This is a genomic window from Betaproteobacteria bacterium, assembly GCA_009377585.1.
Taxonomy (GTDB): Bacteria; Pseudomonadota; Gammaproteobacteria; order Burkholderiales; family WYBJ01; genus WYBJ01.
In genome coordinates this window covers 64,315-121,985 of sequence record WHTS01000001.1, presented here as the reverse complement: position 1 = coordinate 121,985, position 57,671 = coordinate 64,315, and the positions used below count along the sequence as shown (strand labels likewise).

Annotated in this window: 52 protein-coding genes (2 of these 52 only partly in view); 24 read left to right on the top strand and 28 right to left on the bottom strand. The window is 65.0% G+C overall.

Annotated elements, in window-relative coordinates; all coding sequences use genetic code 11:
• Both GEV05_00555 and GEV05_00550 read left to right on the top strand, forming a co-directional pair.
• A protein-coding gene (locus tag GEV05_00555; GenBank protein ID MPZ41898.1) for an LLM class flavin-dependent oxidoreductase crosses the window boundary here: on the top strand, positions 1-652 show its 3' portion. It extends 581 nt beyond the left edge of the window; only the last 652 of its 1,233 coding nucleotides appear in the window; its start codon lies beyond the left edge, outside the window; the stop codon is at positions 650-652.
• Positions 653-823: 171 nt separating this feature from the next.
• A complete protein-coding gene (locus tag GEV05_00550; GenBank protein ID MPZ41897.1) occupies positions 824-1,606 on the top strand; it encodes a taurine dioxygenase in 783 nt (260 codons plus the stop codon).
• A gap of 92 nt (positions 1,607-1,698) precedes the next feature.
• Here the strand turns inward: GEV05_00550 and GEV05_00545 are convergent, their stop codons facing one another.
• Entirely contained in the window at positions 1,699-2,535 is an 837-nt protein-coding gene (locus tag GEV05_00545; GenBank protein ID MPZ41896.1) for a methyltransferase, read from the bottom strand.
• Between the two features lie 291 nt (positions 2,536-2,826).
• On the opposite strand from GEV05_00545, the gene GEV05_00540 reads away from it, so the two are divergent.
• The 3 genes from GEV05_00540 (at position 2,827) to GEV05_00530 (ending at position 6,167) form a co-directional block, all read left to right on the top strand.
• A complete protein-coding gene (locus tag GEV05_00540; protein MPZ41895.1) occupies positions 2,827-3,645 on the top strand; it encodes an SDR family oxidoreductase in 819 nt (272 codons plus the stop codon).
• Between the two features lie 123 nt (positions 3,646-3,768).
• Positions 3,769-5,028, top strand: coding sequence for a CoA transferase (locus GEV05_00535; protein ID MPZ41894.1), 1,260 nt, complete (start codon positions 3,769-3,771; stop codon positions 5,026-5,028).
• Entirely contained in the window at positions 4,995-6,167 is a 1,173-nt protein-coding gene (locus GEV05_00530; protein MPZ41893.1) for an amidohydrolase family protein, read from the top strand. The genes GEV05_00535 and GEV05_00530 overlap by 34 nt, the downstream gene beginning before the upstream one ends.
• A 153-nt stretch (positions 6,168-6,320) precedes the next feature.
• Here the strand turns inward: GEV05_00530 and GEV05_00525 are convergent, their stop codons facing one another.
• The 4 genes from GEV05_00525 to GEV05_00510 form a co-directional block, all read right to left on the bottom strand.
• The gene (locus GEV05_00525) at positions 6,321-7,289 is read right to left on the bottom strand and encodes a tripartite tricarboxylate transporter substrate binding protein (GenBank protein MPZ41892.1); all 969 of its coding nucleotides are present in this window, start codon (positions 7,287-7,289) and stop codon (positions 6,321-6,323) included.
• 190 nt (positions 7,290-7,479) lie between these two features.
• Positions 7,480-8,391, bottom strand: a complete 912-nt coding sequence (locus GEV05_00520) for an SMP-30/gluconolactonase/LRE family protein (protein MPZ41891.1) — start codon at positions 8,389-8,391, stop codon at positions 7,480-7,482.
• 76 nt (positions 8,392-8,467) lie between these two features.
• A complete protein-coding gene (locus GEV05_00515; protein MPZ41890.1) occupies positions 8,468-9,493 on the bottom strand; it encodes a tripartite tricarboxylate transporter substrate binding protein in 1,026 nt (341 codons plus the stop codon).
• A 102-nt stretch (positions 9,494-9,595) separates the two neighbouring features.
• Positions 9,596-10,525, bottom strand: a complete 930-nt coding sequence (locus GEV05_00510; protein ID MPZ41889.1) for an LLM class flavin-dependent oxidoreductase — start codon at positions 10,523-10,525, stop codon at positions 9,596-9,598.
• Between the two features lie 256 nt (positions 10,526-10,781).
• On the opposite strand from GEV05_00510, the gene GEV05_00505 reads away from it, so the two are divergent.
• Both GEV05_00505 and GEV05_00500 read left to right on the top strand, forming a co-directional pair.
• On the top strand, positions 10,782-10,931 hold the full coding sequence (locus GEV05_00505) for an entericidin A/B family lipoprotein (GenBank protein MPZ41888.1): 150 nt from the start codon (positions 10,782-10,784) through the stop codon (positions 10,929-10,931).
• The gene (locus tag GEV05_00500; GenBank protein MPZ41887.1) at positions 10,932-11,789 is read left to right on the top strand and encodes a TIGR03619 family F420-dependent LLM class oxidoreductase; all 858 of its coding nucleotides are present in this window, start codon (positions 10,932-10,934) and stop codon (positions 11,787-11,789) included.
• Positions 11,790-11,792: 3 nt separating this feature from the next.
• Here GEV05_00500 and GEV05_00495 read toward each other — a convergent pair whose 3' ends face one another.
• Positions 11,793-13,184, bottom strand: coding sequence for an MFS transporter (locus GEV05_00495; protein MPZ41886.1), 1,392 nt, complete (start codon positions 13,182-13,184; stop codon positions 11,793-11,795).
• A 165-nt stretch (positions 13,185-13,349) separates the two neighbouring features.
• A complete protein-coding gene (locus GEV05_00490; protein ID MPZ41885.1) occupies positions 13,350-13,739 on the bottom strand; it encodes a glyoxalase in 390 nt (129 codons plus the stop codon).
• A 117-nt stretch (positions 13,740-13,856) separates the two neighbouring features.
• Between GEV05_00490 and GEV05_00485 the strand changes: the two genes are divergently transcribed.
• Entirely contained in the window at positions 13,857-14,732 is an 876-nt protein-coding gene (locus tag GEV05_00485; GenBank protein MPZ41884.1) for an alpha/beta hydrolase fold domain-containing protein, read from the top strand.
• Positions 14,733-14,842: 110 nt separating this feature from the next.
• Here the strand turns inward: GEV05_00485 and GEV05_00480 are convergent, their stop codons facing one another.
• From GEV05_00480 to GEV05_00460, 5 genes are all read right to left on the bottom strand, one after another.
• Complete coding sequence (locus GEV05_00480; GenBank protein ID MPZ41883.1) at positions 14,843-15,796, bottom strand: tripartite tricarboxylate transporter substrate binding protein; 954 nt, start codon at positions 15,794-15,796, stop codon at positions 14,843-14,845.
• A 179-nt stretch (positions 15,797-15,975) separates the two neighbouring features.
• The gene (locus GEV05_00475; GenBank protein MPZ41882.1) at positions 15,976-16,944 is read right to left on the bottom strand and encodes a tripartite tricarboxylate transporter substrate binding protein; all 969 of its coding nucleotides are present in this window, start codon (positions 16,942-16,944) and stop codon (positions 15,976-15,978) included.
• 720 nt (positions 16,945-17,664) lie between these two features.
• Positions 17,665-19,071: an FAD-dependent oxidoreductase gene (locus GEV05_00470; GenBank protein MPZ41881.1), complete on the bottom strand. Its 1,407-nt coding sequence runs from the start codon at positions 19,069-19,071 to the stop codon at positions 17,665-17,667.
• 213 nt (positions 19,072-19,284) lie between these two features.
• Positions 19,285-20,361: a hypothetical protein gene (locus GEV05_00465; protein MPZ41880.1), complete on the bottom strand. Its 1,077-nt coding sequence runs from the start codon at positions 20,359-20,361 to the stop codon at positions 19,285-19,287.
• Positions 20,362-20,377: 16 nt separating this feature from the next.
• Positions 20,378-21,343: a tripartite tricarboxylate transporter substrate binding protein gene (locus GEV05_00460; GenBank protein MPZ41879.1), complete on the bottom strand. Its 966-nt coding sequence runs from the start codon at positions 21,341-21,343 to the stop codon at positions 20,378-20,380.
• Positions 21,344-21,535: 192 nt separating this feature from the next.
• Here GEV05_00460 and GEV05_00455 point away from each other — a divergent pair, with 192 nt between their 5' ends.
• The 4 genes from GEV05_00455 to GEV05_00440 are packed head-to-tail and all read left to right on the top strand — an operon-like array spanning position 21,536 to position 25,158.
• Positions 21,536-22,321 carry an alpha/beta fold hydrolase gene (locus GEV05_00455; GenBank protein MPZ41878.1) on the top strand — a complete coding sequence of 262 codons (786 nt, stop codon included), beginning with the start codon at positions 21,536-21,538 and terminating at the stop codon, positions 22,319-22,321.
• Positions 22,322-22,361: 40 nt separating this feature from the next.
• Positions 22,362-23,579 (top strand): CoA transferase, encoded by a 1,218-nt coding sequence (locus GEV05_00450; protein MPZ41877.1) that lies wholly within the window; start codon positions 22,362-22,364, stop codon positions 23,577-23,579.
• 23 nt (positions 23,580-23,602) lie between these two features.
• Complete coding sequence (locus GEV05_00445) at positions 23,603-24,349, top strand: SDR family oxidoreductase (GenBank protein MPZ41876.1); 747 nt, start codon at positions 23,603-23,605, stop codon at positions 24,347-24,349.
• Between the two features lie 35 nt (positions 24,350-24,384).
• Entirely contained in the window at positions 24,385-25,158 is a 774-nt protein-coding gene (locus GEV05_00440) for a 2-dehydro-3-deoxyglucarate aldolase (protein ID MPZ41875.1), read from the top strand.
• Positions 25,159-25,171: 13 nt separating this feature from the next.
• Here GEV05_00440 and GEV05_00435 read toward each other — a convergent pair whose 3' ends face one another.
• The 5 genes from GEV05_00435 to GEV05_00415 form a co-directional block, all read right to left on the bottom strand.
• On the bottom strand, positions 25,172-26,155 hold the full coding sequence (locus GEV05_00435) for a tripartite tricarboxylate transporter substrate binding protein (GenBank protein MPZ41874.1): 984 nt from the start codon (positions 26,153-26,155) through the stop codon (positions 25,172-25,174).
• 360 nt (positions 26,156-26,515) lie between these two features.
• Positions 26,516-27,415: a polysaccharide deacetylase family protein gene (locus GEV05_00430; GenBank protein MPZ41873.1), complete on the bottom strand. Its 900-nt coding sequence runs from the start codon at positions 27,413-27,415 to the stop codon at positions 26,516-26,518.
• Positions 27,416-27,622: 207 nt separating this feature from the next.
• A complete protein-coding gene (locus tag GEV05_00425) occupies positions 27,623-28,075 on the bottom strand; it encodes a MaoC family dehydratase (protein MPZ41872.1) in 453 nt (150 codons plus the stop codon).
• Positions 28,076-28,233: 158 nt separating this feature from the next.
• A complete protein-coding gene (locus GEV05_00420; protein ID MPZ41871.1) occupies positions 28,234-29,454 on the bottom strand; it encodes a hypothetical protein in 1,221 nt (406 codons plus the stop codon).
• Positions 29,455-29,475: 21 nt separating this feature from the next.
• Positions 29,476-29,796: a hypothetical protein gene (locus GEV05_00415; protein ID MPZ41870.1), complete on the bottom strand. Its 321-nt coding sequence runs from the start codon at positions 29,794-29,796 to the stop codon at positions 29,476-29,478.
• A 313-nt stretch (positions 29,797-30,109) separates the two neighbouring features.
• On the opposite strand from GEV05_00415, the gene GEV05_00410 reads away from it, so the two are divergent.
• On the top strand, positions 30,110-30,517 hold the full coding sequence (locus tag GEV05_00410; GenBank protein MPZ41869.1) for a CBS domain-containing protein: 408 nt from the start codon (positions 30,110-30,112) through the stop codon (positions 30,515-30,517).
• A 146-nt stretch (positions 30,518-30,663) separates the two neighbouring features.
• Positions 30,664-32,034: an MFS transporter gene (locus GEV05_00405; protein MPZ41868.1), complete on the top strand. Its 1,371-nt coding sequence runs from the start codon at positions 30,664-30,666 to the stop codon at positions 32,032-32,034.
• Between the two features lie 104 nt (positions 32,035-32,138).
• Here GEV05_00405 and GEV05_00400 read toward each other — a convergent pair whose 3' ends face one another.
• Positions 32,139-33,521, bottom strand: coding sequence for an FAD-containing oxidoreductase (locus GEV05_00400; protein MPZ41867.1), 1,383 nt, complete (start codon positions 33,519-33,521; stop codon positions 32,139-32,141).
• Positions 33,522-33,849: 328 nt separating this feature from the next.
• Here GEV05_00400 and GEV05_00395 point away from each other — a divergent pair, with 328 nt between their 5' ends.
• Positions 33,850-34,518, top strand: coding sequence for a DUF480 domain-containing protein (locus tag GEV05_00395; protein ID MPZ41866.1), 669 nt, complete (start codon positions 33,850-33,852; stop codon positions 34,516-34,518).
• 142 nt (positions 34,519-34,660) lie between these two features.
• On the opposite strand, the gene GEV05_00390 is transcribed toward GEV05_00395, so the two are convergent.
• Positions 34,661-35,023, bottom strand: a complete 363-nt coding sequence (locus tag GEV05_00390) for a DUF1428 family protein (protein ID MPZ41865.1) — start codon at positions 35,021-35,023, stop codon at positions 34,661-34,663.
• A gap of 39 nt (positions 35,024-35,062) precedes the next feature.
• Positions 35,063-35,446 carry a VOC family protein gene (locus tag GEV05_00385; protein MPZ41864.1) on the bottom strand — a complete coding sequence of 128 codons (384 nt, stop codon included), beginning with the start codon at positions 35,444-35,446 and terminating at the stop codon, positions 35,063-35,065.
• A gap of 121 nt (positions 35,447-35,567) precedes the next feature.
• On the opposite strand from GEV05_00385, the gene GEV05_00380 reads away from it, so the two are divergent.
• Positions 35,568-37,280 carry an amidohydrolase family protein gene (locus GEV05_00380; GenBank protein MPZ41863.1) on the top strand — a complete coding sequence of 571 codons (1,713 nt, stop codon included), beginning with the start codon at positions 35,568-35,570 and terminating at the stop codon, positions 37,278-37,280.
• 318 nt (positions 37,281-37,598) lie between these two features.
• On the opposite strand, the gene GEV05_00375 is transcribed toward GEV05_00380, so the two are convergent.
• From GEV05_00375 to GEV05_00345, 7 genes are all read right to left on the bottom strand, one after another.
• On the bottom strand, positions 37,599-38,723 hold the full coding sequence (locus tag GEV05_00375; protein ID MPZ41862.1) for a hypothetical protein: 1,125 nt from the start codon (positions 38,721-38,723) through the stop codon (positions 37,599-37,601).
• A 393-nt stretch (positions 38,724-39,116) separates the two neighbouring features.
• Positions 39,117-40,349 (bottom strand): CoA transferase, encoded by a 1,233-nt coding sequence (locus tag GEV05_00370; GenBank protein ID MPZ41861.1) that lies wholly within the window; start codon positions 40,347-40,349, stop codon positions 39,117-39,119.
• 53 nt (positions 40,350-40,402) lie between these two features.
• Positions 40,403-41,833, bottom strand: coding sequence for a bifunctional 2-methylcitrate dehydratase/aconitate hydratase (locus tag GEV05_00365; GenBank protein ID MPZ41860.1), 1,431 nt, complete (start codon positions 41,831-41,833; stop codon positions 40,403-40,405).
• Positions 41,834-41,896: 63 nt separating this feature from the next.
• A complete protein-coding gene (locus tag GEV05_00360; protein ID MPZ41859.1) occupies positions 41,897-42,991 on the bottom strand; it encodes a tripartite tricarboxylate transporter substrate binding protein in 1,095 nt (364 codons plus the stop codon).
• 68 nt (positions 42,992-43,059) lie between these two features.
• Positions 43,060-43,755: a hypothetical protein gene (locus tag GEV05_00355; protein MPZ41858.1), complete on the bottom strand. Its 696-nt coding sequence runs from the start codon at positions 43,753-43,755 to the stop codon at positions 43,060-43,062.
• Positions 43,647-44,327 carry a hypothetical protein gene (locus tag GEV05_00350; protein MPZ41857.1) on the bottom strand — a complete coding sequence of 227 codons (681 nt, stop codon included), beginning with the start codon at positions 44,325-44,327 and terminating at the stop codon, positions 43,647-43,649. The genes GEV05_00355 and GEV05_00350 overlap by 109 nt, the downstream gene beginning before the upstream one ends.
• A gap of 195 nt (positions 44,328-44,522) precedes the next feature.
• Positions 44,523-45,296, bottom strand: coding sequence for an enoyl-CoA hydratase/isomerase family protein (locus tag GEV05_00345; GenBank protein MPZ41856.1), 774 nt, complete (start codon positions 45,294-45,296; stop codon positions 44,523-44,525).
• Here GEV05_00345 and GEV05_00340 point away from each other — a divergent pair.
• Positions 45,295-47,007: a hypothetical protein gene (locus GEV05_00340; GenBank protein MPZ41855.1), complete on the top strand. Its 1,713-nt coding sequence runs from the start codon at positions 45,295-45,297 to the stop codon at positions 47,005-47,007. The two genes, GEV05_00345 and GEV05_00340, sit on opposite strands and share 2 nt — an antisense overlap.
• Before the next feature lie 195 nt (positions 47,008-47,202).
• Here GEV05_00340 and GEV05_00335 read toward each other — a convergent pair whose 3' ends face one another.
• Positions 47,203-48,252 carry a hypothetical protein gene (locus GEV05_00335; protein MPZ41854.1) on the bottom strand — a complete coding sequence of 350 codons (1,050 nt, stop codon included), beginning with the start codon at positions 48,250-48,252 and terminating at the stop codon, positions 47,203-47,205.
• Positions 48,253-48,456: 204 nt separating this feature from the next.
• Here GEV05_00335 and GEV05_00330 point away from each other — a divergent pair, with 204 nt between their 5' ends.
• The 7 genes from GEV05_00330 to GEV05_00300 form a co-directional block, all read left to right on the top strand.
• Positions 48,457-49,419, top strand: coding sequence for a tripartite tricarboxylate transporter substrate binding protein (locus tag GEV05_00330; GenBank protein MPZ41853.1), 963 nt, complete (start codon positions 48,457-48,459; stop codon positions 49,417-49,419).
• Positions 49,420-49,713: 294 nt separating this feature from the next.
• Positions 49,714-50,406, top strand: a complete 693-nt coding sequence (locus GEV05_00325) for a hypothetical protein (GenBank protein MPZ41852.1) — start codon at positions 49,714-49,716, stop codon at positions 50,404-50,406.
• A gap of 109 nt (positions 50,407-50,515) precedes the next feature.
• A complete protein-coding gene (locus tag GEV05_00320) occupies positions 50,516-51,505 on the top strand; it encodes a tripartite tricarboxylate transporter substrate binding protein (GenBank protein ID MPZ41851.1) in 990 nt (329 codons plus the stop codon).
• Positions 51,506-51,704: 199 nt separating this feature from the next.
• Positions 51,705-52,856 carry a hypothetical protein gene (locus GEV05_00315; GenBank protein ID MPZ41850.1) on the top strand — a complete coding sequence of 384 codons (1,152 nt, stop codon included), beginning with the start codon at positions 51,705-51,707 and terminating at the stop codon, positions 52,854-52,856.
• Positions 52,857-53,476: 620 nt separating this feature from the next.
• A complete protein-coding gene (locus GEV05_00310) occupies positions 53,477-54,637 on the top strand; it encodes a hypothetical protein (GenBank protein ID MPZ41849.1) in 1,161 nt (386 codons plus the stop codon).
• A 192-nt stretch (positions 54,638-54,829) separates the two neighbouring features.
• Entirely contained in the window at positions 54,830-56,806 is a 1,977-nt protein-coding gene (locus GEV05_00305; GenBank protein ID MPZ41848.1) for a tricarboxylate transporter, read from the top strand.
• A gap of 142 nt (positions 56,807-56,948) precedes the next feature.
• Positions 56,949-57,671, top strand: partial view of a hypothetical protein gene (locus GEV05_00300; protein MPZ41847.1) — the 5' portion only. 297 nt of this gene lie beyond the right edge of the window; 723 of the gene's 1,020 nt are visible here — the first part of the coding sequence; its start codon is at positions 56,949-56,951; the stop codon falls past the right edge of the window.

The following is a 57,671-nucleotide window of genomic DNA, read 5'->3' as shown; positions in this document are numbered from 1 at the left end:
CGAATTCTGCGACATCCTGGATCTCGCCTTCGGCCGAGACTTTTTCAGCTACGAAGGCAAGCACTACCGGCTGCCGCAGACGCACATCCCGGTTCGCCCGGTGCAGAAACCGCTGCCGATCTACGTGGCGGGGCACACCCGGGCGATGTTCCGGGCGGCCGCGCGCCACGGCTACCGCGTCATGACGTCCGGCCGCGTCGGCGGCACCGAGCTGTTGGAAGAACAATACGCCGATATCGAGGCGTCGTTTGCCGAGGAGAAGGTGCCGCTGGAACGCGCTCATATCACGCTCAACCGGTTTGCGCACATCACCGATAGCCGCGATGAAGGCAAGCGGTTCGCGGAAAACGCGCGCTACCAGTCGCGGCTCGCGTCGAGCTTGCGCCGGCGCCAGGAAGTCATGCAGGGCACGGTGCTGGTGGACGTGCCGTTTCCCGACGAACCGCCGCTCGAGAAAATCCACGGCGATCTGCTGATCGGCGACGTCGAAACGGTTGCAGAAAAGCTCGTGGCCGAGATCCGTGCCGCAAGACCAGTGCACATCTGCTTCTCGTTCAAGGTCGGAGCCACGCCGCACAAGGCCGCCATGCGCTCGATGGAGCTCATGATGACCGAGGTGAAGCCGCGCGTGGAAAAGGCGCTCGCGCGCTGACTATCGAGCGTTCCCTATTTCATGTCACGCTCGTCCCTCACCCCCAACCCCTCTCCCGGGGGAGAGGGGAGCGTCGCGTCCGTATTGGACTGTCGTCCAATACGGAACGATCAATAGGAGGAGACAGTCGTGAAACGCCAAAGCCTGGAGCTCAACCCGCTCACCGGCGCGATGGGCGCCGAGATTCGCGGCATCGATCTGTCGCGGGTAATCGACGACGAAACCTTCGGCGCCGTGCACCAGGCGCTGCTCGAGTACGGCGTGATCTTCTTTCGCGACCAGGACATCACGCCCGCGCAGCAGACGGCGTTCGCACGCCGCTGGGGCGAGATCCATTTCCATCCGCACATGCCTTGCCTTCCCGGCCATCCCGGCGTCATCGAGATCGTGAAGAAGGAAGACGACACCACCGTCTTCGGCGAGAACTGGCACACCGACCAGATGTTCACCGCCACGCCTGCGCGCATCACGATGCTTTATGCCAAGGAGGTTCCCCCGGTCGGCGGCGACACGCTATTCGCCAACCTGCATGCCGCTTACAACGCACTGTCCGAGGGCATGAAAGCGTTCATCGCCAAGCTGCGCACCACAAGCGCGTACGATACGCAGAAGACCCGTCCCGCGGCTATGACGCCGACCGCGCTCGATACCGCGGTCATCGCCGAGCATCCGCTGGCGCGCACGCACCCCGAAACGGGGCGCAAAGCGCTTTATCTCTGCCACCCCGGGATCACGCGCCGGATCGCCGGCATGACCGAAGAAGAAAGCCGCCCGATCCTCGGCTATCTCCTGGCGCACGCGACCCGGCCCGAGTTCACCTGCCGGTTCCGCTGGCAAGTGGGGTCGATCGCCGTCTGGGACAACCGGCGCGCGCTGCATTACCCGGTAAACGACTACCTGGGCTACCGGCGCGTCATGCACCGGATCACGATCCGGGGCGAGCCGACCTCGTAGCCGTCGTGCGGCTCAGCGGTAGCTCGCACTCCTCTCGACCACCCCGTCCGCGACATCGTCGCGTCCCGCCCTCCTTCGTAAGGGGGAAATGATCAGTCGAAGAACGCGAACGTGCGCGTTTCGATGCTCTCGCGCGCCGGTGCGTTCGGCGGCGAGGTCGGGTCGTCGAACGAGCTGTGCGCGGTGAAGCGCGACGGCTTGGTCGCATCCGAATCGAACACCTTGAACATCAGCGCCTCGTTGCGCGTCATCTGCGGAAAATAGAACCACTGGTGCGCGGGATTGTGGGCGATGTGATAGACCTCGCCGGTGCGGTCCTTGTAGCGGCGCTGCATGAGTATGAAGCCCTGCTGCGGAATGCTGCGGCCATCACAGATGCCCAGCGGATCGACCAGCACGGGGCCGCGAATCGGCCGCCACACCTGGATGATCGCCCAGCGCTTGCGGAAGCGGCGCTGCGCCTCTTCGTCGCCGACGATGTCGCGCAGCCGGCGCGGCGCCGACTTTTCGGTGTAGTCGTTGTGTACGCCCTTCACAGGCGGGCGGGCATTCGCGGCCTTCTGGCCTGCCTCGTCGCCGATGCGGATGGTGTGGTCGAAGACGAGGACCTCGGAGGCACCGGAGTGTTTCCTGATCAGGGCCTGCACCTCGGCGTCGTACACCCGCGCGCGCTCCGCCTCGTCGGTGAAGCCTTGCACCTGCGTGGCATGGTCGGCGAAAACGAATCCGTGTGTGTCCAGCTCGAACGTGTCCTTCAGCGGCCTGCCGTTTCGCACCACCATCTCGAACTGGCGGTACTGCGGCGGCACCGCCATGTGCTCCATCTCCGGCCAGTCGATGTAGCGCACATAGGGCACGCCGATGTCGGCGACGTAGTTGAATTGAGCGCGGATGGTGTCCGCAGCCGGTTTCTCGAGGACGGTATCCATGGGGCGTCTCCGGCGGTAGAAAAGCGTTTCGCATCATAGCCCATTCTCGCCGGACGCAATGCGACACGCGCAAGCCCAGCGGCCGGCGTCGGCCGATAGCCGATGACAGCCTCGGTTCGGGAAAACCGTACCGGGATTACTCGCTACCGGCGGCCGGCGTGGGCCGAGAGCCGATGACAGCGCCGCACCCGCGCTATCGGTCCGCGAGGACAGAATCTATGATATGACGCCATAGAGCGGCGCGCAGGCACGGCGGCGCATTCAACCCCACACCTTGCGGAGGAACAAGCCATGGATCTCGGCCTTAAGGACAAGCACGCGATCGTCACGGGAGGCAGCCAGGGCATCGGCAAGGCCATTGCGAGAGTGCTCGCAGCCGAAGGTGCGGATGTGGCGATCGTGGCCAGACGCAAGGAGCCGCTGGAGGCCGCGGCACGCGAATTGAGCACCGAAACCGGTCGCCGGGTGATCGCGCTGCCCGCCGACGTCACCAGCAAGGAGCAGGTGGAAGCCATGGTGGCGCGGGCAGCGGACCAGTTGGGCGGGCTTCACATCCTGGTGAACAGCGGCTCGGCGCCCGGCGGGTCCACCAACGCCACCGGCCCGATCGAAACGGTGGTCGACGAGGAGCTGCTGAACGACTTCAACGTCAAATACGTCGGCGCCTTGCGTTGCGCGCGCGCAATCATCCCGCATCTCAAGGCGCAAGGGTGGGGCCGCATCGTCAACGTCAGCGGCACCAATGCGCGCACCGCGGGCAACCTGAGCGGCGGCGCGCGCAACGCCTCGCTGGTGCACCTGACGAAAACGCTGGCCGTGCAGATCGGCCGCAGCGGCATTACCGTCAATTGCATCCACCCCGGCATCACCCGAACCGAACGCACGCCGCGCCTGCTGGCCGCGCGCGCGGCCGAGCTGGGTGTCACGCCGGAGGAAGCGGAGCGGCGCGCCTACGCCCCCGATTCTCCGCGCGGCAACGCGATCGGGCGCATGGTCGACGCCTCCGAAGTGGCCTATGTGGCCGCGTTTCTCGCCTCGGACAAGGCCTGGGCGATCAACGGCGAATTGGTGGTTGCCACCGGCGGCGCCGGACAATCGGTGTATTACTAGGTGAATTGTAAATTCGTCGTATATCGTCATTCCCGCGCAAGCGGGAATCCAGAAGGGGACTCCGCCTGGACCCCCGCGTTCGCGGGGGTGACGAACTTCTGACTCAGGACGCTAGCGTATACGATGCATTCCACCCCCTCACCCCACCGGAGTTCCGCTCTCGCCGGCCTGCGGGTGCTCGACCTCGCGCGCGTGCTCGCCGGACCCACCTGCGCTCAGATCCTTGCCGACCTGGGCGCCGACGTGGTGAAGATCGAGCGGCCCGGCAGCGGCGACGACACCCGGTTATGGGGACCGCCGTGGCTGCCGGACGCCAGCGGCGATCCGACCGGAGATTCCACCTACTTCAGCAGCGCCAACCGCAACAAGCGCTCGATCGCGATCGACCTCGCCTGCGATGCGGGCGTTGCGCTCGTGCGCCGGCTCGCCGAACGCGCGGACGTGCTGATCGAAAACTACAAGGTCGGCGATCTTGCACGCCGCGGGCTCGACTACGACACGCTGTCGCGAATCAACCCGCGGCTCGTCTACTGCTCGATCACCGGCTTCGGCCAGACCGGTCCGCTGAAGGAGCGCCCCGGCTACGACTACATCTTTCAGGCGGTCGGCGGGCTCATGAGTATGACCGGCCATCCAGACGAAGTCTCGGGCGGCGGCCCGATGAAGCTCGGCGCCTCCATCGTCGATCTCTCGACCGGACTCTACGCCGGCATCGCGATCCTGGCGGCACTGCGCGAACGCGATGCGAGCGGGCTGGGGCAATGCATCGACATGGCGCTGTTCGACTCGGTGGCGGCGCTGTGCGCGCACCAGGCGGCGAGCTTTTTCCAGACCGGGCGCGTGCCCCAGCGAACGGGCAACTCGTCCGCCGGCATCATGGTGCCCTACGAGACATTCAAGTGCGCCGACGGTCACCTGGTGGTGGCCGTGGGCAACAACTCGCAATGGCGCTCGCTGTGCACGGCGCTCGAGCGCGCAGATCTTGCGACCGATCCCCGGCTGCAAACGCCTTCGGGGCGCTCGATCAACAAGCCTTGGATCATCGAGCAGCTGGCGCCGAGCTTTGCGGCGCGCACGGTGGCCGATCTGCAGGCGAAGCTGGACGCATCCGGCGTCGCCAACGGCCCGATCAACGACCTGGCGCAGGTGTTCGCGATGCCGCAGGCCGAACATCGGCGGCTGAAGGTCAGTGTGCCGCGCTCCGATGGCGTCCCGGTCGCCGGGGTCGGCAATCCGATTCGTTTGAGCGCCACACCGGTTCAGTACCACTCGGCCGCGCCCCGGCTGGGCGAGCACACCGATGCCGTGCTTGCCGATTGGCTCGGCGCTGCTTCGCGCGAGCTCGACCAATGGCGCGCGGCAGGCGCTTTCGGTTCCACGTAAAGAATTCGGCACGCCTTGCCTTGCGAGGCGTGCGCCGCATGCGCAACGAGAGGAGTTTTCACATGTCCGAACTGGCCTACCCATCGATCGAAGAACGTCCCGGCGAAACCAGCTCACGCCCCTACCGCCGGGTAATCGATGCGCACGTGCACTGGTATCCGCAGGAATTCGTCGACCTCATGGTGCGCAAAGGAGCCGCGCATGGCGCCGTCATGGGCGAAGACGCCAAGGGCAACCCGGTCGTCGTCTCGGTGCCCGGCTGCACGCAGAAGTCGAACATGCGCAAGACCATGACCAACCTCGAGGACATCATCGCGGACATGGACAGGCGCAAGGTCGACACCTATGCGCTGTCGATGACCAACCCGCTGGTGTACTGGGCGCCGGCGGGATTCGGGCTCGAGCTCGCTGCGGCTCACAACGATGCCTGCGTGGAAGCGCATCGCAAGCATCCGGACCGTTTCTACGGCTGCATCGTCCTGCCGATGCAGGATTTGCGTCTCGCAGCGCAGGAGCTGGAGCGCATGGCGAAGCACCCGTGCATGCGCGCGGTCTTCATCGCCGAGCACATCGAGGGCAAGAACCTGCACGAGCGCGAGTTCTGGCCGATCTACGAGCGGGCGGAAGCGCTCGGCCTGCCGCTCTTCCTCACCAACCTGTATCCGACCGGCGCCGAGCGCATGCAGGACTTCTTCATGCTGAACACGCTCGGCAATCCGCAGGAAGCGGGCTATGCGGCCGTCAGTCTCGTCTGCGGCGGCGTGCTCGACGCGTTTCCAAAGCTCGAAGTCTTCCTGCCGCACGCCGGCGGCACGTTTCCCTGGCTGGTCGGCCGGCTCGATCTCGGCATCGCGGTGAGCCCGGAGCTCAAGCACATGAAAAAGCCGGCGAGCGAGTATTTGCGCCGCTTCCACTACGATCTGATTACGCATCATCCGCAAATCATGCGCAACCTGATCGATCTGGTCGGCGCCGATCGGATCGTCGCAGGTACCGATTTCCCGCAAGCGATGTCGGTCAAGCAGCCGGTCGATTTCGTCGAGGCGATCCCGGGGCTCACGCACCGGGAGCGTGAGATGATTCTTTGCGACAACCCGGCGCGGCTATTGCGGATCGAAACAACGCAGCCACGATCCTGAGCATCCGCAAGACGAGCAAGGATCAGCACCATCGCGCCACGGCCGACTCGTGCCTCGTTGGTCATTCCCTCGGTACGAGTCTATCGATAGCCCCGACGGTCCAAGCGTCAGCTTCCGCATCTCGCGCGAGCCAAGCGGACGTCCACCAAACCTTCAGTTGATCGGTATCCCCGCCGCCTTCACGACCTTCGCCCACTTGGCCACTTCGGCCCGCAGATACTTGCCGAGCTCCTCTGGCGTGGAGGAACCGGCATTCACGCCGGTGCGAGCTAGCTTCTCGCGCATGCCGGGTTCGGCCATCGCCTCGACAATCTCCTGGTTGAGCCGGGTGATGATTGCCTTCGGCGTGCCGGACGGCGCGTACATGGCGAACCAGATGGTGAATTCATAGCCCGGCACGCCGGACTCGGCCACGGTCGGAACGTCCGGCACGGTGGGCTCGCGCGTCGCGCCCGTCACCGCCAGAATGCGCAGCTTTCCCGCCTTGAGGTGCGGGACGGCGGTCGGGTAAGCGGGGATGGAGAGATCGACCTCGCCGGCGACGATGGCGATCAACGACGGGCCGCCGCCCTTGAACGGAACGTGATTGAACTTCGCGCCCGAGGTATTTTCCAGCAGAGCCAGCGCGAGGTGTGCCGCGCTGCCGACTCCTGCCGAGCTGGCATTGAGCTTCCCCGGCTGCTTCTTCGCCAGCGCGATCAGCTCCTGCATGGTCTTCGCCGGCAAGGCATTGGTGACCACGACCGCGCCCGGCGTCTCGCCGATCCGCGAAATCGGCGCCAGGTCCTGGAGCGCGTTGTACGGCTTCTTCGAGTACAGCGTCTCATTGACGGCAAGACCCACGTGCGACACCAGCAGCGTATATCCGTCGGGTGCCGCCCGGGCACCCAGAGCGGCGCCGAGCGATCCGCCTGCGCCGCCGCGATTGTCGATGACGACCGTCGTCCCCAAGCCTTCGCCGAGGCGTTGTCCGACCACTCGGCCCAACAGATCGCTGGTACCGCCGGGCGAAAACGGAACGATCAACCGGATCGGCCGCTCCGGATACTTCTGCGCCTGTGCACCGGCCACAGCTAACAGGCCGGTTGCAATAATCAGGGTGGAAACAGCAGCACGCTTCATTCATTTCTCCTCGTTGGTGTGTGGATTGCAAGCACTACGACGACGCGCGCGACGCATGCCGCCGTCGGGCGCAACAGCGACGCCATGCGACGGTGGATCACACTTTACTGCATCATGCGCGGGTTTCTCATCTGGACGCGGCCCATCGGACGCGGCCCATCCGCGGGACGCTTCGTGAAACGCCGGCCTCTCACTCGAAGGCGAGCTTCAGCCCCGGCTCGGGCCACTGCATCCTGGCGAGCTTTCCGCCGTCGGACAAGGTGACATACGCGGTTCGCAGGTCCGCACCGCCGAAGCAGATGTTGGTGGGATAGCAGTCCGGCATCTCGACGGCTCGCACGATCTCCCCGGCCGGGGAGATCTCGGTGATATGGCCGGTCATCAAGGTGGCGACCGCGATGTTGCCGCTCGCCATCACCGCGAGAGAGTCGAAGCGCGCGTTGCCCGGCAGGCCGGCGAGTACCCGTCCGCTATGCGGCGCAAACTGCGCCTTCGGCGCGAGCCGCCCGGGCCCCTCAACCGCGAACGCCCACAGCCTTGCGCCTTCGGTGTCGGCGACGTAAAGCGTGCTTTCGTCCGGCGACAAGCCGCAACCATTGGGCGTGAGCATCGGATAGGCAACCTCAACGACCTTCGATCCATCGGCCAGCGCGTAATAGACTCCGCCGTTGTCGCGATGGCGCGTGTGGCGCTTGCCCATGTCGGTGAAGTAGAACCCGCCGTGCCGATCGAACACGAGATCGTTCGGCGCCGACAGCGGCCGCCCGTTCACCTCTTGGTAGAGCAGCGTGGCCTCGCCCGTGTTCGGATCGATGCGCTGGATGCAGCCATGCCGATAGTCGGGGTGCGGCCCGAGGCCCATCGAGTGGCCTTCGACATAGCGGTTGCCGCCGTTGTTGCACAGGTAGAAAAAGCCGTCGGGACCGACGGCAAGCCCGTTCGGCCCACCCCCGCATGCGGAGAAAACACTCAGCTTGCCCTCGGCGGTGACGCGCGAGCAGCGCGCGTTGCGCAGCTCCGTGAACACCACCGAGCCATCCGCGCATGCGACCGGACCTTCCGGAAAACCGAGTCCGGTCGCAAGAATGGTGACGTCGACCATGTCTGCATCCTCCTGTATGGATCGGCCGAAGTGTGCGAGATGCGGCCGACCCGCGCAAGCCGATGCAAGATCGACGCTACTTGCCCGCTCGCGGCAGCTTGGCCTCGATCGCGACCTGAGTCCACTTGCGGATCTCGGCCGGGATGATCTTGCGCATCTCGTCCGGCGTCTTGATGTCGACCACCGCACCCATGTTGGTCATCTTCGTGCGCATCTCGGGCGAGGTGAAAAAGCGCGCGATCTCGTTGTGCAGCTTCATCACGATCGGCCGCGGGGTGCCGGCGGGGACCGCAATCGAATACCAGTTGGAGGCGTCATAGCCCTTGATCCCGACCTCGTCGAGCGTCGGCAGGTCGGGCAGCATCTCGGCGCGCTTGAGCGTGCCGACCGCGAGACCTCTGAGCTTGCCCGCGCGCAGGTGCGGGAGCGCCGGCACGCTGACCGCGAAGCCGGCGTGCACCTGCCCGCCCATCACGTCCATCATGGCCGGAAATCCGCCCTTGTAAAGCACGATGTTGAAGTCGCGCTTGGACAGGGTCTCGAACAGCGCCGTGGCGAAGTGCATGAACCCGCCTGAGCTCGACAGCACGATCGCCCCCGGCTTGCGCTGCGCTTCGGCCAGCAGGTCGTCGATCGATTTGACGTTGGGCATCATCGGGCCGACCGTCATGATGAGGAAGCTTTGCCCGATCTTGCAGACGAATTCGAGCGCCTTCACCGGATCGAACGGCAACTTGTACGTCACCGGGTTCATGGTGTAGGCCGACGATATGACGGCCAGGGTGTAGCCGTCGGGCGGCGCCTTGGCCACGAGGTCGGTGCCGGTGATGCCCTGATGGCCGGGACGATTGTCGGGCACGACGGTATGGCCGAAGACCTCGGTCAGGTGATTCGCCACCATGCGCGCCAGCACGTCGTTGGTCCCGCCCGGTGCAAAGGGAATGATCAGACGAACGGGTTTGGTGGGATATTCCTCTGCCGCAAAGACTGGCGGCGTCAGGCCATACAGGAAAACAGCCAGCAACAGGATGTGTCTCGTAAACATGTGGGCTCCAATATCGGTACGCATGATGGGTGCACTGTGAGGCGCGAAGACTGCCATGGTTGCGCTTGCCTGGGATGCTGTTAGCGAAGAAGCCAGGACGCGAGCATCGCGCCCTGGCTTCTGGGGCAGTAGGCTAGTTTCCCGGCCTGCTCGCGGCAATCAGTCGAAACACCTAGGCGCTTCTACGTACCTGCCGGGCAGGCGACGGCCCGGCGCAAGGCGCCGGGTATCCGGAATGCTGAATCGCCGGGCGCGTCGAAGCTGCGCGGAAGGCCCACGACCCGCTACATCTTCTCCATCACGGCGCGCGAGAACTTCTCCATCACTTCGTAGCGGCGCGCGAACGGCGGATGGAACGTGACCTGCTTCAGCCCCTGGCGATCGAGATCCTGCAGCCGCTCGATCAGCTCGGGCGGCTCGCCGATGATGCACAGGCCACGCACGACCTCCGGGGTGATGAAGCGCGCCTCGTCGGGATCGAGCGTGGCATAGTGGCTCGCATGCATCTTCAGGTGCGCGTCGCCGGCATCGCGGCTGCGGCGGAATGCAACGTAGTCGTTCCACACCGAACGCACATACGGCGGCGGCTCGTTGCCGCTCTCGCGCACCCAGTCCACGAGGTAGTGGAAGTTGGTCATGACGGCAGGGCCCACCTCGCCAATCACGCGCGGGGACGTGAGCGGCTCGCCCGGTTCGAGCATGAGCACGTTCACCAGCGCGGCAGTATGAAAGGCATCCGGCAAAGCTCGTCGGGCCTTCGCCGCGCCGCGGCGCACGTTCGCCATCACCTCGTCCATGGTGCCGCCGCGCGGCAGCGAAGTGCAGACCCCGTCGGCCAGTTCGCCTGCCAGTGGCATTGACGGTGGCAACACCGTTGGCCGCCTCGGGCGCGAGCCGCATCCCGCACACCGCCACCCCCGCCCCGACCTGGATCGTACGGGTTTGCAGCGCGACCGCCGCCAGAGTGGCGAACAGGTTGGACCGAATGAGCGGGCTGTCCGTGACCCAACAGCGCGCGAAACCGAGCCGCTCGCCGTGCTGCGCGTAATCCACTGCCGAAATATGACCCACGCTGACGCCGAACTCCATGGCTGCCCCTTCTGCACGCGACCTCGATGCCGTGGTCCTCGACGACCGCAGTGCCCCACTCCTGGCAGGGCGAGCTTAAGGCGCGGAGTGCTGTCGCGCAATGCGATGGCGGCGACGCAATGCCGGCGATGCCGCCGCCGGCGCGCGCCCTGCTCGCAGGAGGCGCGACCGTCGCCGCGGCGGTGTAAGATTCTCGTGCCCGCATCCGCACGATCTCGGCGCACGGGCTTAAGTCGCACTGAATGGGAGAACGACCTTGTTAGGAAAATTGTTCGTGGCACTGCTCCTGACGAGCCTGGCCGGCGTGCTGAGCGGCTGCAACACCATCGCCGGCGCAGGCAAGGATATCGAGCGCGGCGGCGAGGCGATCCGCGATGCGGCCAAGGATGTGCAACGGAAGATGTAGATGCGCCTGAACGCCATCTTCCCGACCCGCGACATCGGCACCGATCCGGCGCGGATCCGCGATTGGGCGCAAGCCGCGGAGGATCTCGGCTATGCGTACATCGAAATGCCCGACCACGTGTTCGGCGCGGCCGCCCGAGACGGCTGGACACCGACCTACGACGAGACGGATCCTTTCCACGAAACATTCGTGACGCTCGGCTTCCTCGCCGCGGTGACGAAAACGATTCGGCTTTCGACTGGCATTCTGATCGCGCCGCAGCGGCAAACGGGGCTGATCGCCAAGCAGGCCGCCGAGCTCGATCTGCTGAGCGGCGGACGGCTGCGGCTCGGCATCGGGGTGGGCTGGAACCACGTCGAATACGAGGCGCTCGGCACCGACTGGAAAACGCGCGGCGCGCGCCAGGCGGAGCAGATCGAGGTGATGCGCCGGCTGTGGAGCGGCGAGCTGGTCGATTTCAGCGGCCGTTTTCACGAGCTGCGCGGCGTCACGATCGTGCCGCCCCCGGTACAGCGGCCGATTCCGATCTGGCTGGGCGGCGCATCGGAAGCTGTCGTGCGGCGCGCGGCGCGACTCGCCGACGGCTGGATGCCCATCATTTCCCCCGATGCGCAGGCCGAGCAGAAGCTCGCGCTGCTGCGCGAGGAATTGAAGCGCCATGGGCGCGATGCAGACCGATTCGGCCTGGAAGGGTGGCTGCGCATGGCCGAGCCCGACCCCGAGCGCTGTGCCCGCGCGGCCGAGGGATGGCGCCGCCTGGGCGCGGACATGGTCATGCTCTATCCCACGTATCGCATGTCGCGATTCGATCAGCTGATCGAGACGCTGCGCCGGTTCAAGGAAGTGGCAAGCGGCTAGCGGCTAGCGGCGCTGCGAGCAACCGAGCAGGACCAGCACGACAAGAATTCCGCCTGCTCCGATGTAGACGTACACCAATGCAGCGGCAAACGCCTCGCTTGCCGCAGCCCCCGACGCAAGGTGGTTGCGCTCGATAGCTGCCACCACCGCGGTCAATGCCGTTGCGGCGGTTACCACTCCGGTCGTGCGCGTCACCATGGTCAAGCTGCCCGCCACGCCGCGAGCGCCGTGCGGTAACGTTGCCACGTTGACATCCGTGTAGCCCACCTGAAACAACCCGAGCCCGACTCCGTGCAACAGTACGGCCGTCAGTAACGCCGCAAGGGCTTGTGCCGAAACGGCCGTGCCGATCGCGATACTGCCGGCGCCGACGATCATTGCGCCCAGCAATGCGGTGCGCCGGGAACCAGTCCTGCGAGCGATCGGCACGGCGAGGGCCGAGCCGAGCAGCATTCCTGCAGGCGACAGTGCGATCACGGCACCGGTTGCTGCAGCCGTGTAGCCTTCGATCCGGGCGAGATAGTAGGGCAGCAGCAGCGGCACGGCGAAGGCCACGAAGTGCACGCAAACACTTGCAACGTTGGTCAATGCGAAGTCGGAATCGCGCATCGCCGCTAGAGGCAGCATCGGTTCCGGCGTGCGCCGTTGGTGCCGAGCGAACACTACGAGGACCCCGATTGCGGCGAGCCCGATCAAGACCGGGCTCCAACTCGAAGCGTCGATATTCACCGAGCTCACAGCGAGCAAGAGCGCTGCGATGCCGGTCGCGAGCAGCGTGGGGCCCCGCCAGTCGAACGTTCGCAAGGCGCGCGCCTTTTCCGGCTGCCGCATCGGCTTCAGGACAGGCAGCAACGCGAGCGCGAGAAGTGCGAGCGGAGCACGCAACCAGAACACGCCGCTCCATCCGAGCATCGTCATTGCAACCCCGCCCGCAAGGGGTGCAACGATGCCGGCGAACGCGTACAGACTCGAGTAAGCGCCGAGCGCCTTGGTGCGATCGCTGTCTTCGAACAGCAGCGTGGCGAGCGCGGGCGCACAACTCAAAGTCAGGGCCGTGCCGATCCCCTGCACGAGCCGCGCCGACAGCAGCCAGGTGTAGCTCGGCGCGACGGCGCACAGGACGAAAGCGACAAGGCTCAGGACGAGCCCCGCTGCGAAAACGCGCCGATGGCCGATGTGGTCGCCGAGATTGCCGAAAACCAGCATCAGGCTCGCATAGGTCAAGACGTAGCAGATCACCAGCCAGCGAATGGCGGGCATGTCCAGGGCGAAGGCGGCGGTGATCGCTGGAAACGCGACGTTGACCGCCAGGTCCATGGCGGCCAGCGATGCGCCAAGCCCCACGACGACGAGACCGGCAAGGGGATCGGCCGCTTTGGCCGCTCGCTCTGGCACGTGCGTCAGATCGAAGTTCGCACTGTGGGGCAGACCTCGCGGAGATCACCACCTGGGCCAAGCTCATCCGCGACTTGAAGCTCTAGCCCAACTTCCACAGCTGGGCTAGCTCCGAGCTTCCTGCAAAATCAAGCGCCGAGGCCAGGCGGCACAGAAATATCCGGACTACGCCGCGGCGTGCTCCGAAGGATCGAAGTCGAGCTCGACCTTGGCGTCGTTCGGATCGAAGAAAAACAGTTGCCAGGTTCCGTAATCGGGCAGCTGGCGCAGGTCGTACTCGATGCCGCGTGCCTTCAGCTTTTTAACCATCGCTGCGAGGTCGCGCCCGGTGAACGCCATGTGATCGATCACGCCCTTGACCAGCTCGGCCTTCGGCTTGTCCGCGATCACGTGCAGGATCGGATCCTTGCCGTCGCGCGCATACAACCAGGCGCCCGGAAACTTGAACGGCGGGCGCGCACCCGGATGCAGGTCGAGCAACTCGGCATAGAAGGCAAGCGTCCGATCGAGATTGTCGGTAAGGATGGTGAAATGGTTCATGGCCGTGGCGGACATGGCGACTCCTCTGAAGGACGGTGAAGGGGGCCTCTCGGCGCATTCTACTGCCGTCCGGGCCCGGCGCAGCAAGACCCGCAGTACAATGTCCTTCCACGCCAACCGGAGGGGAATGCCATGGCAACAACGTATGAATTCACCACCGAAGACATCGAGTACCTGCGCCATGGCTCGACGGCGCTGAAACTGCGGCTGTACAAGGCGCGCGGCACGGGGCCGTTTGCGGCCGTGATCGACCTGCACGGCGGCGCCTGGGGCAAGGGCAGTCTGGAAGAGTGCAAGGGGCGCGACGAAGTGCTGGCGCGATCCGGGCTCTTGGTCGCGGCCCTGGACTTTCGCGACGGCAACCACGGCTATCCGAGCGCGCTGGTCGACATCAACTATGCGATCCGCTGGCTCAAGGCCCGTGCGGCACAGCTGCAGACGCGCGCCGACCTGATCGGACTTTCCGGGCAGTCGAGCGGCGGCCATCTCGCGATGCTGGCGGCGATGCGGCCGGCCGATCCGCGCTATGCCGCCATCGCGCTGCCTGCCGGCTCGCCCGCGGTCGATGCCAGCGTGCGCTGCGTCGCCATGTCGTGGCCGGTCATCAATCCGCTGTCGCGCTATCGCAATGCGCTGCGCGGGCGCGAGGCCGGTGCAGCCTGGGTGGGCGACATCCCGGAACGCCAGGGCTCGTTCTGGAAGAACGACGACAACATGAGCGACGGCAATCCCGTGCTCATGCTCGAGCGCGGCGAAAAGGTCGTCACACCGCCCGCGCTGTGGCTGCAGGGCCGGCCCGACCCCGTGCACGATTACCGCGACCCGGAATCGCCCGTGGCGCTGAACGAGCCCGAACGATTCGCCGCCAACTATCGCAAGGCCGGCGGTTCCATCGGGCTCGTGTACATCGAGCAGGCTGCGCGCCAGAGCGCGGTTTCGTACGATGCGGTCGCCGCGTTCTTGCATGAGCACATGCCCGTGGAACGCGCTGCCGCCATGGCCAAGTAGACTGGGCAGGCCCTGCCGCGCGAGACCGGATCAAGGTCTCGGCGGCGGGTCAGTGGCGGCAGTGCACTCGGGGGCCTGGGCGATACGATGCCCGTGGCCGCGGCCGATGGTCATTCCGCTCGTATCCCGGCCGACTTGATGATGCCGCCATAGAGCTTGCGCTCGCGCCGAACCATGGCGACGAGCGCTTCGCCATTGCCGGCCACGATCTCGTTGCCGAGCCCAACGAGCTTGTCTTGAACTTCCTTCATGCGCAGGACGCGCAGGAACTCGCCCTCCAGCTTCGAGCGGATGTTCTCGGGCGTGCGGGCCGGCACGAAGATCCCCATCCAGGTCACCAATTCGAAGCCCGGATAGGTCTCGCCGATCCGCGGCACCCCCGGCAGTACGGACGAAGGTTTCGGCCCGGTCACCGCAACGGCACGCAGGCGCCCCGCGCGGATGTGCGCGAGCGGACCACTCACATTGCCGAACATGGTCGCGATCTGGCCCGACATGAGGTCGACGTAAGCCGGCGCGACACCCTTGTATGGGACATGCACCAGCTTCACCTTCGCCATCGACTGCAGCAGCTCCATCCCCAGGTGCGTGGTATTGCCGATACCGGCCGAACCGTAGTTGAGCTCGCCCGGATTCTTGCGTGCGAGCGCGACCCACTCCTGCAGCGAGCGCACGGGTAGCGACGGGTGCACCATCAGCACCATCTGCGCCGAAGTGAGCCACGCGACCGGCGAGAAATCGCGGATGGAGTCGTAGCCCAGGTTTGCCCGCAACTCCGGGTTGATCGACATCGGCCCGGTATTGCCGATCAGCATGGTGTAGCCGTCGGGCGCCGATTTCGCGACCGAGTCCGCGCCCACGCTGCCGCCCGCGCCCGAGCGGCTTTCCACGATGACGGTCTGGCCGAGCTGAAACTGCTGCGAGACGATGCGCGCGATGGCATCGACCGGCCCGCCTGCTGGATAGGGAACCACCAGGCGAATCGGTTTCGCCGGATAGTCCTGAGCTCCAGCGATTCCGCAGCATAGAAGTAACGCAGCCGACAACCGCCGTACTAGACGCATCGTCTCCTCCTCGCTATCGCGACAACTCCCCTATCGTCACGCCGTCGCGCGCGCGAGTCCAGGATTTTCGCTCACATCCCTATTGCCAAGGCGGAAGTGGCCGACAAGCCGCTTTCCGCAATACGCTCCCCGCTCCCTGCGTGAGGGAGCGAGCTTGCCAGTCATTTACCGAAAGCTCGCTAGATCACGCCAACCATCTTCATCAGCTTTTCGTAGCGGTCGTAGTCGGATTTCAGGCGTGCCGCGAATTGCTCAGGCGTCATGTACATCGGGTCGAGGGTCAGCTTGGACAGCTTCTCCTTTATCTCGGGATCCGCCAACACCGCCTTCAGATCGGCGTTGAGCTTCTTGACGATGGCGGCGGGCGTTCCCTTGGGCGCGAAAGCGCCGACCCAGGCTGTAAAGTCGTAGCCGGGCACGGCTTCCGCGATCGCCGGCACGTCTGGAAATTGCTCGACGCGCTCCGAGGAGCTGACGCCGAGCGGGCGCAGCCTGCCCGATTTGATATGCGCGAACGCCGATGCGATCGTGGCGATCGAGGTCTGCACTTCGCCGCCCACCAGGCTCACCAGCATCGGTCCGCCGCCCTTGTACGGTACGTGGATCATCTTGGTCTTGGTCATGGAGTTGAACAGCGCCATGCACAGGTGCAGGTAGCTGCCGTTGCCGGCCGAACCGTAGAGCACCTCGCCGGGTCGCTTGTGGGCGATCGCGATCAGCTCCTTGGTGGATTTGACCGGCATGGACGGGTGCACGAGCAGCATGGCCACCTGTCGCGCCAGGGACGTGAGCCCGGTGAAGCCGCCGAGCGTGTCGTAGGGCAGTTTCCCTTTGTACACGAACGCGTTTGCGATATGCGTGGTGGATTGCACCATCAGCGTATAGCCGTCGGCGGGACTCTTGGCGACCACCGCGGCGCCGAGGCTGCCCGCCGCGCCGCCGCGGTTGTCGACGATGAATTGCTGGCCGATGGTCTCCGTCATCTTCTGAAAGACGATACGGGCAGTCACGTCGTTCGATCCGCCGGGCGGAAAGACGACGATCACACGCACCGGTCTGGTCGGATAGTTCTGTGCCGTGGCCACCAGCGGCGCGCACGCGCAAATGCCAAGCAGCGCGGCGGCGCCGCTCCAAAGCTTTATTGCCATCGGGGTTTCTCCTCACAAGTGTTCGGCCGCCAGGGCGGCGACGTTTCGCATTATGGAGAACGAACCGGGGCAGTTCAAAGGTGAAACGCTTACGTGTTCGTGCAGCCGGTATATCGCGGATACCCTCTCCGAGCCACCCTTTGCGTCGCTGGATACACCATTCAAAGACGGATAGTTCATTAATCGGGACCCCTTGCTTATCCGCACCATGGCTGCAGACCCTTTCGGGCGAGCGCTGGTCACTCGTCAAGAGCGTCGCCAGGGCTGGCGCGAGCTCCGGATGCGAGGCACGAGCCTTGCGCGCCAGCGCAGTTGCCCGCGTGGGCACGAGTTCTCGACAAGGAGCAGTGATGACGTGGAAGACCAACGCGACCTTAGCCGCATTTGCAACAGCTGCCATTCTCGCCTTCCCGCACGGCCATGCGGAGCGACGCGCGACCCTACCGGTCGACCCACGACCCGACCCACGACCTTTTAACTCCGTGGAAAACTTGCCGAGTGACACGGGCTCGCAAACGACTTTGCCCTCGGGCGCCGTGACCGGGGCGGGGCAGCCGCAGGGAACGTTGCCCCAGCCCGACGACGGTGCCCCAGGCGGGGTCGAGCAACGCGCCCGGCGCGAGCGCTTGAGTGGGGTGGAAGTCGGTTTCGGGTCGCCACGCAACGACGATGGCTGGGGGCCACGATCGCCCCGCCGAAAAAACCAGCGCTGATTCGGCGTTACGGTCCTGTGCCGGCCGCGCTTCCAGGTGGAGCGTGCCGTCTGGCGGTCCGCGGGCCAGCTCTGCCTGTCGCTTCAAGCAAGGCACGTGCGGCCCGCGCACCGCTTTGCAACGCGCCGGCGACGGTACCCGTTTCACCTTCGTAATCCGCCGCCTCGCCGGCGAAGTACAACGTATCGAGCAGCGGCGTGGCCAACGCTTTGCGCGCGCCTCGCCCACCGACCCGCACATAAGAATACGCTCCGCGCGCATACGGATCGCCTTGCCAGTCGTGAACATAGCCGCCCTCGAAGTCGGTCGCGAAATCGACGCGCCCGCTGAATAGCACCCGCACGCTGTCGAGCGCTTCGCGGATGAGGGCCGGTGCTGCGCGATCCGACATGCCGCGGGCTCTCGGGCCGCCCGCCCACGCCACCAACACCGGCGCGCGAACCGGGAAGGAAGTCCAGAAGGTCGGGAACGCCGCTTCGGGCGCCTGGAAAAATCCCGCCCGGCGATAGCGCCCCGCCTCGAACGTTTCCCAGAATGGGCTGCGAAAGCGGAGGATGACCTTGAGCGCCGGCCCGGAAACGAGCGCTGCGAGCGCCGCACGCTTGCTGGCCAGCGACGGCGAGAAGCGCACGGCGCCCAGCGAGGAAGGCGTTCGCTGCAACACGCCGAGCGGAAGCGTGACGATCGCGACCTCCGCTTCTTCCCGAAACGGCTGCTCCAGGCAAGTGCCCTCGATGCGCACCTGCCCACGCTGCCACCGCACGGATTGCACGATGCTGTGCAGGCGCAGGCGAACGCCGCTCGCAACCAGATCGCTTGCGAGCGCGCCGAGCACGGCGCCATAGCCGCCGCGCGGGCGTAAGGTCACATCGTTGGACGTGCCCGCCCCGGTCCACTCTTCGATGATGGCGCGCGCGCTGACGCATCGCGGATCCGCGGCGTCGTAGCCTTCCACCATGCGCTGCGCCAGCGTGCGCGCATCGGCCGACAGCCGCTTGCCGAGATGATGCTCGATGTACTCGGCGAACGAGATGTCGGTTCGCGGCTTCCCGGCCTGCGCCATCGCCCGGCAGATCTGGTCGAACACCTGGGCCCGGTCGGTGGCTGCGAGCTCGCCGAGCTTGACGAACCAGCGGGTCCCGATGCGCTTGTCGGCGCGGATATCGAACGCACGCAGCAGCGACATCGTCACCGGCGGGCGCCCGTGGATGAACTCGGCGCCGTACTCGATCGGCACGGGGAGCCCCGGCTCGTGCCGCGTCCAGCAACGTCCGCCGATGCGATCGCGCGCTTCCAGAATCAAAACCGACAGTCCCGCGCGGGCGAGCACGCGGGCTGCAGACAGGCCGGCCGCACCGGCGCCGATGACGATCACGTCCATGGGGAAAGCATAACGCCGGGCGCGCGAGTCCACGTGGTAGACCTCTCAAGGCCGCATGCATGCTGGCGCCCGCGAGTGGGCCGCGCGACAATCCGATCGGTTCACGCTTCTCGAACGCTGGTCCGATCAGGCCGCGCTGGATGCGCATGCCAAGCTCAATCAGACCCGCCCACCCATGCCGCCCGGGCTACGGCTGGGTCCGGGGGAGCGCGAGGACTACGAATACAATCGCACGCGCCAATTGGCTCAACGCGCCAGCCGAATCGACTTGCCGGTACGCGCGGACTCCTCGATGGCGAGGGTGATCTCCAGCGTCTGCCGCGCCTCGCGCGCCGTTGCCATCGGGCAAGGCCGGTTGCGCGACAGATGGTCGAGCCAGACGCGCGATTCATCCGCGACCGGCCCCCAATAGTCGCCCAAATGCCAGTTGCCGGGTGTCGACGACGATAGGAACGCCGTCTGGAATTCCAGCCCCGGGATGTAGGCGTGCGGGATGCCCTTGTTGGTGACGAGCAGTTCGTCGGTGTGGTCGTCATTCAGGATCAAGGCGCCTTCCGAACCGTAGACCTCGATGCGCACCCCCATGCCGAGCTGCGGCGCATGCGCGGGCAGCGCGAAGTACACGCCGAGATTCACGACCGCGCCGTTTTCGTAGGTCACGAGCGCAAAGGTCGCATCGTTGACGTCGAAGCCGGCCGCGCGAAAGACCGTGCCGTGCCCGCGCGCGGTCACCTCGACCGGTCGAACGCCTTCGAGAAACCATCCGGCCACGTCGACCCAGTACGTCAGCACATCCACCACCGGCGTGGCGGTGGCCGAGCGCTTCAGGATCTCGATGCCTTGCGCACGCGTGTTGCAGGCGCGCCCGGTGAACGCCGTGATCTCGCCGATGCGCCCCTCCAGGATCTGGTCCTTGGCCGAGAGGTACCGGCGCTTGAAGCGCTGCGCATACCCGACGCGGATCGGCGTTCCCGTAGTCTCGGACTTCTCGATGATGCGGTCTGCATCTTCGAGCGTGAGCGCGATCGGCTTCTCCACCAGCACCGGCTTCCCCAGCTCGAGCGCCTGCATCACCGGCTCGAGGTGCTCGTGCTCGCTGGTGGAGACGATAACCGCGTTGACGCGCGGATGCGAGATCACCTCGTAGTTGCTGCCCGAGGCGAAGTCCGCGCCGGCCGTCTTCGCCACCCGGCTCGCGCGCTCGGCATCGAGATCCGAGACGGCAAGAAACTTCACCGCCGGATGCGCCGCCGCCAATCGTGCCCGGAGCGATCCGATGCGGCCGGTCCCAACCACCGCGATGCCCAGTTCGCGCGTCTCCATGCTCGTTCTCCGAAGCTCAATTGATTGTGATACCGCCCACCTTGACCACCTTGGTCCAAATGGCGATCTCGCGCGTTACCGCTTGCATGAGCGCTTGCGGTGTGGAGTGCGCCGGCTCGAGACCGAGCGCACGCAACCGCTCGACAATCTCGGGCTGCTCGAGCGCCCGGCCGATGGCCGCGTTGAGACGCAATACGATCTGCTGCGGCGTGCCGGCGGGCGCGCCCATGGCGTATGGAAATGTCGCCGCGAACCCGGGGGCAACCTCCGCCACCGCAGGCAGATCCGGCATGGTCGGCAGGCGTTGCTCGCTCGTCTGGGCGAGCGCGCGCAAGCGGCCCGTTTTCACATGCGAAAGCACGGCGCCGCCGGGCGCAAGATACATCTGAATCTGTCCACCGAGCAGATCGCCGATCGCGGCGCCGATCCCCTTGTACGGCACGTGCGTCAACCGAATTCCGGTCGCCTGCTGGAAGTATTCGGTCGCGAGGTGGGTTGTGGTGCCAGTGCCACCCGAGCCGTAGTTGATGACGGCCGGCTTGCTGCGGGCGAGATCGAGGAATTCGGCGAGGTTGTGCGCGTTGATGGAGGGATGGACGGTGAGGAAGAGCGGGCCGACCGCGACCCGCGCGATCGGTGCAAAGTCTTTGATCGGGTCGTAAGGAAGCTTGTAGAGCGCGGCGCTCGATGCAAATGCGCCCGACATCATCAGGATGGTATGGCCATCGGGCTGTGCGCGCGCCACGATCGCCGTGCCGATGGTCGCGCCACCGCCGCTGCGGTTGTCGACGATGAACTGCTGGCCGAACTGCTCCGTCAGTCGCGTCGACAGCAACCGCGCGACCATGTCGACGCTACCGCCTGGCGCAAGCGGAACGATGACTCGCACCGGCCGCTGCGGCCACTTGGCGACTTGCGCATGCGTGTGGGACACCGCGGCAGCACACGCCGCCAGCAAAACGAGACGCTTCCACCCGATCATCGCCCCTCCGTTTCGGAAAATCGGAACACCGCCGGATTGTACGCACGCCGCCGCGGCAAGTAAGTTGTTCGGTCACGTCGTGGACTATGAAGCCACAAAGCCAACACTGCGGTACAGTAGTGGCGACGCGGTACAGACCACACTATTCTTGCCGCGAGGAGTGTGGTCGTCCCCACTTCAAGGAGGTGTGCGATGCCCTGGATCGAAGCAAACGGCGCGAGCTTGCGCTACGAGCTGAGCGGATCGGGAAGCGAAACGGCTGTGCTGGTGCACGAAGCCGGCGGCTGCCTGGAGAGCTACGAGGAAGCATTGCCGGCGCTGGAGAAGACGTTCCGCGTGCTGCGCTACGACCAGCGCGGCTTCGGATTCTCCGAAAAGGCCCGCGACCTCACGTTCGACGGTGTCGTTGCGGATCTCGCCGCATTGCTCGATGCGCTCGCGATCGCCGCGCCGGTGAATCTCGCCGGGTGTGCGATGGGCGCGGACTTTTCGGTCGGATTCGCCGCGCGCCATCCCGGGCGTGTCGCGCGGCTCGCATTGGCAAGTCCGCTGTTCGGCAGCAACGCCGGACGCAGCGGGTCGGCGCTCGAGCGCGGCGCCCTGGTCGAGCGCGAAGGCGTGCGCGCGGCAATGGCGGCGAGCCACGATCGCTCCTATCCCGAAGCGCTGCGGGCGTTGGATCGCAGCCGCTTTCGGCGCTACCAGGCGCGCTGGGTCTGCAACACGCCGGCCTCGTTCTCCGCCCAGGCGCGCATGATGAGCGACGTGGATTTCACGCCGCACTACGCCAAGATCCAGGCGCCCACGCTGTTGATCGGCGCAAAATACGATTCGCTGCGTCCGCCCGCGATGGCGGAGCAAGTCGCAACAGCGATCGCCGGCTCGAAGTACCTGCTGGCCGAGACCGGACACTTCATGAACGTGCAGACGCCGCAGCTGTTCGCCGATACGCTGACTGCATTCTTCAAGGGCAAGTGAAACGGCAGCACCGAAGCGGTCGGTTGCAGGAGGATCAACGATGGATTTCGAGCAGGCGTTCAACGGCATCAAGGTGCTCGCCGTGGCGCGCATCGTCGCAGCACCTTTCGCCGCCTATCAGCTCGCCATGCACGGCGCGGACGTGATCCACGTCGAGCATCCCGATGGCGGCGATTCCTCGCGCACTTCCGGCAATTTGCAAACGCCGTTCCACGACGCGCGCATGGCGCACAACTTCCTCGCCTACAACGCCAACAAGCGTTCCCTGACGCTCGCCATCAATACCCCGGCCGGGCAGGACGCGTTCCGCAGGATGGCGAAGCGCGCCGACGTGGTGATCGAGAACCTCAAGGGCGGAACGATGGCGCGCTACGGAATCGGCTACGAGGATCTGAGAAAGATCAATCCCGGCATCATCTTCTGCTCCGTCACGGGCTACGGTCAGACCGGGCCGAAGAAAAGCGACCCGGCCATCGACAACGTCGTTCAGGCGGTGAGCGGCATGATGAGCATCACCGGAACGCCCGAAACGGGGCCGCTGAAGTCCGGCTCGACCATCGTCGACTACACCACCGGTTACGCCGCGGCGCTGGGCATGGTGACCGCGCTTTTCCAACGCACGCGCTCAGGCAAGGGCCAGGCGATCGACGTGTCGATGCTCGAAACGGCGATGACCATGATGGGCGGTGAAGTGCAGCGCGCCATCAGCGCCAACGAGACGCCGCCGCTGGTGGGCAATGCCTCGGGCAAGGGCGCCTACGTCAGCAATACCTACCGCTGCAAGGAAGGCCACCTGTCCATTGCCGCCTCGGGGCCGGACCGGCGCGAGAAGCTGTGGAAAGCCATCGATGCGCTCGACATTCCGCAGGACCCCCGCTTCGCAACCGACGCGGCTGTAGCGCAGAACATGAAGGCGCTCGACGCCGAGGTCGAGCGGCGCCTTGCACGCAAGACGGCAACGCAATGGGAAGTCGTTCTGAACGAGGCCGGCGTGCCGGCGATGGAAGTCATTCCGCTCGCCCGCGCCGTGCATCATCCGCAGCTCGAACATCGCGGGTTCTTCCATCCGTTCGACGACACCGAAGCGACCGGCCTGCCGCGTTTCGCGGTGCCGACCTCGCCCTACCGGCTGTCCGCCACGCCGGCGGCCATCCGTTCGATGCCGCCGCGCCTGGGCCAGCACACCGACGAGGTGCTCGCGGAATACGGATTCTCGCGTGATGAGATCGCGCAGTTGCATTCAAACGGTACCGTGTAGCTTTAGGGAGCTGAACCGTTACCATGAAGATCGACTTGACCGGGCGCCGAGCGCTCATCGCGGGAGCGAGCCGCGGCATCGGGCTTGCCATCGCCAAGGCGTTTGCCGCGGCCGGCGCGGACGTGGCGATCTGCGCGCGCCAGAGCGCTCCGCTGCAAGCGGCGGCCGAGGCGCTCAATGGGTTCAACCATCGCGTGAGCGCGCGCACCTGCGACCTCGCCCAACCCGACCAGGTCCGCGACTGGGTGGAAGCGGCTGCGAAGGATCTGGGTAGCATCGACATTCTGGTCAACAATGCCTCGGGCTTCGGCCGCTCCGACGACGAGGCCGGCTGGGCCGTGAGCCTGCAAGTCGACCTGATGGCGGCGGTGCGCGCGAGCCACGCGGCGCTGCCTTACATCGAAAAACAGGGCGGCAGCATCGTAAACATCTCCTCGACCTCGGCGCTGCACGCCTCCACGCGCACGCCGCCCTATGGCGCGGTCAAGGCGGCTCTCGTTCACTACACACGCACGCAAGCGGCGCTGCTCGCCGCCAAGCGCATCCGCGTCAACTGCATCGCGCCCGGCTCGATCTTCTTCGAGGGCGGCACCTGGGATGTCGCCCGGCAGCAGAACCCTGCACTTTACGAGCGGACGCTGGCGCGAATTCCCAGCGGGCGCTACGGCACGCCGGAAGAAATCGCAAACGTCGCGACGTTCCTGGTGAGCGACCAGGCGTCCTGGGTGACGGGGCAAACGATTGCCGTCGATGGCGGACAGACGCTCTGAACCTTCACGCCAATCCCAACGAAGGAGAAAGCCGCATGCGAACCAACACGCTCAAGCAGAAGCTGCGCGAGGGCAAGCCCGCCTTCGGCGTGATGATCACCTTTCCATCGCCGCCGATCGTGGAGATGCTCGGCTACCTGGGATTCGACTGGGTGCTGATCGACAACGAGCACGGCTCGATCGGCGTCGAGACGGCGGAAGACATGATCCGCGCCGGCGAGCTGACCGGTATTGCGCCGATCGTGCGCCCGGTGGCGAACAAGCCGGACGTCATCGCGCCGTTCCTCGATCGCGGCGCATGGGGTGTGCAGGTTCCCCATGTGAACACGCGCGCGGAGGCCGAGGCGGCGGTCGCGGCGTGCAAGTACTTTCCCGAGGGAAGCCGCGGGATCTACAGCCGTGGCCGGCCCGCCGAATATGGGATCGGTGGAACGACCCCGGAATACGTCAAGGCGGCGAACGCGAACACGCTCGTCTGCCTCATGCTGGAGGAAGTCGAGGCCATCCGCAACATCGACGAGATCGTCACCGTGAAGGGCATCGACGTGCTCTTCATCGGCTCGGGCGATCTATCCCAGTCGATGGGTTATCCCGGCCAGCAGACCCATCCCGAGGTGCAGGCGTTGATGGAAGACGGCGTGAAGCGCATCCGCAGCGCGGGTGTCGTCGCCGGCGTGAGCTGCCCGGATGCCCTGGTGCCCAAGTTTCTCGGCCTGGGCGTCCAGTACTTCCACGGCAACGTCGCCAACCTGCTGCAAAGCGCCGGCGACGCCTATTTGAAGACGATGCGCAAGGCCGCGGGCAGCTGAGCACCGGATAGGCTCACTTCGGCTTGATGCCAATGTCCTTCACGACCTTCGCCCACTTGGCGTGCTCGGAGCGGATGAAGCTCGCGAACTGCTCCGCAGTGCGGTCCTCGGGCTGGATGCCCTGATCGGCAAGCTGCTTGCGCGTTGCAGGCCGCTCGAGCGACGCGGACAGTGCCGCGCGCAGCCGTTCGACCGCCTGTTTCGGCGCTCCTTTCGGCGTGCACAATCCCTGCCAGGAGATGACCTCGAAGTCCGGCATGCCGGACTCTGCCAGCGTCGGCACATCGGGCAGATCGGGGGCACGCTTCCTGGACGTTACGGCGAGCACGCGAATCCTGCCCGCGCGAATCCCACCCAGCACGGACGGCACGGTGGCGAACATGGCGTGCAGATGGCCGCCGAGCAGGTCCGCGACCGCGGGCCCGGCGCCCTTGTAGGCAATGTGGGTGACGTCGATGCCCGCGTTCATCTTGAACAGCTCCATCGACAATTGCGGAGACGTACCGACACCAGCCGAACCGTAATTGAGCTTGCCCGGCTGGGATTTTGCCAAGGCGATGAACTCGGACACCGACTTGGCGGCAACCGAGGGATGGACGACGAGCGAATTGGGATTGCTGCCCACCAGGCCGATCGGCGTGAAATCGTTGGCGGCATCGTAGCCCAGCTTCTTGTAGAGCGCCGGGCTGACGGCGAGCGATGCGATATTGCAGGCGAAGATCGTGTAGCCGTCCGGCGTGGCGCGGGCGGCGATCTCGGCGCCAACGGTGCCGCCCGCACCGGCCCGATTGTCGATGACGACCTGCTGGCCCAGGTCTTCGGTCAGCGCCGCAGCCACGATGCGCCCGACGATGTCGGTGGAGCCGCCCGGCGGGAAGGGGATGATGTAGCGCAGCGGTCGCTCCGGATATTTTGCCGCCGTGCCGGATTGGGCCAGTGAACCGTCGACCGAAAATGCCAGTGCAAACAATGCAACGACAAAGCCTAACCGCTTCATGATGCCCACCCTCACTCGCTGGTTACTCAGACGTGCGCGTCACCTCCGGATGCGTGTGTGGTTCCCGAAAAAACGAGTGTGGCCGACTTCCAGGTCGTGGACTTGGCGGATCGGATCGTAGGTCGATATCGACCTGCCGGAAATAAGCGGTTCGACTTACGTGGATGTGCGCGGGGACGGCAAGGGTCGGCTGAAGCGCATTCGGTCAGGCTCTGCGCACGGGCGACGCACTTTTCCGCACTCATTCCCGCGCAAGCGGGAATGCAGGCATTCGAACGTAACCACCCTGGACTTCCCGTTTTCACGGGAATGACGTCGGTCAGAGGATCCCTTGACGACGGGCGACTGGTGTCGGCGCGGCTACGCGGCGCTCTTCACGTAGCGCACCACGTCGGCATGGGTCGCGAACCACACGTCCTTCCGCGCCTTCGCATGCCGGATCAGCTCCTCCAGGATCCAGATGCGCGAGCGCTGCCCGCTGATATGCGGGTGCATGGTGAGCTGGAAGAGCCCGCCCTCGGCGTACGCGGCATCGAGCTCGCGCCTGAAGATATCGAACACCTCGCTGGGCGGCGTATGCGGGCGCAGCGACGCGAACCGGTTCATGTTGAAGTAGACCGCGTCGTCGCGCACCCACTCCACCGGAAGCTCCACCACGCCGGAGTTCTCGCCGTCCATCATGAGCTCGTAGCAATCCACGTCGGCCATGAGCGAGGAGTCGTACAGTAGCCCCATCTCGCGCGTGATCGCGAGCGTGTGCGGCGTGAAGTCCCACGACGGCGTGCGGATGCCGACGGGACGCACGCCGGTGATGCGCTCCAAGGTATCGCCCGAGCGCATTTGCAGCTCGCGCTCGTCCTGCGGCGGAAGCTCCGAATTGCGCTCGTGGATCCAGCCGTGGATCGCGATCTCGTGGCCCTCGGCGATGACGCGCCGTTGCTCGTCTGGATAAAGCAAGGCCGTTACCGCCGGCACGAAAAAGCTCGCCTTCACGTCGTGCGTGCGCAGGACATCGAGCATGCGCGGCACGCCCTGGCGATAGCCGTACTGCCCTTGCGAGAGCCGGCCGATCGACTCGCCGCCGTCGCGCAAATCGGTGGTGTCGTGATCCGAGTCGAACGACAGCGCCATCGCGCAACGCGCGCCGCCCGGCCACTGGCGCGGCTTGAGCGCGCGGCCCGCGCGAACGCGCTCCACCCGGCGCCGCCATTCTTCTTCGGGCCACTGCCAGGGTGCGGTCTTGGATTGCTCGATCGTCATGGTGCCTTCCCCGTTGGTCTTGCCGCTGCCGGTCTTGCCGCTGCCGGTCTTGCCGCTGCCGGTCTCGCCGCTGCCGCCATTGTGCATGCGACCTCGTCGGCCGGGTACCCTAGCTCTTCGGCGCGATGGCGATGGCGGCTGTCGGCCGCTCGGCGAGCTCGTCGGTGGCGCGCAGCCGCGGTCAGCCTGCGCCCGCCGTATCGCCTTTCACGACGTGCGGCGCGACAGCGACTCGGCAATGAGTATGGGCTTGTCGCCGCCTTCGATCTCGCCGGTCACGCCCCAGGTCACCAGGATGGTTTTGTCATCCACGTCCTTCACGTCGAGCAGCTTGTAACGCCCGCGGATGCGCGATCCGACCGGTACCACTCCAGTGAACCGGATGCGATTGCTACCGTAGTTGATGCCCATTCTCCCGGCCGGCAGCGCGACGTCCGCATTGCGCGTGATCGACGACAGCAGGCAGAAGGTCAGGTTGCCGTGCGCGATCGGGGTCTTGAAGGGCGACTCCTTCTTGCAGCGTTCGACGTCGACGTGAATCCACTGATAGTCGCCGGACGCCTCGGCGAACTTGTTGATCATGTCCTGCGTGACGGTGATCCAGCGGCCGACCGCGACCTCCTTGCCGACCCAGCTCCTGAGCTCGGCTACGGTCTTGATGTTGACTTGCTCTGTCATCGCAATGCCTCCTGTCTCGACACTTTTCCGGTGCGCGCCGCCGCGGCCGATCGAACGGATATTTCCGGCGCCGAGGGAAATCGGCCCAGCCCAGGGATTCTATCGGGAATGCGGCCGATGCCTATGTTTCCGCTCGTTGGTCACGCCTCGATCTTCTTCGTCGCCGGGCTCACGTAACCGCCCCAAAGCACCATCACCCGATTGCGATCCGGATCGCCGCACACGACGATGTTGATCACCTCCGGGCTGGGCAGCACGCGCGCGTGTTCGTAGACGTACTCGCGGATCTTCTGCTTGTCGTATCCGGCTTGCGCGAGCGCGCGTGCCACCGGCGGCGCGATGAGGAACGTGACCATGTTCCTGAAACCGTTCGGACCGCGCTCGACCAGCCTGCCCAAACATGGCTTCTTGGTGACTTCCAGGCTCAGCATTTCGAGCGCGGTCTGGGCGGCGGACTTGTCCTTGGTTCCATAGATGGCGGGCGGCCACCCCCAGGTTACCGTGCCGCACGCGGTGACCGTGCTGTCGTCGCGATCGAAGCCGTGCTCGACGTGATAAGGTTCCCACGGGCACAGCGCTTCGTTCTCGGCGACGACGAAATTCATCGGATAGCCGAAGGTGCCCATGTAGTTGCGGCTCAGCTTGTAGCCGGCAATGTTGCGGATGATGAGCCCGAGCGCGCGCCCCAGCGCGGGATTGGCGCCCTTGTTGACGAGCTGCGCGCCGTTCTCGATGCCGAGCTTGTGCGCGGCCGGCCCGTTGACCAACAGGAACGGGAGCACGCCCCAGGTGCTGCCGATGTTGTTCAAGTTGTAGCCATTGTCCGCGATCGCTTCGACTGCTGCGATCAGCACCGGCATGTGCTCGGGCCGGCACCCGGCCATGACGGCATTGGCGGCGATGTTCCAGGGCGTCGCCGCGAGGTTGGCCTGCGCCAGCACGGCGATTCTCTCATCGGGTGCGCGCCGGGTGTGCTGCAGGAACATCTCGACGCGCTCGCGCGTCGGCGCAACGATCGGCAGCTCGTCGGTCCACAGCTGCTGCCGAAAATGGTCGTTGATCTCGTCGAAAGTCCCCTCGAACACGATTTCGTCGGCGCGTCGCTCACTCCCGAGCGCGCCTTCGCTCTCGCCGGGTCTCGGCTGGGTGAGCTCGGCGACGATCCGGTCGAACAGGACCGTCTCGACGTTCTTTTCCACCAGCGCTTCCGCATGCACGCCGACCGCGCCCGGATACTCGGCCACGCGCAAGCCGGTAATGCCTTCGGCCCTGCCGACGGCCTTGGCAATGTTGGTGAAGCCCGTGGTTGTGACCACCACGCTGGGAATGCCCAGCTTCTCTGCTTCTGCGGCCGGCCTCACCGAGGCCGGAGTGCACGTCCCTCACCCACCGTTGCCGGCGATGAGCGCATCGACGCCCCACTGCCTGGCCAGTTGCGCGACCTCCTGGGCGGTTTTCTTCTGCGACACCGGATCGCCGCCCACGTAGACGATCGGAAATTTGTCGAACGCAATGATGCGCACACCCGGGAAGCGCTCCCGGAACAGGCGGCGATAGGTCTGGAACATCAGCTCGCCCTTGAAGTGATTGTTGTAGACCTCGCCGATGGTCTTGCCTTCGAGCGTGTCGAGATGCCGGCTGGCGGCTCCGACCGCGCGCAGCTGCTGGCCCTCGGGACTGATGACGCCCATCTTGCTGTTCACGGATGACTCCTCTTGGGTTGCGTCCTGCATGGAACCGCAATGGTAACTCGCCGGGCCTCTCGTTCCCGCGCTGCGCGGGCCGATAGCGCCCCTCATCTCGGCTCGACACGGTCCGCGCGTGGATGCGGGATCGCGCTTGGCCATCGCAGCCGCAGCACGCGAGGCCATGCCATCGTGGAGCAAGCGGGGAGCAAGCGGGGAGCAAGCGGGGAGCAAGCGGGGAGCGGCCGGCTCTCGTCTCGGGCCGCTGTCATGACTACAATGTCGGCGTCGGCCGGAGGGGCACGCCGGAAAGGAAGCGGTGGAGACTCGTATGACGAAGCTGCCGGTAGTCAGGGACCACATGGACAGGCATGTCGCGACGCTGCGCCCGGAGACCAGCATCCTGGACGCGGTCGGATTCCTGCTCGAGAAGAAGGTAACGGGCGCGCCCGTGGTGGACAAGGCCGGCCGCCTCGTGGGCATCGTCACCGAGAAGGACTGCCTGCGGCTGGTCGCAGCCGGCATCGGCGGCGATCTTCCACGCGGGACCGTCGCGGACATCATGACGCAGAATCCGGAGACCATTCCGCCGGACATGGACGTCTACTACGTGGCGGGACTCTTCCTCGTCCGGCCGTTTCGCCGCTTCCCGGTGGTCGAGGATGGCAGGCTGGTGGGCGCGATCACGCGTTTCGACATCCTGCGCGTCATCCAGGCCAATCTTTCGCTGGTTCCTTGATGCAACCGCAACGCGTGCACACCGCAACCTGAACGCCACGGCGCACGCGGTTCGGTGATCATGTGCGCGATGGTCCACGAAGCGGACCGAACGCCGACTGCGTAGGAACTCATTCCCCTCCTGACAAGGAGGGGCTGGACGCGGCAATGTCGCGGACGGGGTGGTCCTCGACCGAAAACCACACCGCCCCGTCGGCGACAGATTGTCGTGATCCCGAGCGAGACTGGTCTGCAAGCCTCGCGACCGGAATCGACACTGTCGCAGCGCATCCGGCTCGGCGACAATGCGGATCGGGCCGCATCAGGCTCGGCCACACGAGAATTCGAATCCTGGTGAATCCGCTCCTGCTCGCCCTCGGCGCGATGTTCCTGCAGCAGACCTTTGTCGCGCTCGGACGTGCGCTTCCCGCCGTAATCGCCCCTGCAATCATCGTGGATCTCGCGCTCGACGCCGCCTGGGTGGGCGTCTATTTCGCCTTGACCGCGACGGCCTCCCTGGTCGCCCAACTCGGCTGCGGCAGCTTCATCGTGCGCTACGGGGCGCTGCGCATGAGCCAGATCTCGCTCGCCATGGTGGCGGCGGGCACCGCATTGGCCGCGGTCGGAACGCCGCTGTCGCTGGTGCTGTCCGCCCTCATTGCCGGCGGCGGGGGCGCGATATCGACGCCCGCAAGCTCGCATCTGCTCGCCCGCGTCTCCTCCGCGCGCTACATGCCGCTGGTGTTTTCGATCAAGCAGACGGCGGTGCCGGCCGGGCTGCTGCTGGCCGGGATACTCGGGCCGCAGATCACCGAGTGGTCGAGCTGGCGCGTCACCATGATCCTGTGCGGCATCGCGTGCCTCGCCTTCCCCTTCGCGCTGCAGCCGCTGCGATCGCGCTTCGACGACGACCGGATACCGACCCGCACGTTTCAGCTGTCGGATTTCAAGACCACGCTCACCTCGGTGCTCGCCAAGCCCAGCTTGCGCGCGTTGGGGTTCGCGTGCCTCGCGTTCAACGGCATGCAGTCGGTCGTAACCGCGTACTTCGTCGTGTATCTGACGACCATCGGCTACACGCCGGTGGCCGCCGGGTTCCTGTTCTCGATCGCGGTATCGGTCGCGGTACCCGGACGGATCGTGTGGGGCTGGCTGGGCAGCACCCACGTTTCACCGCGCATGATGATGGCCATGCTCGCGCTCGGCATGGCGGCGAGCGCCGCGCTGCTCGCGCTTTGCGGCCCGGGCTGGCCGACGATCCTGGTCGGGCTGATCGCGTGCGCGCTGAGCGCCACCGCGCTTTCGTGGCACGGCATACTGCTCGCTGAAACCGCGCGCGGCGCGCCCGAAGACATGCGCGGCGGCGTCACCGGCGGCGTGCTGTCGTTCGGGCAGGTCGGCGCGTTGTCGCTGCCGCTGCTGTATTCGGGGCTGCTCGATCTGACCGGCCACTATGGCATCGGCTTCGTCGCCTGCGGCTTGCCGGCGTTATTCGTCGGCGTGCAGCTGCTGCGGCAGCGCACGGCGGTGAAAGCTTGAGCCGGCAGGCAGCGGAAAAAGCGGCCAGGCCGAGCCTCTTTTTCCAACGGCTGGTGGAAAAATAGAAGCACTACGACTGCGCAGGTCGGTCGCACCCATTTCCGCTAAGTTGCCTCCAGATTTCCGAGCACGGTCGGGATCAGCTCGCTGACCGTCGGGTGAATCCGAACGGCCTTCTGAATCTCCGGATAGGGGGTGCCGGCATAGAGTGCCTCGATGAGGGAGTGGACAACTTCGTCGCCCCCAACCCCGAGCATCGCCGCCCCGAGCAGCCGCTTGGAATCGCGGTCCACGACCAGCTTGATGAACCCCTGCGTCTCGCCCTTCTCCACCGCGCGCGCGACGCGGCTCATGGGCCTCTTGCCGATCAGGATGTTCGACCCGGCGCGGCAAGCCTCGGCTTCAGTCATGCCGATGCGCCCCAGCGGCGGATCGATGTACAACGCATAGGCCGTTTTGCGATCACTGACGCGTCGCTTCCCGCCATCCAGGAGATTCGCGGCCACGATTTCGTAGTCGTTGTAAGCGGTATGGGTGAAGGCGCCCTTGCCGTTGCAGTCGCCGAGCGCATAGATGTCGCTTTCGGACGTGCGAAGCTCGTCGTCCACGACGATGTAGCCCTTGTCGTCCAGCTTCACGCCCGCATGCTCGAGCCCCAGGTTGTCCGTATTCGGCACGCGGCCCGTCGCCAGCAGCACGTCGCTTGCCTGCTCGGCCGGCGCGCCTTTGGCGCAGGATACGCCGACCGCGATCGACCCGCCCGAGCGAGCGAGGGATATACACTCGGCGCCAAGCCGTATCCGGATGCCTTCCGCTTCGAGGATCTTCCGGATCTCGTCGGAGACATCCGCATCCTCGCGCCCGATGAGCCGCTGCCCCATTTCGACGATCGTCACCTCGGCGCCGAAGCGCCGAAACATCTGCGCGAACTCGAGGCCGATGTAGCTGCCGCCGACGACGACCAGATGCTCCGGGACGCGATCCATGTCCAGCACGGAATCGCTGGTGAGGAACGGCACTTGCTCCAGGCCCCGAAGCTTCGGTATGGCCGGGCGGCCGCCTACGTTGATGAAAACCTTCTGCGCCGAAAGCTCTTGCTCCCCAACGCGAACGGTGCGCGGCGCGACGAAACGGGCGCGACCTTGCACGACGCTCAAGCCCGAAGTCGAGCGCAGCGACGATTCCAGCGATGTAGCCGAGCGTGCGACGATCGCATCCTTCCTGCGCTTGACCGCCCGCATGTCGACTTGCACATCGCCTGGCGGCAGGACCACACCGTAGTCGGACCCGCGTCGCGCCATGTGGGCCGCATAGGCGCTGGCGACCAGCGCCTTGGTGGGCGTGCAACCGGTGTTGACGCAGGTGCCGCCGAAGGCGGCCTGTTCGACGATGGCGGTGCGCATGCCGGCACTGGCCATGCGTATCGCCAACGACGGGCCGGCCTGGCCGGTGCCGATGACCAACGCGTCGAAGACCGCAGTGTTCATTTCCGCCCTCCGTATCCGGGAATTGACTCCTGCCAAAACGTTCGCGCGAACGGCGAGGCCCAGCGTGATGCCGTTGTACGATCTGCCGTTCGAATCGAACCCGATGACTTCGGCTGCCGCAACCTGCGACGATACAGCCTTCACGGTAGTATCCGTAAAGCGGCCCGCGAGCAGGGTCGTGCCCAAGGAGCAACCCCCGTATGGGAGCAACCCGTATGCCTACTCCTTTTTCAGGTCTGCGCACGATGCCTTGCGCCGTTTGCACTTGGGACACGCACCATGGTCGTGAAAGCGATCGGGATCGAGATCGAATGAGCGCCGCGGCCCTATGACCCTTCGGCCCCTCTCGCTGCTCGAGACGCGCGTGCTCGGCGTGCTGATCGAGAAACAGCACACCGTGCCGGATACCTATCCGCTCACGCTCAACGCGCTTGGCGCCGGATGCAATCAGAAGTCGAGCCGCGATCCCGTCCTGGATGTTTCGGAATCCGAGGTCCAGGCGGCCGTGGACGATCTGAAACGGCTTTCCCTGGTGATCGAGACGAGCGGCGGACGCGTCATGCGCTACGCGCAAAATTTCGGCCGCGTGCTCGGTGTGCCTCCTCAGGCGACGGCGTTGCTCGCGGCGCTGATGCTGCGCGGAGCGCAGACGGTCGGCGAGTTGCGGATCAGCTCCGAGCGCCTGCACCGGTTTGCGGACACTTCCTCGGTCGAGGCGTTCCTGCGCGAGCTCGCGGACAGGCCCGCCGGCGCACTGGTCGTCGAGCTGCCGCGCCAACCCGGCGCGCGGGAACCGCGCTGGGCACACCTGCTTTCCGGTCCGCCTGCCGACCAGCCCGCAGCCACCGCCACCATGGTATCCCCAGGGACCGAAACGCGAACGCCGGACGAGGTTGCGTCGCTGCGCGCGGAGGTGGCTCGGCTTGGCGCCGAATTGGACGCGATGAGGACGATTGTCGCCAGGCTGTGCAAGCAGCTTGGCGTCGACGCTACGTGAACTGCGCGCGCAACACCCGGATCAAGTCATTCCCATGTCAACGGGAATCCAGGAAGCTGACCTGGACTCCCGACTGCGCGGGAGTTGAATATCTCGATTGCAGATCGCGCAAGGAATGCGCAGTTCCGCACCGGCCGGTCGGTCAAAGCTCGACCAGCGTCTTGAACCCGCCCCAGAACATCCGCTGGCCGTCGAACGGCATGGCTTTCGGATCCATCATGTCCTTCAGGCGCGGGTCCTCCATCACGGCCGCATTGATCCGATCGCGGTCCTCGCGCGTCGCGTAGACGATGAAAGAAAAGACGACCGTCTCGTCGTCCTTCAGTTGCACCGCCTGCGGGAACGAGGTGACCTTGCCGGGCTGGACGTCGTCGCCCGCGCACTCCCAGAACTGCAGCGCGCCGTGCTCCTTCCAGACCTTACCTGCCTTCTCGGCCATTTCCCGATAGGTATCCAGCTTGCTGCGCGGCACGGGCACAACGAATCCATCGACATAGTGCGCCATCAAAATCTCCTTGGTCAGTGGTGAGTGGGGGGGGGCGGATCAGCCGGCATCCTGGATGATTGCCATGATGTTGCCTTCGCTGTCCTTGAACCAGGCAGCCTTGGCGCCGCCCGCGGTAATGACGCCGCTGGGGCTCTTCTCGCCATCCGGGATGTCGTAGTTTTCGAACTCGACGCCGCGCGCCTTCAGTTCCGCGACCTCGCGCTCGACGTCCCCGACCTGCCAGAACGCCTGGCTCGCCTTGGATGTGCCCGCATTCGGGGTCGGATAGAGAAAGCATGCAGTCCGGTCACCGAATTCATACACCACGCCACCGGCCACTTCCCGCTTGGGCTTCAATCCGAGCTTCTGCTCGTAGAACCGTCGGGCACGGGAAACATCCCGCACGGGAATATAGGCATGCATGGGGGAGCTTTGCAGCACGATCGCCTCCTTTGGTCCGTGTTCCGTCTAGTCGAATGGTTCGGGATCGAATCGACATTCCCGCACTTGCGCGAATGCCGCTGTTGCCTCACGATAGCCGGCAGCACGGAGGAGACCCGCGATGGCTTACGACCTGGTGATCAAGAACGGTACCGTGATCGATGGCTCCGGCATGCCGCGTTATCGCGCGGATGTCGCAGTGCACCGCGGCAAGATCGCGGCCATCGGACGTATTCGCGACTCGGCGAAGGAGGTGGTCGATGCCGAAGGCCACATCGTGGCGCCGGGTTTCGTCGACGGCCATACCCACATGGATGCCCAGATCTTCTGGGATCCGATCGGTACCTCATCCTGCTATCACGGCATCACGACGGCGGTGATGGGCAATTGCGGATTCACGCTCGCACCATGCGCGGCCAAGGACAAGCACATGGTCGTGCGCAACCTCCAGCGCGCCGAGGACATCCCGCCCGCTGCGATGGAGGCGGGGATCAAGTGGAGCTGGACCACTTATCCGGAGTACCTCGGCGCTCTGGAAGCGCTCCCCAAGGGCATCAACTACGCGAGCTACGTGGGCCATTCCGCGATCCGCACTTTCGTCATGGGCGATCGCGCCTTCGAGCAAGCGGCCAGCGAGGATGACCTGCGCGCGATGGAGCAGCACGTGCGCGACGCAATAAACGCCGGCGCTGTCGGGTTCACGACCTCGCGCTCGCCGAGCCACGAAACGCCGGAGGGGCGTCCAGTGGCAAGTCGCCAGGCGACCTGGGATGAAGTGCGCCGACTGGTCGGCGTGATGGGAGATCTGAACGCGGGTCTGTTCGAAATCGCGGGCGAAGGCGTGGATCGCAACGCAGGCGACCCGGGCGTACGCGAATGGCATACGCGGCTGCGCGATCTGGCAGTCGAGTCAGGCCGGCCGATCACCTTCGGCGTATTCGGACGCCGCACCTCGCCCGGCACGTGGAAGAAGTATCTCGACCTGCTCGACGAAACAGCCGCCATGGGCGGGCGTATGTTCGCGCAGGCGCACAGCCGCTCGCTCTCCGCCCTGCTCTCGTTCAAGACCCAGATGCCGTTCGACCGCTTGCCGCTGTGGAAGGAGATCCGGGCCCTGCCGATCGAGGAGCAGAAGCGCAAGCTGCGCGACCCCGCGCTGCGGCACAAGCTGATCGAGACTTCCGGCATGAACGACGGGCGCAAGGCGGTGGGCACCGAGGCGCGGCCCGCCGACTACGACTGGCTGTTCGTGTTCGACACGGTCGAAGGCCCGCACCGCTCGGTGGCCGAGGTCGCGCGCGAACGCGGTCAGCACCCGGCGGAGACGATGATCGAGCTTGCGCTGGAAAAGGATCTCGATCTCTTTTTCCTGCAACCCGTCGCCAACGAGGACCAGGACGCCGCGCTGGAGATCATGCGCCATCCGCGCAGCGTGACCACGTTCTCGGACTCCGGCGCTCACGTCTCGCAGCTGATGGATTCTTCGCTGCAAACCCATCTGCTCGCGCACTGGGTAAGAGAGAAACAAGCATTCACGCTTGAAAAGGCTGTCAGCATGCTGAGCCTGGTGCCCGCCACGCTGTGGGGCTTCCACGATCGCGGCCTGATCCGCGAAGGCATGGCGGCCGACATCACGGTGTTCGATCCGGAAACCATCGTGGCCGAAATGCCAGAGGTGGTGGACGACCTTCCCGCGGGCGCGCGCCGGCTCGTGCAGCGTGCGCGCGGCATGAAGGCGACCGTGGTGAACGGCGAGGTGCTGCTGCGCGACGGCAAGCACACGGGGGCGCTGCCCGGAAGACTATTGCGCGGACCGCTCGGTCAGCGCGCGTAGCCGGCTTCTCGGTCTGAGAGGGACGGTCGCGAAGTTCGCCGTGCTCGTCCTCTCAGGTACAGACACGATCGGAATCGTATACGTTGCCGTCCGCGGCGATCTGGTCGCTCGCAGCGCAGCCGTTCTCGGTGATGTAGATCTCCTTCGGCTTCCAGATCGAGTGCGTTCAGGAAGGCATCGCTGTACCGGAGAGACGGCAAATATCATACGGGAGTAGTCGGTCCTGTGCGCTCTAACGCCGCGCATCACCGGGCGGAGCCGGCGGCGAAGCACGCCGGTGACGGTCCGTGTGCATGCGCTTGTTAGACCGCTTTATCACTATGTGTCTTGCCGCCATGAATTAATTGCATTCAATCGACCCTCGCGGTTGGCCAGCCATTCGCGCGCCCAACGGACCGCCGGTAAAAGGCTTGCTGCCGTGACTTCTGCAATGACTTCGACACGGCATGTCTCTTCAGTAAGCACGCCATCTTCGAGAAACGACGTAGACCCATGTGACGCACGGCGAAGCAAGATCATTGGTCGAAATCGAAATTGGAGCAAAGTTGCCAGTTCGGCTATATGACCTGAGGCCTCATCATCCACAATGATGAGGAAGCTAGAAAACATGACGGCGGCGAATAATTTCTCTAGGTTTCGCTGGATTGGCAGATCAGGAGAGTCTTTCAATAAGAAGGGCGAATAGCCAAGCTTCTCGAGGGCGCCAGCGATTTCCTTAAAACGGTCACCAGTTGCGTACGATCCAAGGAGTAGAACGTTTTGGTCGACTGGTCCTTCAAGAGAAGCAAGGAAGTCTGCGAAGTTCCAATTGGGCAGGGCATTCGGAAGCTTTAGTGCAGCGGACGATAGATCAGTAATGGCCAATTCACGAATCTCTGCCTCGGGTTTAGGCAAGAAGGACCGGGCGCCGAATACACGGGCCCACTCTGTAAATTTGACTTCGGGTTTACCTGCGACGACGTAACCATTCGCTATGTTGACAGCGAGGATACCGCCGTCCGATTGAACTTCAAAAGGAACATCTCCTCCCGTGAACTGAGCATGAAACCCTTGAGGGGCATGCTGGCTCATAAATTCGGCACTTGCGAAGGTAAGGCCATGAAGCGCCGCGTGTCCGGACAATCGCCAGGTGACCGAAGAAGAATCGGTAGTGCCTGGAAAGAGGAGAGTCTCTAGCTTGGTATTTGAAGCAACGGCAATCAGGCCCGGTTCCCGATCGCTTTTCGGCTGCGCCTCGTTGCCATTGATCTTTAGCGTTGGATACCGTTCTCGGCTGCGAAACTCTACCGCAAGCCGCCCCCGAGGATCCGCAACCGCGAGCACGAATGATGTGTGCTCTATGCAGGGCGGAACAAAAGCGCGGGATTTCCTCGGAAGGGTGTCCAAGACGTCGAGAAGTGCCTGGCGATACGTCTGTGCAAAGGCTGCAATTTCTTGTGGCATGGCAGTTGTCAGTAGCTTGTTGCGGCGAGTCTGGGCAGCGCGGTCTAATGTGAATTTAACCGCCCTCTGCCGCCTTACAAAGCGACAGCTGGCGCTGTCCCGCCAGTCTACGCCCATGCAATCAACATGATAAGCCGCCGTTGCGATATTTTTCTGAGACTGGATAGGCTGCACCCGGATACTGATTTTATATACAGGTTCGACGCCGCTCGCCTCTCCTGGTTTCTACCACCCGAGAGCCGGCCTCGTTCTCGTGGCATTCCTCCCTGCCGCTTCCGAGCAGCGTGCCGAGAGCCGCGGAGGCAAATGATCCAATCTTTCACCAGCGCGGATAGGTGACGGCACGAGCAGCCCCATTCCGAGCAAAGGCACGGGGTTCCCTTCGTCCGCCCCCTAGCCGTCGTCGTCGACCGGCTCCGCTGCCTCCAACACCCCCTCGTCGATCAGCGGCTCGATCTCGGCATCCGTCATGCCGAGAATGTCACGACAGACTTGTCGCGTGTGCTCGCCGATGAAGGGCGTGGCCCAGTTGCGCGCGGCGGTTGCGCGAGAGAGTCGGAACTCCGAGCGCTGCACCACATGGCGGCCGATCTTCGGCTTGTCGTAGTAGACGAAATGGCCGCGGTGCTGCAACTGCGGATCGGCAAGCACGCCCTTGTTCGGATGTACCGCGCCCGCAGGCACGCGCGCGCCTTGCAGCGCATGCACGAGCGCATCAGCGTCCCATTCGCGCGTGACTTCCGCAAGCAGCGCTTCGAGCTCGTCTTCCTCGCGCTTGCGCCCGAGCAGCGTCGAAAAGCGCTCGTCCTGCATCCAGGCCGGATCGCCGAGCGCCTGCCGCAGCGCGACCCAGTGCGCATCGGTCATGCAGGTGATCGTGACCCAGCGATCCTCGCCCCGACACGGAAAGGCGCCATGCGGCGCCGCCGCCTCGTGCCGGTTGCCCGTGCGGCTGTCTTCGCGGCCGTTGTTGGCATAGTCGAGCAGCAATGGCGCGATGAACTGCAGCGCGCTCTCGAGCTGCGACATGTCGATATGCTGGCCGATGCCGGTGCGCCGGCGGTAGTCCAGCGCGGCCAGGATGCTGGTGAGCGCAAAACGCGGCGCGATGAAATCGGTATAGGCACCATACGGATTGGTCGGATCGCGATCGGGCCAACCGGTGATGCCGGTCAGGCCGCTCAGCGACGAGAGCACGGCGCCGAACCCCGGCAGCTTCGAAATCGGTCCGCCGCGACCGAGCATCGAGGTGCTGAACAGCACGATGTCCGGCTTGATCTTGCGCAGCTCCTCGTAGCCCAGGCCCAAGCGCTCCATCGTTCCAGGCGTGAAGTTCTCGGTCACCAGGTCCGCCCAAGCCACCATGCGCTTGACGATGTCGATCGCCTTCGGGCTGCCGAGGTTCAAGCCCAGCGCGTACTTGTTGGCGCTGTAGGCTCCGTAATACCCGCTGCGGTTGAGGCCCTTGCCAGGCGCCAGCGGCGGTGACGTGCGCAGCGGATCGGGACGTTTTCCTGACTCCACCCGCACGACCGTTGCGCCATACTCGGCGAGATAGCCGGTCGTCATCGGCCCGGACGCGACCCAGCAGAAGTCGAGAACCTTCAGATTTGCGAGCGGCTGCATGCGTCGTCCGGTCGACTCACTATGATCTGTTCACTCGGCTTTTCGTCGCGCCTTCATGGACACAGCATGTCGACGAAGCGGTCCACCGCGGTTGCGTCCAGCCGCTGCGGATCGTCGTACAGGGCCTGGATCTCGGCTTGACGCTTGGGCACATAACGTCGCGTGAGGCTACTGCGCACCTTGTTCCTGAGCGTCGGCATGAATTCGGCGCGCCGGCGCGGATGGCCCGCCGGATACTCGACCTCGACCTTGGGCGTATGCGTTCCATCGTCGAAGAATACCTGGACGGCGTTCGCGCTCGTGCGCCGCTGCGAATCGTAGAAACCTTCGCTGTAGGCCGGATCCTCGGTGATGATCGTCTTCGCGCGCAGCCGGTCGACGCGCGGGTCGGAGGCGAGAGCATCCTCGAAGTCTCTCGCGTCGAGCCGCCCGAAAATCAGCCCGACCGCGATAACGTACTGCGCGCAATGATCGCGGTCGGCCGGGTTTTGCAGCGGCCCGGTCTTGTCCATGATGCCCATCAGGGCGCGCTGGCTGCGCACCTCGATGCGGGCGATATCGGCAATCCGGTCCCTCACCAGCGGGTGAAGCCGCAGCGCGCATTCCACCGCCGACTGTCCGTGCATGCCGGCAGCGACGAACTTGAACATCGAGCTCTGGATCACGTAGTCGCCATAAGGTCGCTGAAACTTGAACGCCTTGCCGCCGAAGCGCGCTTCGTAGAATCCGTAGCGCTTCGCCGTGAGCACCGAGGGATAGCCCATTTCGCCGGCCCGCACCATCAAGGCAAGCCGCACGGCATTGAAGTTCGCATCGGCCGCAGCCCAGCTCTTGCGCCAGCCGGTATTGGGCGCGTGCCGCACCACCGCAAGCGAACAGTCCACCCACGCATTCGATACAGCATTGACGATCTCCTCGCGCGTGCCGCCCAGCATGTGCGTGAGCACCGCTGAGCCGGCAACGCGGGTGAGCGTCGGATGATCGATGGCGCAGTTCTGGAAGTCGTTCTCGATCGCGATGCAGCCCTGGATCTCGTAAGCCTTCACCAGGTAGTGGAGCACGTCGCCCATTTGCAATGGCGCATCGCCGCGCGCGCTGCGATAACGGCTCAGATGGTCGGCGAGCATCAATACGCCACCGAGGTTGTCCGAAGGGTGGCTGCCCTGCGCCGCGGTGAAGGTGTCGTTCAGATCGAGCCAGCGGATCATCGCGCCGAAGTCGAACGCCGCCTTGGCCGGATCGAGCTGGTACGCCGTGCCGGGCACGCGCGCGCCGTGCGGAACGATCGTGCCGTGCACCACGGGCCCGAGCAGCTTGGTGCATTCGGGATAGTCGAGCGCGTCGAGCGCGCAGGCAATCGTATCCATCAGGCTCGACCGCGCGGCATCCAGCGCTTGCTGCGACGGCTTGAAGTCCACGACGTAGTCGGCGATGTCCTGCAGCTCGCGATCGGGCTCGGGGCGCGTATTTTCCGGTGCGCTCATGTGCGGGTCGTCCTTGCTCGGCTGAAAATACGATCGGCGGATGCGGCAATGACGCGGCGCTTTCTACTGCGCCTTGATCCCCGCCTCCTGGATCACGCGCCGCCACGTGGCGAGCTCGCGCTTCAGATGTGCCGCCGCATCGGCCGGGCTGCCCCCGGTCGGCTCCAATCCTTGCCGGGCCATCGGTTCGCGCACGTCCTGATCTTTCAGTGCTGCTTGGACCGCAGCATTCAGCTTCGCGATGACGGGCGCAGGCGTACCGGCCGGCGCCATCAATGCGTACCACGAGCTCATTTCGAAGCCCGGGTAACCCTGCTCGGCAATCGTTGGAAACTGGGGCGCGGCCGAAGAACGTTTCAGGCCGGTCGTGCCCAGGCAGATCAGCTTGCCCGCCTTGATGTGCGGCAGGGTCGCGGCTACGCTACCGAATATGACCTGCGATTCGCCGGCCAGAACCGCGGCGGCGGCCGGGCCGCCGCCCTTGTACGGCACGCTCACCATGTCGATCCCGGCAGCCTGTTTGAACAGCTCCGCAGCCAGGTGCACGGGGGTACCGTAGCCCGCGGTAGCCGCGTTGATGCGGCCGGGATTCGCCTTGGCATAGGCGACGAATTCCTTCAGCGAGCGCGCCGGCACGGAAGGATGAACCACGAGCAGGTACTGCGCGTCCGCCACCAGGCTTACGGGCGCCAGGTCCTTCAACGGGTCGTAGGGCGTCGGCATCAGCGCCGGCGTCATCGCCAGCGATGAAATGAAGCCCATCAACAGGGTGTGGCCGTCGGGTGCGGCGCGCGCAACCAGGTCGGTGCCGACGATGCCGCTGCCCCCGGGCCGGTTGTCCACCACGAACTGCTGTCCCAACCGAGCAGCCAGCGCGGCAGCGAGAACTCGCGCCAGCGTATCGGTGCCCCCGCCCGGCGACGTGGCGACGACCAGGCGCACCGGCCGGCTGGGATAGTCCTGCGCATACACAACGGGAGAGACCGTGACTGCGATCGCGGCGATCGCCAGCGAGCGAGCGGCGGCACGACTCATCGCCACGGCGAAACGACCCATCGCCGCGTCGGGACGGCCGGTCGCCACAACCGAAGCGAAGCCCGGCGTCATTCGCCCGCGAGCCGGAATCCAGAACGAGCGAATTGTTCTCCGAATTGGCATGACATGTACTCCGTACCCGCCCGAATCGTCACCAGGGTCTCGGGCAAAAACCGCATTACGCCGCCGCTTCAAATCACGCCGGCGCTTCGAAGCCGAACCAGATCGCTGCGCGCGAGACCCAGCTCACTCTCGAGGATCTCGGCGTTGTGCTCGCCGAGCCGCGGGGGCTTTCCGCCGCCCTGGAGCGGCGTCGCGCTCGCCCGCGCAAACGGGCCAAGCGTGGTGAGCTTCGTATCGAATTCGGGGCACTCGACCGAACGGAAGAACCCGCGCGCCTCGAGTTGCGGGTTCTCCAGGATGTCGCTCATTGTCGCGACTGGGAAGAGCAGAATGCGCCGCTCGATCGCGCCGTCGAACAGTTGTTGCTTGGTGCGCTCCATCAGGAAGCGCGACACCGGGGGAACGACCCGTTCCAGCGTCTCGTTGGTGATCGTCCCGTAGCCCATCGCTTTGAAATCGAGACTCAGCAGATACTCGTCCGGCGACCCCTCGTCGGCCATCCAGCGTACGAAGTTGTTGACGCTCTGGCCCGACGATGCGCCGCCCGAGAACTGGAAGTTGACGAATCCGTCCTTGCACGGCCAGGTGATGCGCATGAAAGTGTCGGTGCCCGTTTGCCGATACGATCCCTGGCGCACGATGACCGCGCCTTCCATTACGTTCGCCGCAAGTGAATTGGCGAGTGAGCGCGCGACCGCCTCCTGGCACGAGACATCGACATGCTGGCCTTGGCCGGTGAGCGCACGCTGCGCGTTGGCGAGCATGGCGCCCGCCGCCGCCGCCGCCGAGCCGTGCAAGTAGAAATGCGGAAATCCGACGCGCAACGGCGCGCGATCCGGGTCGCCGGTGACGTACATATGAATCCGCCCAGGCCCATGCCGACCAGGTCCGAGGCGAGCCAGGTCGCATAAGGACCGGTCTGGCCGAACGGCGTGATCGATACCACGATCAGGGCCGGATTGATTGCGGCCAGCCGCTCGTAGCTCAATCCCAACGCGGCCATCTCGCCCGGCCGGCCGCACTCGATGACAAAATGCGCCGAAGCGACCAGGCGCTCGAACAGCGCTCTTCCGTCGGCGCACGCGAGGTCGAGCGTGATGCTGCGCTTGTTCGCCGCGTACGACCACCAGAAGAAGCTCCGATCCGAACCGGGTTCGTCGCCGAGGAAGGGTGCGAGTCGTCGCGCGCTGTTGCCGGCAGGCGGCTCGACCTGGATCACGTCCGCGCCCAGGTCGGCGAGCATCTTTGCGCACAGGAGCCCGCGCTCGTCGGTGAGGTCGAGGACTCGGTAAGGAGCCAGCATTGTCATTGTAGAAGGCGCGGTTGGACGAGACATGCGGGTGCGGCACAAGCAATGCGAGCGATCACGGCAAGCATGGACAACGACCGTGACATGGTATCAGCAAGGGTGGGCGGCCTGGTGTCATGTCATGGGTCCAACGCGAAGAATGCTCCTGGCAACGGCGCTGCGCGTGCCGCCACGCAGGCTGTTACTGCCTTGAGGCATGCCACAATCGGCGAGCAGCGGCGCTCAGCGCCCTTTGAATACGGGCTTGCGCTTTTCCACGAACGCGCGCTGAGCCTCCTGGGCATCCTCGGTATGCGACAACTGCACGGTGATGTCCTGCTCGAAGCGGTAGCCGTCGCGCTGCGGCATGTTCTCGCACACGTTGTAGGCCTTTTTGGCGAGCCGCATGGCCATCGGGCTCTTCGAAGCGATGCTGCGCGCGATCTGCATCGCTTCGTCCATCAGCGCCTCGCGCGGCACGCAGCATTCGATCACGCCGAGGCGGTACATCTCCTGCGCCGAGATCCGCTCGCCGGTGAATATGATGCGCCGGCCGCGCGACTTGCCCACCAGGTGCGAGAGCATCGCGGCGCCGCCCGCCAGACCCACGTCGATCTCCGGCATGCCGAATACGGCGTTGTCCGAAGCGAGCATGATGTCGCAAGCGGCCATCAAGCCGAAGCCCGCGCCAAGTGCCGCGCCGTTGACGGCCGCGATCACCGGAATGGCGCACTCGCGGATGCAGTTCGTGTACTCGCGCGCGACGCGATTGTGCCGCGCGTAGTCGCCCGGCTCCCTGACGATGCCGCGGCGCTCCTTGATGTCCGCGCCGGCGGAGAACACGTGCCCCGCGCCGGTCAGGACGGCCACGCGCACGTCGTCGCGATCGTTGAACGCGTCGAAAACTTCCATGATTTCGGCGCGGAACTGCGAGTTCTGCGCATTGACCGGCGGACGGTTCATGATCACCGTGGCGATGAAGTCGCTGACCTCGACCTGAACGAATTGAAGCGCCATGACGGTTCCTTGTTCCGAGTACGAATCGATCGGCCGATTATGCCGGAGCGAGCGCAGCCGCAGCGAAGCTTCTCCTCCTCTCACGAGGAGGGGTGCCGGCGAAGGAGGCGGGGTGGTGTGGTTTATCGTCGCCACAAGACCACCCCGTCCGCGACATTCTCGCGTCCAGCCCCTCCTCGACAAGGAGGGGCCATTGGTACGGAGTTCGCGCCGGAGCCCCGTGGGCGGATGTCGACGTTCGCGTTCTGGACTCGCATTTGACACCCCCCACCCGCTGCCCTATGTTGAGGAAACGCGTGCGGCCGAGGGCTTGCGCCGGCGTATCCACCGAAGGAGAGTGAACATGGGCGCATGCGAACAACGACTGGCCAAGTTCGTTACCGAGACGAATCCCGACACGATCCCACCGGAGTCGTATCGCGCGGCGCTGCAGGCATCGTTCGACTGCATCGGGGTTTCGCTCGCCGGGGCCGCCCAACCGCAGGGCAAGATGATCGTCGATTTCGTCGATGCCCAGGGTGGCAATTCCCAATGCACGATCATCGGCAACAAGCTGCGCAGCTCGCCGTACCTTGCCGCGCTCGCCAACGGAACACTCGGGCACGCGCTCGACTACGACGACATGGGCGGCTTCGGCCATCCCACGGTGGCGCTTCTGCCGACCGCGCTCGCCGTGGGTGAGCAGCTCGGAAGATCGGGTCGCGACATTCTCACCGCCTACGTGCTGGGATTCGAAGTGGCGGTGCATCTCAACAAGGGCTCGGAAAACGTCCAGGGCCTCACCGGCTTTCACTCCACAGCGGTTTTCGGAACCATCTCCGCCACGGCCGTCGCCGCCCGGATGATGGGGCTCACGGCGCAGCAGACGGTGATGGCGTTCGGCCTGGCGGGCTCCATGCCAAGCGGCATCCTGCAGAATTTCGGCTCGTATACGAAGCCGTTGCATGCCGGCATGTCGTGCCGCTCCGGCGTCATGGCCGCATCGCTGGCGAAGCAGGGCTGGTTCGCGACCGATGCGTTTCTCGATAGCCGAGTGGGCTGGGCGCATGCGTACATCGGCGAGAACCGCTACGACCCGGAGAAGATGACGGCCAACCTCGGCAAGGCCTGGCACAGCAAGGACACGATCGTCATCAAGAAGTATCCTTGCTGCGGCTCCAACCATGGTGCGCTCGATTCGCTGATTTCGATGCTGAAGGAGCACGACATCAAGCTCGACGATATCGCACGCGTGGAGGTCGACAACGTGCCCGCGATCTCGCACGTGCTGCTGCACCCCAACCCCGCGCAAGGCTATCAGGGCAAGTTCTCGCTCCACTACAACATCGCCACCGCGCTGGTCGACCGGAAGATCGACATCGACAGCTTCACCGACGCCAAGCTCAATCGTCCGGAGTACCGCGAGGCGCGCGAGAAGACACGCGTCAACGTGATGAGCAATTGGGATCCGGAGTACGAGCACGGGCCGACCTACAACCCGGTCACCATCACGCTCAAGAACGGCGAGCGGCTCAGCAAGCGCACCAACCGGCGCACCATGCACGGCGCTCCGGCCGATCCGCTCTCCGAGCAGGAACTGAAAGACAAGTTCCGCAGCTGCGCGCGCCTGTGCCTGCCCGAAAAGCAGGTGGAAGAAGCGATCGATTCCTGGTGGAGCCTCGACCGCGCGCCCAAGCTCACGGAGGCGTTGAAGTCCGTGACGCCGCGCTGAGACGCATGCGTACAAAGCTTGTCACCATACCACCCTCGAGCGGCAAGCCACGGAACTGCGAACGCCTCCAGAGCCGCATGACGCCGCTGGAAGGCATCGCCCGCGGCGAGATGGCCGTGGCGGAGGGCCGGGTGGTATCGCATGCCAAGGCCAAGGCTCGCATGGCTCGATGGCTGAGATAGTCTGGACGTAGCCCTATGCCAGCGGCAAATACACCCGCCGCCCTTCGCGGCTGGAGATGTGCACGGCTTCGGTGAAATCCATATAGTTCACCGCGTCGGCGAACGACGTTCTGCGCACCGGCTCCTGGCCGCGGATCGCACTGATGAATTCCTCCTCCACGCGCCAGCGGTAGGTCCTGTCCGCCGGGATGGCGATCGGCTGCATCTCCTTGTCACCGCGCTTCCCACCCGACAGGACGAGATTGTCGCGTCCCCGCAGCTCGAGCCGAAGCGTGCCCTCGGATCCGTACAGCCATGCGTCCGGGCCGGGCATGAAGCCGGCCACCGAGCTCAGGTGCAAGCGCGCGATCGCGCCGTTGGCGAGGTCGGCCAGCACTTCGACATGGTCCGGCACCTCGACCGCCCGGCGCTCACCGCGCTCCTGGTCCAGGCGGTACGCAACAGCCACGCGCGTGCGCGCCATGACGGCCTTGGCCGGGCCGACCCAGCGCGAGATGCACTCGTACCAGATGCCCATCGACATGATGTTCATGCCGGAATAATCGCGATTCATGCGCCAGTGCAGCGGCGCATCGCGGTCGAGCCAGCCGCTCGGCACTTTGAGGTCGAGCGACTGCAATTCGCCGATGTAGCCGTCGGCCAGCAAGTGCATCACCATCGGGTCGACCGTGAACGTGGTCGGTCCCGGCACGACCTGGGTCACGAGCCCGGGCCGTGCGCACGAGGCGGCGAGCATCTGGCGCGCTTCGGTCGCGTTCATCGCGATGCGGGCCTCGGTGAGGACGTGCTTGCCGGCGGCCAGCGCCGCGAGCGTGATCGGACAATGCATGTACGGCCAGGTGCCGATGACGACGGCGTCGACGCCCGCATCGTTCACCAGCGCCTGCCAGCTGTCGTGCACGCGCGGGATGGCGAATTCCTTCGCCGCCTGCTCCGACGAGGCGCGCGAGCGGTTCACGACCGACGCGATCTCCACGCCGGCGATCTTCTTCAGGTTCGGAATGTGGTAGCGGCGCGTGTTGGCCCCGGCGCCGACGACGCCGATGCGGATGGGATCGGGCATGACGAATTCCTCTCGAAAGGTAGAACGACCCGCGCATCATAGCCCAGCGCTCAGCGTCCGCCGAGCGCAGCGTTCCGGCACGGCGTCGAGGCGGCATTGCGCACTCGCGGTTTACGCCTCGGAGCGAGCGGCCTATATACTCCGGGTTGTAAGCTATCCGGCGCGCGTGCGAATTGGCGTGCAAGCGCAGGCAGGAATCTGTCCATGATGCGACCATCCATGTGGCTGCCACTGCTGCTTGCGTTCGCAGCAGCGGCCGGCGCGCAATCGTATCCCACCAAACCGATCCGGCTGATCGTGCCGTACACCCCCGGTGGCGATACCGATACCGTCGCACGCCTGATCGCGTCGAAGCTGAGCGGGGCCCTGAAGCAGCAGGTGATCGTCGAGAACCGGCCGGGCGCCGGCAGCCTGATCGGCACCGAGGCCATGCTGCGCGCGCCGGCCGACGGCTACACGCTCGCGATGGGAACGATCAGCTCGCTTGCCGTGCTGCCGGTGACCAAGGTGAACGCGCCGTACGATCCGTTGCAGGACATCGCGCCGATCGTGCTCGCTACGATGGTGCCGTATGTGCTGCACGTCCATCCCTCGATTCCCGCCCGCTCGGTCGCCGAATTGGTCAAGCTCGCCAGAGCGCGCCCGGGCCAGCTGACCTACGGCACGCCGGGAATCGCAACCGGCATTCATCTCACGACGGAATACTTCAGCAGCGTCGCCGGCGTGAAGCTCGTCCACGTGCCTTACAAGGGCAGCTCCAGCGTCGTGGTGGATCTCATTGCCGGGAACATCTCGTGTGCGTTCTCGACCTTCAGCACCACGCGCCAACACCTCAGATCGGGCAGGCTGCGCGCGCTCGCGATCGCGGCCAATACGCGCTCGAAAGATTTCCCCGGCGTACCGACCATGGCCGAGGCCGGCTTCCAGGGCTTCGCAGCCGCCACCTGGCACGGCGTGGTGGCGCGCGCCGAAACGCCCGCGGAGATCGTTGCGAGGCTCAACGCCGAGATCGCCCGCATTCTGAAGTCCGGAGACGTGAATTCCACGCTCGTCACCGCAGGGTTCGATGTCGGCGGTGGCAGCGCCGAGGACTTCAAGCGCTTCGTTGTGAGCGAGATCGAGAAGTGGAAAAAAGTCGCGACGGTCGCGCAGGTGCGCCTGGATTGATGGTGCCGCAAGCAAAGGGGGAAGGAATCATGCCGGCAGGAACAAAAGAAGTCATCGCCAGCGCGCAGCAAGGCAACACGCATCGCCCGTCTGAAGCAGAAGTACGACGAGGCCGCCATCGACAACGGCCTGCGTCTTCGCCCCGACGATTTTCTCGACGAAGTCGAATGGCGCGACCGTATCGATCAGCACTACACGCGCTCGTGGCTCGAGTTCACTTACGGCGGCCTCTTCACGCGCAAGAATCTCGACGACCGAACCCGGCTGCTCGTTACTATCGCGCAGTTCCTGGCGATGAACGAAATGGAGGAGCTCGAGCGCCAGATTCCCAGCGCCTTGGCCGCCGGGGCCACGCCGCGCGAAGTGCTCGAAATCATCCTGCAGTCCACCGTTTACATCGGCTACGTCAAAGCGGGGCGTGGGGCCAAGCTCTGCGTGCGGGTGCTCGAGCGGCTCGGGCGCCTGGATGAGCTCACCGGCACGCAACTGCCGCTGGATGGACGCATGCCGCAGCGCTCGCTCGAGACCGAGCGCGCGAAGTGGACGGCCGCGAAATCGGCCGACGAGGCCGCGTGGCGCGAGCGGATGATCGAAGCGTATGGCTGGAAAGGCGTCAGCACCCGCATCCGCACCCAGAATCACCAGAGCAACGACGGCATCAATACCTACGATCGGCTCGACCCGCACTACCTTCATCTCTGGTACGACTTCATCTACGGCGAGATGTACCCGCGCTCAATCATCGACGATCGTACGCGGCTGCTGATGATGGTGGGCATCTGTCTTGCACTGAACGAGCCGGTGCAACTGGAAAACCACATTCGCGGCGCAATGCTGCTCGGCGCCACCCCGCGCGAAGTACTGGAAGTGATCGTGCATTCCACCGCCTATTGCGGCATGCCCACAACCGTGCAGACGGTACGCGTGCTGGAGCGCGTCGCCCGGGAAGAAGACCGTCTCGCCGAGCTCGGTGGCGAATCGCGTTAGGCGTCTTGCTGGTCCGATCGGCGGCCAAGCGTAGAATCGCTCGGCAACGGCTCGTTGCATCGGCATCGATGCGGCGCGCAGCCGCTCTCTTGGCGAAAGGGGACAATCGATGAAATCGCTCCGCCGGCATCTTGCCTGCATCATGGCTCTCGTCGCCATGGGTCTCGTCGCACTGGCATCGATATTCGGCGCGCACGCCGCCGAATATCCGGTCAAGTCGACCCGGCTGATCGTTCCGTTCTCGCCCGGCGGCTCCAACGACATCATGGCGCGAATCGCCGCGCAGAACTTCACCGCAGGCCTCGGCCAGCAGGTGATCGTGGACAACCGGCCGGGCGCGAGCGGCATCGTCGGCACCGAGCTCGCGGCCAAGGCGCCGCCGGACGGGTATACCCTGCTCATGATGAGCCTTACGTTCACGGTCAATCCCAGCCTGTATCGCAAGCTGCCGTACGACACATTGAAGGATTTCATTCCCGTCAGCCTGATCGCCTCGGCGCCCTTGATGCTGGTTGTGAACCCGGCGCTGCCGGTGAAGTCGTTGAAGGAACTCATCGACTATGCCAAGGCCAATCCCGGCAAGCTCAATTTCGGTTCCGGCGGCCGCGGCACTACGCCTCACCTCGCCGGCGAAATGCTCAAGGCGATGGCCGGGCTGCAAATGACGCACGTGCCCTACAAGGGCGGCGGGCCGGCGCTCGCCGATCTCGTCGGCGGCCAGATCCAGCTCATGCTCGAGAACATCCCGAGCACGCTGCCGTTCGTGAAGGCGGGCAAGCTGCGCGCGCTCGCGGTTTCGGGCAAGAAACGCTCGCCGCTCGTGCCCGACCTGCCGACGCTGGACGAAGCGGGACTGAAGGGCTACGAGATCGTCGGCTGGAACGGATTGTTTTTCCCGGCCGGCACGCCGCCGGCGATCGTCAAGACCATCCATGCGCAGACGGTGAAGATGCTGGCGCAGCCCGATGTGAAGGAGCGGCTTGCGACGCTCGGCGCCGAACCCGTCGGCAACTCGCCCGCCGAGTTCGCCGCTTTCGTCCGCGCCGAGATCGCCAAGTGGGCGCGCATCGTCAAGCAGGCCGGGCTGAAGGCGCAATGATCGACGTGTGACGGGAGCGCTCGACGCTCGCCAATTTCACGTACGGACCTCGCTCGTCGCGAGGCGAATGCCGTATGGCCTGTATCGCGACCGTACGCCGCGCGTGAACTCCCGTCGAGATCGCGAGTCACCAGCTTTGCGACACCTGGAAACGTTTGGACTACGCGTCTGCCATTCCAACCGACGAGGAGGCCAGGACATGAACCCATGCATCGCACACGCCAAGAGCACGCTGTTTCGTACGGTTGCAACATTCGGCTTCGCGGCGCTGATCGCGCTGGCTGCCGCGACAGAAGCGGCCGTCGCGGCGGCGGATTTTTCCGGCAAGCAGATCACGGTGATCGTTCCCTTCAGTGAAGGCGGCGGGACGGATGGCTACAGCCGTCTCATGGCGCCGTATTTCGAGAAGTATCTCCCCGGCCATCCGACGATTCAGGTCGTCAATCGGCCGGGCGGCGGCGGTCTTACCGGCGTCAACTTCTACGACGCGACGGCCAAACCGGACGGTATCACGGTGCTCGCGCTTTCGACCTCCGCGCTGATGAACTACGCGCTGGGCGACAAGCGCGCACGCTTCGAGATGAAGGACTTCGTGCCGGTCATCCTTTCTCCGCGCAGCAGCGTGCTGTACCTACGCGGCAGTCTCGGTATCCAGGACGAACCGACGCTGAAGGCGAAGATCGATAAACTGCGCAAGATGGGCGCTGAGAAGCTCGTCTACGGCGGCAAGACGCCCACGTCGAGCGGTCTCACGTACACCATCGCGCTGGATCTGCTCGGGATCGACGTGAAGATGGTGTTCGGCCTGGGCGGCAATGGGCCGATGGCGCTCGGATTCGAGCGCGGCGAGTTCACCATAAACTCCGACAATGTGCTGGCATATCTCAACCAGCGCAAACACATGATCAAGAGCGGGCTGGCGGTTCCACTCTTTACCTTCGGCGTCATGAACGAGGACGGCTCGATCAGCCGCGATCCGGCCCTGCCCGACGTGCCCTCGTTCAACGAGGTTTACGAGGCCTACTACGGCAAGCAGCCCTCGGGCGCCGACTACGAAGCCTGGAAGTCCCTCATGTCCATAAGCGTGCCGCTGTCGAAGTCTTGGAACCTCAAGGCCGACACGCCACCCGAGATCGTCAAAGCCTGGCGCGACGCGGCGAGAAAGGTGTACGCCGAGGTCAGCAAGAGTCCCGCCGGCCAGCAAGTCTTCGGTCCGTACAAGAATCTCTTCGGCGATGCCGCAACCGCCATCTTCCGGGAAAACACCACGCTGAACCCCGCAGCCGCCAAGTGGCTCACGGCGTACTTGAAAGACAACTTCAACGTCACCATCGCGGCGAGGACCGACTGACGTCCGGGTAGAAAGTACTCGCGCAAGCGAGGAAAAGGGGATCCGGCTCTCGAGTCAGGCTCGATCTTCGACTGCCGCCTGTGTCGTTGCGGCAAGCCGAAGCAATCGAGCCTGATCTCTTGCACCTTACTTTTTGCTTTCTTCTTTCCCGCCACGCTCTGCCGCGTGGCCTATGCAGCGCACTGCAACGTCATTTTCTCCGCGTAACGGCACCGGTTTGCAACAGCACATGCTGCATTGCTCGAGCCGCGCCAGCATGACGTACGGACTCGCGCCCAATCGGGATAGCGAGGAGAGTGGAAATTGCTCACGTGCATTTACGGATGCCCGAGCCGAACGCGTTGTCCTATTCTGCTGACATGCAGCTCGCGCGCGACTCGCGGGTTCGCAGGCAGGGTCTGCTTGGCTAACGAGGATTCACCGAGCGTGCGATCCGATCGCTGGCGAGTGCCGTATGGACTGCACCGCGATCGGGCATGGGACGCGAACCCCGATAGCAGATTACGAGTCATCAGTGTTTTCATCATCAGCCTTTTCAGCATCCGTCCTTCACACGCAAAGCATTCGTCGCATACATCGCAAAGCTATGCGTTGGCCATTCCATCAAAGGAGACGCGGATATGAATCCATGCACCAGACTCGGCACCGGGCTGTTTGCCACCGCTGCCACACTAGCCTGTTCGGCATTGCTTGCATTTGCGCTCATGACTACGACAGGCACGGCGGCGGCGGCGGAAGTCGATTTTTCCGGCAAGACGATCCACGTGATCGTTCCCTTCAGTGAAGGCGGCGGCACCGACGGCTACAGCCGCCTCATGGCGCCGTACTTCGAGAAACACCTGCCCGGCAATCCCACCATCCTGGTCGTCAATCGACCGGGCGGCGGCGGTCTTACCGGCGTCAACTACTACGACGCGACGGCCAAGCCGGACGGCCTCACGGTGCTCGCGCTTTCGACCTCGGCCCTTTCGAACTACATGCTCGGCGACGAGCGCGCGCGCTTCGACATGAAGGATTTCGTGCCGATCATCCTTTCGCCGCGCGGCATCACGCAGTATGTGCGCGGCAGTCTCGGCATCCAGAAGGAGCCGACCTTGAAGGCGAAGATCGAGAAGCTGCGCCAGCTCGGAGCCGACAAGCTCGTATTCGGCGGCAAGACCCCGACCTCCGGCGGCCTCGCGCTGAACACCGCGTTGAGTCTGCTCGGCATCGAAGTGAAGGCCGTGTTCGGCCTGGGCGGTAATGGCCCGATGGCGCTGGGTTTCGAGCGCGGCGAGTTCAACATGAACTACGACAACACGCTGTCGTTTATCAACAACCGGGCCTCCATGATCAAGAGCGGCATGGCGGTGCCGCTGTACACCTTCGGCGTCCTGAACAAAGACGGCACGATCAGCCGCGATCCGGCCCTGCCCGACGTACCCACGTTCAACGAGGCTTACGAGGCCTACTACGGCAAGAAGCCCTCGGGCAAGGGCTACGAAGGATGGAAGTCGCTCATGGGCGTGAGCGTGCCGCTGTCGAAGTCGTGGAACCTCAAGGCCGAAACGCCGCCCGAGGTCGTCAAAGCCTGGCGCGACGCCGCCCTCAAGGTGTACGCCGAGGTCAGCAAGAGTCCCGCCGGCCAGAAGGTCTTCGGTCCGTACAAGAACCTCATCGGCGAGGCCGCGGTCGCCATCATGCGGGAAAACACCACGCTCGAACCCGAATCCGCCAAGTGGCTCTCGGCGTACGTGAAAGACCACTACAACGTCACCATCGCGGCGAGAACATCCGACTGACGCCGCACTAGAAGAAGCGCACGCCCAGCGAGCCCGGCAAAGCATGCCGGGCTCGCACGCGTCGAAACCCTCTGCCTCCATCCTGTCCGCCCGCGCGGGTCCGGCAGTCGTCGCGCTCTCGTTTCGCCCGCGAGTCGGCGAACGGCGCGCGCCTCGTGCCCGCTTCACGGCGCATGAAAGTCGGGAAAACCCATGATCGATATCATCCTGGCAGCCCTCGCTCAGATGTTCACGCCGGAGCACTTTTTTTTTCTGAGCATCGGAACGTTCCTTGGCCTGATGATCGGCCTGCTGCCCGGCCTGGGCGGAACGGCGATGATGGCACTGCTGCTGCCGTTCGTGTTCGGCAAGGATCCGGGACCGGTGCTGGCAATGATGATCGGGCTGCTGGCCGTCAACAACACCGCCGACACCTTTCCGGCGGTGCTCATGGGCATTCCCGGCAGCTCCTCCTCGCAAGCGACCATCCTCGACGGCTTTCCCATGGCCAAACGCGGTGAGGCGGCGCGGGCGCTGGGCGCCGCGTTCTCCGCCTCGCTCATCGGCGGGCTGTTCGGCGCCCTGGTCCTCACCCTGGCGGTCCAGTTCGCGCGCCCGATCATCCTCGGCATCGGTTTCGGCGAGATGCTGATGCTGATCATCCTCGCACTCACGATGATCGGCATGATGACCGGGGCGAGCCCGCTCAAGGGGCTCGCCACCTGCGCTTTCGGTCTGCTGCTGGGCTCGGTCGGCACTTCGCGCGCCACCGGCGAGTACCGCTTCGATTTCGATACCATTTACCTGAGCGACGGCATTTCGGTGGTGATCGTCGGGCTCGCCATGTTCGCGATCCCGGAGATCGTGGAGATCCTGCGCACGCGCGTGCGCATCTCCTCGACCCAGAAGCTCGGCGCCGGCACCTTGCGCGGATTCTTCGAGACGCTGCGGCATTTCGGGCTGGTCCTGCGCTGCTCTTCCATCGGCACGATGCTGGGCGCGTTGCCGGGCATGGGCGGCCCGATCATCACCTGGATCGCCTATGGGCACATGGTGCAGACCACCAAGGATCGCGACAACCTCGGCAAGGGCGACATCCGCGGCGTGATCGCGCCCGAGTCGGCCAACAATTCGGACAACGGCGGTCAGCTCATCCCGACGCTCATGTTCGGCATCCCCGGCTCCGCGAGCATGGCGTTGTTCCTCGGCGCGCTCATCCTGATGGGCATCGAGCCCGGCGTGGGCATGATGACCCGTCACCTCGATCTCACCTTCGTCATCGTCTGGTCGCTGGCGCTCGCCAACGTCCTCGGCGCGGGCATCTGCCTCATCCTTGCCAAGCCGATCGCGCGGCTCACCCTGGTGCCTTTCGCGCTGCTCGCGCCGTTCATGATCGGGATCATCTATTTCGCGGCTTACCAGGTCACGCGCGTCTGGCCCGACCTGATCACGCTGTTCGTGCTCGGCGTGCTGGGGGTGTACATGAAGCGCTTCGGCTGGTCGCCGCCGGCGCTGCTGATCGGCTTCGTGCTGTCGCCGCGGCTCGAAGTGGTGCTTTACCAATCGATCCAGGTCTACGGCTACAGCTTCCTGGAGCGCACCGGCGTGCAAATCATTCTCGCGCTGATCGTTCTGTCCATCTTCGTGGCGGTGCGCGTGCGGCCGCGGCGCGCGCCGCTTACCCCGGACGGGCCGCACGCGCCCGTCGGGCTTGGACCGCAGCTGTGCTTCCTCGCCGTGGTCTTCGCCTGCGCCGTATACGTGGCCTACGTGTCGTTCGGACTCACGTTCCTGGGCGGTGTCTTTCCGCTGTCGGTCGCGCTGATCGCGCTTGTCCTACTGGGTACGATGTTCGTTGTCTTCCTGCGCAAGAAGAAGGCACCGTCCTACCTCTTCTACGACAGCGAGCGCGGGTTGCAAGGCGAGGACAAACCGCTGTATAGCGACTGGCACTACCAGGCGTGGATGCTGGGCATGCTCGGCGCCATCGGCCTGGTCGGCTTCGTGCTCGGCATCTACGCATTCATCACCACGTTCCTGATCATCAAGGGGCGAACCAAATGGTATAAGGCCGCGCTGGCCGCTTCGGGCTCCATCGTCCTGTTCGCCTTCTTGAGCCACATGCTCGGGCTCGAGTACCCGAGGGGCATTCTGCAGTGGCTGCTGCCGATGCCGTGGCCGTTCGACTGATCGCCGTCCCAGTTCTTGCCTTGCGCATGCCGGTGTAGACTCTGAGCGGGTCAGCGCACGCGCAATTCACGAGGGTCAGCACGGATATGGGGTCAGGTCTTGCATCTTGCAGCGGGATGCAAGCTGCAAGCCCCCAAGGCGGATGCGATCGCCGCTGCAAGATGCAAGACCCCCAAATGTAAGACCCCCATCGGGAGGCATGGTGTCGATCAAGCAGTTGCTCACGGCAGTGATCTTGTTCTCGGCAGCAATCGACGGCTACGCACAGGCGTTTCCGTCGAAGGGCGTGAGGCTCATCCTGCCTTTCCCGACCGGCTCGGGCTTCGTCATCGGCCAGGTTCTCTCCGACGGCTTACGCGACACGTTCAAGCAAGGCATCACCGCCGAGCCTCGCCCCGGCGCCGGCGGCAGCATCGCGCTCGAAATGGTCGCGAAAGCGCCGCCCGATGGTCATACGCTGCTGGTCGCCTCGCCGATACTGACGATCGCTCCGATCGTGCGCCCGAGCCTCAAGCTCGATGCGTTGCGCGACTTCGCGCCCATCACCCTGATCGGCAACATCGCCAACCTCATGGTCGTTCACCCGGTAGTGCCGGCGAGGAACATCCGCGACTTCATCAAGGAAGCGCGCGCGCATGGGGGCAAGCTCACCTACGGCTCGTCGGGGCAGGGATCGACCAACCACCTGGTCACGGAGCTCTTCTGCATCCTCGCAAAAGTGAAGTTGACGCAGGTGCCGTACAAGTCGGCGACCTTCGCCGTGCTCGACCTCGTGCGCGGCGACGTGGACGTGGTCATCGGGGCGAAGACGAGCGTCGCCCAGTTCATTCCGACCAACAAGCTGCGCGTCATCGCCACCCTGGGC

Bases quoted from the DNA above. Each gene is read 5' to 3' on its own strand.
- GEV05_00315 (MPZ41850.1), top strand. From the start codon at position 51,705: ATGAACCCATGCATCGCACACGCCAAGAGCACGCTGTTTCGTACGGTT.
- GEV05_00545 (MPZ41896.1), bottom strand. From the start codon at position 2,535: ATGGATACCGTCCTCGAGAAACCGGCTGCGGACACCATCCGCGCTCAA.
- GEV05_00460 (MPZ41879.1), bottom strand. From the start codon at position 21,343: ATGATCGGGTGGAAGCGTCTCGTTTTGCTGGCGGCGTGTGCTGCCGCG.
- GEV05_00360 (MPZ41859.1), bottom strand. From the start codon at position 42,991: ATGCCAATTCGGAGAACAATTCGCTCGTTCTGGATTCCGGCTCGCGGG.
- GEV05_00345 (MPZ41856.1), bottom strand. From the start codon at position 45,296: ATGGCGCTTCAATTCGTTCAGGTCGAGGTCAGCGACTTCATCGCCACG.
- GEV05_00380 (MPZ41863.1), top strand. From the start codon at position 35,568: ATGGCTTACGACCTGGTGATCAAGAACGGTACCGTGATCGATGGCTCC.
- GEV05_00325 (MPZ41852.1), top strand. From the start codon at position 49,714: ATGAACGAAATGGAGGAGCTCGAGCGCCAGATTCCCAGCGCCTTGGCC.
- GEV05_00490 (MPZ41885.1), bottom strand. From the start codon at position 13,739: ATGTCCGCCACGGCCATGAACCATTTCACCATCCTTACCGACAATCTC.
- GEV05_00465 (MPZ41880.1), bottom strand. From the start codon at position 20,361: ATGGAGACGCGCGAACTGGGCATCGCGGTGGTTGGGACCGGCCGCATC.
- GEV05_00515 (MPZ41890.1), bottom strand. From the start codon at position 9,493: ATGGCAGTCTTCGCGCCTCACAGTGCACCCATCATGCGTACCGATATT.
- GEV05_00500 (MPZ41887.1), top strand. From the start codon at position 10,932: ATGCGCCTGAACGCCATCTTCCCGACCCGCGACATCGGCACCGATCCG.
- GEV05_00370 (MPZ41861.1), bottom strand. From the start codon at position 40,349: ATGCAGCCGCTCGCAAATCTGAAGGTTCTCGACTTCTGCTGGGTCGCG.
- GEV05_00520 (MPZ41891.1), bottom strand. From the start codon at position 8,391: ATGGTCGACGTCACCATTCTTGCGACCGGACTCGGTTTTCCGGAAGGT.
- GEV05_00330 (MPZ41853.1), top strand. From the start codon at position 48,457: ATGATGCGACCATCCATGTGGCTGCCACTGCTGCTTGCGTTCGCAGCA.
- GEV05_00350 (MPZ41857.1), bottom strand. From the start codon at position 44,327: ATGTCTCGTCCAACCGCGCCTTCTACAATGACAATGCTGGCTCCTTAC.
- GEV05_00400 (MPZ41867.1), bottom strand. From the start codon at position 33,521: ATGAACACTGCGGTCTTCGACGCGTTGGTCATCGGCACCGGCCAGGCC.
- GEV05_00375 (MPZ41862.1), bottom strand. From the start codon at position 38,723: ATGCCACAAGAAATTGCAGCCTTTGCACAGACGTATCGCCAGGCACTT.
- GEV05_00480 (MPZ41883.1), bottom strand. From the start codon at position 15,796: ATGCGTCTAGTACGGCGGTTGTCGGCTGCGTTACTTCTATGCTGCGGA.
- GEV05_00440 (MPZ41875.1), top strand. From the start codon at position 24,385: ATGCGAACCAACACGCTCAAGCAGAAGCTGCGCGAGGGCAAGCCCGCC.
- GEV05_00410 (MPZ41869.1), top strand. From the start codon at position 30,110: ATGACGAAGCTGCCGGTAGTCAGGGACCACATGGACAGGCATGTCGCG.
- GEV05_00390 (MPZ41865.1), bottom strand. From the start codon at position 35,023: ATGGCGCACTATGTCGATGGATTCGTTGTGCCCGTGCCGCGCAGCAAG.
- GEV05_00340 (MPZ41855.1), top strand. From the start codon at position 45,295: ATGACGGTTCCTTGTTCCGAGTACGAATCGATCGGCCGATTATGCCGG.
- GEV05_00450 (MPZ41877.1), top strand. From the start codon at position 22,362: ATGGATTTCGAGCAGGCGTTCAACGGCATCAAGGTGCTCGCCGTGGCG.
- GEV05_00335 (MPZ41854.1), bottom strand. From the start codon at position 48,252: ATGCCCGATCCCATCCGCATCGGCGTCGTCGGCGCCGGGGCCAACACG.
- GEV05_00550 (MPZ41897.1), top strand. From the start codon at position 824: ATGGGCGCCGAGATTCGCGGCATCGATCTGTCGCGGGTAATCGACGAC.
- GEV05_00485 (MPZ41884.1), top strand. From the start codon at position 13,857: ATGGCAACAACGTATGAATTCACCACCGAAGACATCGAGTACCTGCGC.
- GEV05_00475 (MPZ41882.1), bottom strand. From the start codon at position 16,944: ATGGCAATAAAGCTTTGGAGCGGCGCCGCCGCGCTGCTTGGCATTTGC.
- GEV05_00355 (MPZ41858.1), bottom strand. From the start codon at position 43,755: ATGCTCGCCAACGCGCAGCGTGCGCTCACCGGCCAAGGCCAGCATGTC.
- GEV05_00455 (MPZ41878.1), top strand. From the start codon at position 21,536: ATGCCCTGGATCGAAGCAAACGGCGCGAGCTTGCGCTACGAGCTGAGC.
- GEV05_00310 (MPZ41849.1), top strand. From the start codon at position 53,477: ATGAATCCATGCACCAGACTCGGCACCGGGCTGTTTGCCACCGCTGCC.
- GEV05_00430 (MPZ41873.1), bottom strand. From the start codon at position 27,415: ATGACGATCGAGCAATCCAAGACCGCACCCTGGCAGTGGCCCGAAGAA.
- GEV05_00535 (MPZ41894.1), top strand. From the start codon at position 3,769: ATGCATTCCACCCCCTCACCCCACCGGAGTTCCGCTCTCGCCGGCCTG.
- GEV05_00510 (MPZ41889.1), bottom strand. From the start codon at position 10,525: ATGGAGTTCGGCGTCAGCGTGGGTCATATTTCGGCAGTGGATTACGCG.
- GEV05_00530 (MPZ41893.1), top strand. From the start codon at position 4,995: ATGGCGCGCGGCAGGCGCTTTCGGTTCCACGTAAAGAATTCGGCACGC.
- GEV05_00445 (MPZ41876.1), top strand. From the start codon at position 23,603: ATGAAGATCGACTTGACCGGGCGCCGAGCGCTCATCGCGGGAGCGAGC.
- GEV05_00305 (MPZ41848.1), top strand. From the start codon at position 54,830: ATGATCGATATCATCCTGGCAGCCCTCGCTCAGATGTTCACGCCGGAG.
- GEV05_00365 (MPZ41860.1), bottom strand. From the start codon at position 41,833: ATGAGCGCACCGGAAAATACGCGCCCCGAGCCCGATCGCGAGCTGCAG.
- GEV05_00405 (MPZ41868.1), top strand. From the start codon at position 30,664: ATGTCGCGGACGGGGTGGTCCTCGACCGAAAACCACACCGCCCCGTCG.
- GEV05_00525 (MPZ41892.1), bottom strand. From the start codon at position 7,289: ATGAAGCGTGCTGCTGTTTCCACCCTGATTATTGCAACCGGCCTGTTA.
- GEV05_00435 (MPZ41874.1), bottom strand. From the start codon at position 26,155: ATGAAGCGGTTAGGCTTTGTCGTTGCATTGTTTGCACTGGCATTTTCG.
- GEV05_00395 (MPZ41866.1), top strand. From the start codon at position 33,850: ATGACCCTTCGGCCCCTCTCGCTGCTCGAGACGCGCGTGCTCGGCGTG.
- GEV05_00320 (MPZ41851.1), top strand. From the start codon at position 50,516: ATGAAATCGCTCCGCCGGCATCTTGCCTGCATCATGGCTCTCGTCGCC.
- GEV05_00540 (MPZ41895.1), top strand. From the start codon at position 2,827: ATGGATCTCGGCCTTAAGGACAAGCACGCGATCGTCACGGGAGGCAGC.